This window comes from Kocuria sp. CPCC 205263, assembly GCF_040981075.1.
In the GTDB taxonomy this organism is placed as follows: Bacteria; Actinomycetota; Actinomycetes; order Actinomycetales; family Micrococcaceae; genus Kocuria; species Kocuria rosea.
Genome location: NZ_JAVKPV010000015.1, coordinates 1 through 57671 on the forward strand (window position 1 = coordinate 1; position 57671 = coordinate 57671).

The following is a 57671-nucleotide window of genomic DNA, read 5'->3' on the forward strand; positions in this document are numbered from 1 at the left end:
GTCCCGGAGACCCGGGGACGCACGCTCGAGGCCCTCGAGGAGGACGTCTCGACCGGCGCGATCTACACGGTGAAGGCGAAGTCCTCCTAGGGGCGCCCTGAGAGGTCAGCGGCAGGGATGCCCTGACGTGCGGAGAGCCTCCGGTCGGAGTGTGGTCAGGGACCACGTCCGGCCGGAGGCTCTCCGCACGTTCCGCCCCGGTTCCGGCACGGGACCGGGGGCGAGTGCCACCGGAACGACCCCCGCGGGAGCGGGCGGAACCGGGTCGGCTCAGCCGACCTTCGTCAGCGGCGCGTAGCGCAGCAGCAGCCGCTTCTCGTCGGCCCCAAACCGCACCTTCGCCACGGTCTTGTCGCCGGCGCCCTCGAGGGACACCACGGTGCCCTTCCCGAACGCCGTGTGGTCCACGGTGTCGCCGACCGTGAGGCTGGGGATCTCCTTGTTGGGCTGGACCCGTCCGGCCGTGGTGGCCCGGGACGGCGCCATCCGCTCGAAGGCCGCGTTCGACGCCGCGGCGGCGCCCCAGTAGGAGCCCCGCATCGGGTCCCGCTGCCCGGAGCCGCCGCCGTGCAGCGAGGAGCCCCACGACGCCGGGGCCGAGGACCCCTCGCGCTTCCAGTCGAGGAGCTCCGCCGGGATCTCGTCGAGGAACGGGCTGGCCGGGTTGTACTGGGACTGCCCCCACATGGAGCGGAACTCGGAGCGGGTGAGGTACAGGCGCTCGCGGGCCCGGGTGAGCCCCACGTAGGCGAGCCGCCGCTCCTCCTCCATCTCCTTCTCGTCCGTGAGGGAGCGCTGGTGCGGGAACAGCCCGTGCTCCATGCCGGTCAGGAAGACCACGGGGAACTCGAGGCCCTTGGCGGTGTGCAGGGTCATGAGGGTGACCACGCCCTGGGCGCGGGCCTCGGCGACCTCGGCCGCGATCTGCTCGGCGCTCGGCCCGCCCACGGTGCCGGCGGCGGGCCGGTTCGGGATCTGGTCGGCGTCGGCCACGAGGGAGACGTGCTCGAGGAACTCGGGCAGCCCGGCGTCGGGGTGGTCCCGCTCGAACTCGCGGACCACGGCCACGAGCTCCGCGAGGTTCTCGACCCGGGACTCGTCCTGGGGGTCCTGCGACTGGCGCAGCGCGGCGAGGTATCCGGACTGCTCCAGGACGGCCTCGAGGACCGTGGCGGCCCCCGAGCCCTCGGCGACCGAGGCGAGGTCGTCCATGAGCTGGACGAAGGCCTTGACCGCATTCAGGGAGCGGGTGGCCATGCCGGGCGCCTCGTCGGCGCGGCGCAGCGCGGCCATGAAGGAGACCCGCTCGCGCTCGGCGAGGGCCGCGGCGGCGCCCTCCGCGCGGTCGCCGATCCCGCGCTTGGGCTCGTTGACGATCCGGCGGACGTTGATGTCGTCGTCCGGGTTCACGATCGCGCGCAGGTAGGACAGGGCGTCCTTGATCTCCTTGCGCTCGTAGAAGCGGGTGCCGCCCACCACCTTGTAGGGCAGGCCCACGCGCATGAGGATCTCCTCGAGGGAGCGGGACTGCGCGTTGGTGCGGTAGAACACGGCGACGTCGCCGGGGCGGTACCCGTCCTCGTCCTGGAGACGGTCGATCTCCTCGGCGATGAAGCGGGCCTCCTCGTGCTCGTTCTCGGCGGCGTAGCCGGTGATCTTCTCGCCGCTGCCGGAGGCCGTCCACAGCCGCTTGTCCCGGCGGCCCTTGTTCTTGGCGATCACCGCGTTGGCCGCGGTGAGGATGTTCTGGGTGGACCGGTAGTTCTGCTCCAGCAGGATGGTGCGGGCCTGGGGGTAGTCCTGCTCGAAGTCGACGATGTTGCGGATGTCGGCCCCGCGGAACGCGTAGATCGACTGGTCCGAGTCCCCCACGACGGTCAGCTCGGCGGGCGGCACGGGGCTCGCCCCCGGTCCGGTCCCGGCGTCCGCCCCGGTCCCGACGAGCTCCCGGACCAGCGCGTACTGCGCGTGGTTGGTGTCCTGGTACTCGTCGATGAGCACGTGCCGGTACCGCCGCCGGTAGTACTCGGCGACCTGCGGGAACGCCCGGAGCATGTGCACGGTCTGGGCGATGAGGTCGTCGAAGTCCATGGCGTTGGCCGCGCGCAGCCGCTCCGTGTAGCCGCGGTAGACCTGGGCCACGGCGCTCTCGAAGGGGTCGGTCTCGGAGACCCGGGACAGGTACGTCTCGTCGTCGACGAGCTCGTTCTTCAGCGCGGAGATCCGGTGCTGGATGCTCTTGGGCGCGAAGCGCTTGGGGTCGAGGTCGTGCTGCTTGGCCACGAGGGTGAGCAACCGCAGGGAGTCGGCGGAGTCATAGATGGAGAAGGTCGACTTCAGGCCCACGCTGGCGGCCTCCCGCCGCAGCACGCGCACGCAGAAGGAGTGGAAGGTGGAGATCGACATCGACCTCGCGGAGTCCCCCACCAGCTCCACCACGCGCTCGCGCATCTCGGCGGCGGCCTTGTTCGTGAACGTGATCGCCAGGATCTCGCCCTGGTGGGCGCGCCCGGTGGCCAGCAGGTGCGCGATCCGGTGGGTCAGCACCCGGGTCTTGCCCGAGCCGGCGCCGGCGACGATCAGCAGCGGTGAGCCGGAGTGCTCCACGGCTGCCCGCTGCGGGTCGTTGAGCCCCTCCACCAGGGCGTCGGCGGAGACGGTGCCCAGCCGTGGGCGGGTGTCGGTGCCGGGGCGGGCCACGGAGGCGGAGGGCAGGAGCGGGTTGTCGAAGAGGTAGTCCATCGTGGACCCAGTCTACCGAGGCCCGGCGACAGCCGGGCCGGCCGGGGGACGGCCCTCAGACGAAGTGCAGTTCGAGCCGGTGCCGGCCGTTGTCGTCCTCGACCCACAGCTCCGAGTCGGCGACCGTGACCCGGACGGGCCGCTTCAGCTCGATCTCGTCGTCGAACTCGACGGAGCCCTCGGTCCCTCCGCCGTAGACGGTGTCGAGCTCCCGGTTGGCCGGGTCGAGGTGCCGGATGGCGTCGTTGCCGGTGTCGGCGATCACGATGGAGCCGTCGTAGAGGATCTGCAGGTCCTCGGGGTGGTCCAGCTGGGCCACGTCCGCGGGCCCGTCCGCGAACCCCGCGCCCGCCCGGCCGACCACGGTGCAGACCTGCGGGCCGCCGTCGGGCTTGTCGGTGTCGATCTCGATGCAGCGCAGGGACGAGGAGTCCCGGTCGATGAGCCACAGCGTGCCGTTGCCGTCCTCGGTGATGGAGACGGTCGCGGCGAACTTGGCCTGCGCCGCCTTCCCGTCCCGCCGCCCGGACTCGCCCGTGCCCGCGAACTCGTACAGCACGTCGGTGTACGGGTCCCAGCGGAAGAGCCGGTGCAGGGAGGGCACCGCCACGATCACGGCCGAGAGCTTGTGCGACCACACCATGTCGGCGATGGGGGCGCCGCCGAGGACGGAGCAGTCCACCGTGCGGCGCACCGTCTCGTGGTCCTTCTCGAACAGCGTCAGCACGTTGCCCTCGGTCAGCCGCATGAGCAGGCCGTCCGGGAGTCCGATGGACAGTTCCATGACCGGCACCTCCGTGTCGTCCTCGTCGAGCGCCCGGTCGTCGTCGGCCGGTCCGCCCCCCGTGCGGCCCGTCAGGGCCGGTGCGGGTGGCCCCAGCCTACCCCGCGGTCCCGGCGTTGGGCGGCGGGCGCGCGCCGGATAATGGGGGCATGGGACTGACACGCGCACAGAAGGCACGCAAGCACGGCGGCAGCACGGCAGCCCCGGGACCGGCCCGGGGGACCCGCCTGCACGAGGCGGCTCCCGGGGAGCTCCGCCCCGAGCCCACGAGGTCGAGCTCGGGGCTGGTGGTGGGCGTGGCCATGTCCGTCTCGGCGCTCCTGTGGCTCTGGGTGCACGCCCGGGTCCTCCCCCGGTTCGGCGCCGTCGCGGCCGGCGGGCTGACCCTGCCCGAGTGGATGCCGGGCGGTTTCGACCAGGCGCACGCCCAGCGGCTCGCCGCGGCGCTGGGCGAGGAGGGACTCGCCCAGTACGAGGCCGTGCACGCCTCCTCCGGGCTGCTGGCGCCGCTGTTCGTGGGGCTGGCGTGGCTGCTGTTCGTGGCGGTCAACACGCAGTCCCGCGCCCGGCGGTGGCTGCGCTCGGCGGTGGTGCTCGGCTTCGCGGCCGTGTCCCTGGCCGGCAACGCGGCCATCGACGCGGCTCTCGCGGACCCCGGGGACGGCGCCGCCGTGACCACGGCGTCCGTGCTGGTGATCGCCCGCTGGGTGCTGCTCGTGCTGCTGCTCGCCGTGACCGGGGCCGTGGCCGTGGAGGCACTGCGGCGCCGGTCGAGGGCCGCCGGCGCCCCGCGGCAGGACCCGCGTTCCGGGCCGCGGGGGTGAGCCCGGCTCCCGGCCGCGCAGAGGCCGCCCGACCCCGCCGGCTCCGTTCCGGACAGCAGGACGCCCCGGACCGTGCGGTCCGGGGCGTCCGTGCGTGCCCCCGATTGGATTCGAACCAACGACACCGGCTTTAGGAGAGCCGTGCTCTATCCCCTGAGCTACGAGGGCGACGCGAACAGTCTAGGGGGTCCCCCGGACCCCCGCTAACCGGCCCCGTTAGGATCGGTCGCATGCCCGTCTACATCGATCCGCCGCTCTGGCCCGCCCACGGGACGCACTTCTCGCACCTGGTCTCCGACACGTCCTACGAGGAGCTGCACGACTTCGCGGACCGGCTGGGCGTGGCCCGGCGCGCCTTCGACCGGGACCACTACGACGTGCCGGAGAGCCAGTACCGGCGGGCGGTGGCCGCGGGCGCGGTGCCGGTCGACGGGCGGCAGCTCACGCGCCTGCTCGTGCGCAGCGGGCTGCGCGTCCCGGCGCGGGCGCGCCCGGACCGGATCGCCCGGGTCCTGCTGCGGCGGTGGGCCGCCCGCTTCCCGGGGCACCCGGCGATGGGCGAGGAGCTCGTGGAACGATGGAGCGAGCCGCACCGGCACTACCACGGTCCCGCTCACCTGCTGGCGGTGCTCGAGGCCGTCGACCTGCTGCGGACCGGCGTCGACCTCGGCCCCGACCGGTCCGCCGCCCTGGTCCTCGCCGCCTGGTTCCACGACGCCGTCTACCGGGGCCGCCCCGGGGCGGACGAGCGGGAGTCGGCGGAGCTGGCCCGCACCCGGCTGGGCGCCGCCGGCTTCGCCGAGCCGCTCGTGGCGGAGGTCGAGCGGCTCGTCCTGCTCACCCTCGGGCACCGGGTCTCGGACGGCGACGCCGCCGGACGGGTGCTCCTGGACGCCGACCTCTCCGTGCTCGGCGCGGACCCGGACGGGTACGCCGCCTACACGGCGGGCGTGCGGAAGGAGTACGCGCACGTGCCCGGCCCGGTGTTCGCCCGGGCCCGGCTGGAGGTGCTGGAGGATCTCCGGGGCCGGCAGCCGCTGTTCCGGACCGACACGGCCCAGCGCCGGTGGGGTCCGGCGGCGGCCCGCAACCTCGACGAGGAGATCGGCCGGCTGCGCTCGGCCGCCGAGGAGTCCCCGGACGCTCCCCCGGCGGACGCCGAGGTGCTGACCATCACCGCCGTGTGCCTGCGGGACGACGACGGGGCGCTGCTGACGGTGCGCAAGCGGGGCACGGAGCGCTTCATGCTAGTGGGCGGCAAGCTCGACCCGGGCGAGTCCCCAGTGGCCGCCGCCGTGCGGGAGACGGCGGAGGAGGTGGGGCTGCGGCTGGACGCCGCCCAGCTGCGCCTGCTAGGGGTGTTCGTGGCGCCGGCCGCGAACGAGGCGGGCACGTGGGTGCGGTGCACGGTGTTCACGGCGCCTCTCACGGGGCGGCCGGTGCCGCTCGCGGAGATCGAGGAGCTGCGCTGGCAGCCCGTCGACGGGGACTTCCCCGGCGCGCTGCCCGCGGACCTGGCCCCGCTGCTGCGGGAGCACGTCATTCCGGCGCTGCGCCGCGCTCCCGGGGGTCCTCGGTCCCGGCCGCAGCGTGCCGCCTCCGGTGGAGCAGGATCCCGGTGACCAGGCCGAGCACGATCCCGATGCCGCCGAAGACCGAGAGCCACATCGCGGCGTGCCCCACGAACGCGGCGACGACGAAGCCGGCCACGATGCCGGGCACGGCGCCGCCGATCATGCCGTAGGCCATGTAGGCGTACTCGCGATCCAGGCTCGTGCGGGCGTTGCGGCTGAAGTCGGTGGACATGGGCCCAGTCTATCGGCCGCCGGCGGGGCGCCGGGGTGGCCGGCGCGGTGGGTGCCGGGACGACAGCGGGTGCGCGGTTCCCGTCTGGCCGACCAGGAACCGCGCACCCGAAGCAGTGCTCTCGCGTGCGGTCAGCGCACGCGGACGTAGACGGGGCCGGAGCCCACGTTGACGCTGTCGATGACGGTCGTGCCGCCGTTCCAGCCGCCGTGGACGGCCTTGCCGCCACCGATGTAGACGCCGATGTGGGCCGAGCCCATGCCGCCGTCGGCGTAGTAGACGAGGTCGCCGGGCTGGGCCTGGCCGGCGGAGACCTGCGTGCCGAGGCTCAGGTAGGAGGCCGGCCAGCCGTGGTGGTTGATGCCGGCGGCGCGCAGCGCGTTGGTGACGAGCGCGGTGCAGTCCTGGCCCACACCGAGCTGACCCATGGCGGCGGAGGAGATGGTCGCGCCCTTGCCGGAGGCCGAGCTCTGCGGGGCGACGGTGCGCTGGGCGGCCGGAGCGGCCTGCACGGCCGGCTTCGGGGCAGGCGCGGCGGCGGGCTTCGGGGCCGGAGCCGCCTGCACGGCCGGCTTCGGAGCGGCGACCGGAGCGGCCTTCGGGGCCGGGGCGGGCGCGGCGGCGGGCTTCGGGGCCGGAGCCGCCTGCACGGCCGGCTGCGGGGCGGCGACCGGGGCGGGCGCGGCGGCGGCCTTCGGCGCCGGAGCGGCCACGGCGGGAGCCGCGACGACCGGGGTCTCGACCTTCTTCTTCTCGGTCTTCCGGTCGGGCTGGGGCTCGGCCTTCTGCACGTGGGCGACGGGCTCGAGGGACACGGTGGGCGCCGCGGCGGGGGTGGCCGCGGCCACGGCGGACAGCGGGGCATCGGCGGAGGCGTCCTGGGCCGGAGCGGCCTGCACGGAGACGGTGGTGGCGAGGGCCAGCCCGGAGAAGGCGGCCACGGCGGCCACGGTGCGGGCCTTGCCGGAGAAGAGCGAGCCGATGACGTTCGAGGAGGTCAGATCACGGGTCATGAGGAGTTCAGACGACTTTCTTTCGGAGCCGGGCCTGCCGGAGGGCGCGGGTGACAGCACGGATCACCCCGGGCAGCGCGCGGGGTGGAACGGTGTCCGGCAGGGGTGCGTTCCGGGATCGGGAACGACGGCCGGGCGAGCGGAGGAGGGGGGCGCCGTCCGGTCGGACAGCAGGCACCGCCGGGAACCGGGAGAGCGGCTCTCGGCGTGCGGGAGGGGGGTGATCGGGTGCCGCCCGCGACGAGCGGGGTCGTCGCGGGCGGCGGACCGGATCAGAAGGTGTAGTAGCCGTCCAGCTGCATGGCGTTGACGGAGTGGACCTGGGTGCCCTGGGTCGGGTTGAGGGCGGAGATCATCTTGCCGCCGCCGATGTAGATGCCCACGTGGGCGCCGCCGTTCTGCGAGACGAGGTCACCGGGCTGCGGGTTGGCGGTGGGGGTGCCCGCCGCGAACTGGGACCAGGTGGTCCGGGGCAGGTCGATGCCGTTCTGGGCGAAGACCCACTGGGTGAAGCCGGAGCAGTCCCAGGCGCCGTAGGCGGTGCCGCCGTAGACGTAGCCCGCACCCTGCGCGGACATCGCGGTGCCCACGACGCCGCCGGCGGCCGGGGCGATCTCGGTGGTGGCGGTGGACTGCGGGGTGACGCTCGAGGTGGCGGCGGTCTGCTGCGGGGCCGGAGCCGGGGCCTCGTAGGCGGGAGCGGCGGGCTGCGCGGCGACCGGGGCCTGGTAGGTGTACGAGGAGTACTCGGCCAGCGAGGCGGAGGCCGGGGCCGAATAGGCCGCGCCGGTCTCGACGGGGGCCTGGGCGAAGGCCTGGGCCGGGGCGACGGAGCCGATCATCGCGGCGCCGGCAGCGGCGGCGATGGTGGTGTTGCGCACGACGTGCGAGGTGGTCTCGGCACGGTGGCGGGCAGCGTTCAGCGTGAAAAGCGACATGGTTGAGTTCCTCCCTTTGCCTACGAGGTGAGCTGTCGGATTCGGGTGGGAGACACCCGGCCGCAGAACGCACGCGCTCTGACGACTTAACCCCAAGGACCCGGATCACCGGGACCGAAAATGGTTCCCCCGCTTCTGCCAAGCAGTTTCTGTGTAGAGGCCACGGGCACCGGCAGAATTCGGCAATGTGCTCCGAGGGCGCCGATCCGACCAGTGATCGGCACGCGTTGAACAGTACATGACAGATTACGGAAGCGTCACGTTTTGATCACGACAGATAACAGCCGAACAACGCCTCGGGTCTCAATGCCAAGCCATTGAGACGCGTGGGACGATCAATTCGCACCCGTGACGAGCTGTGCAGGGCCTTCGAGCGCCCTGACAATCCGCCTGTCACCAGGGAAGCCGCGCCTCCGGGGTCCGGACCGGGCCGAACTGGCCGAAAGTGGCTTGTGAACGTCCCCACACCCGGGACGAACCGTTCGCCGGCCCGCTCCGAGAGGCGGCGGCGCCTCAGGGAGCGAGGACGCGGATGGCCGCAGCGGTGCGCAGGTCGATCTCCGCGGACCGCCCCGTGGCCGCCACCTCGATGCGCACGATCTGACCGTCCACCCGGGCCGTGACCTCCGCCCCGGTGAGCACTCCCACGTCGCTCAGCACGCCCAGGAGGTCCGCGTCCGCCTGGACCACCTCGGGCAGCAGCGCCACGGTGTGCGATCCGACCGGGTCGTGGCGGGCGGCGTCGAGCAGGGAGGGATGGGCCGCTGCGGGGCTCTCCTCGACCCCGAGGGCGGCCAGACCGGGGATCGGCGTGCCGTACGGCGAGTACCGGGGGCTGTGCAGCAGGTCCACGAGCCGCCGCTCGACCTGCTCGCTCATCACGTGCTCCCACCGGCACGCCTCGTCGTGCACCTGGGCGAGGTCCAGGCCGATGACGTCGGCGAGCAGCCGCTCCGCCAGCCGGTGCTTGCGCATCACCTGCACGGCACGCTCACGGCCGGCAGGGGTGAGCAGCAGCGACCGGTCCTGGCCCACCGTCAGCAGCCCGTCCCGCTCCATCCTGGACACCGTCTGCGAGACCGTGGGCCCGGAGTGGTCGAGGCGCTCGACGATCCGCGCCCGCATCGGCGTGATCCCCTCCTCCTCGAGCTCGAGGACGGTCCGCAGGTACATCTCCGTGGTGTCGATCAAGTCGCTCATGCCTCAGTCATCCTTCGTCCGGCCGTCCCGGCCCGGGGATCCCGCCCGGTCCGGTCTACCCGCACGAGCTTAGTCCGCGCGCCCTCCGGCCGCCCGGAGGGGAGGAGGCGCCCGCGGGGCCCTCCCCCGCGGGTGGGGCAGAATGGGCCGAGTCGCGAACGGCGCGAGCGGCCCCCGCGGCGGCCGTGCCCGTCGCGCACCACCCGCCGCACGTCACCCACGAGGGAGCGCCCGTTGCCCGCACACGTCACCATCCCCCAGCACCTGCTGCCCGCCGACGGCCGCTTCGGCGCCGGCCCCTCCAAGATCCGCCCGGCACAGGTCGAGGCCGTGTCGCGCGCCGGAGCCGGCCTGCTCGGCACCTCCCACCGCCAGGCGCCGGTGCAGGAGCTCGTGGGCTCGGTGCGCGAGGGCCTCGCGCAGTTCCTCGGCCTGCCCGCCGGCCACGAGGTGCTCCTGGGCCTGGGCGGGGCCACCGCGTTCTGGGACGCCGCCGCGTTCGGGCTCGTCGAGCGGAGGGCCCAGCACCTGGTGTTCGGGGAGTTCGGCGCGAAGTTCGCCCAGGCCACCGACGGCGCACCGTTCCTGGAGGCCTCCTCGATCGTGGATTCCGCCCCCGGCACCCGCCCGGAGGCCCGTGCGGAGGAAGGCGTGGACGTCTACGCGTGGCCCCAGAACGAGACGTCCACCGGTGTCGCCGCGCCCGTGCACCGGCCCTCCGGGATCGCGGACGACGCGCTGGTGCTGGTGGACGCGACCTCGGCGGCCGGGGGGATGGCCGCGGAGGTGGCCGCGGCGGACGTCTACTACTTCTCCCCGCAGAAGAACTTCGGCTCGGACGGCGGACTGTGGCTGGGCGCGTTCTCCCCCGCGGCGATCGAGCGGATCGAGCGGATCGGCGCCTCCGGGCGGTGGATCCCCGACTTCCTGCAGCTGACCACGGCGCTCGAGAACTCCCGGAAGAACCAGACCTACAACACCCCGGCCCTGGCCACTCTGGTGATGCTCGACGAGCAGGTCCGCTGGCTCAACGACCAGGGCGGCATGACCTGGGCCGCGGCCCGCACGAAGGCCTCCTCGGACCTCGTCTACGGGTGGGCCGAGGCCTCGTCCTTCGCGTCCCCGTTCGTGGCCCGCCCCGAGGACCGCTCCACCGTGATCACCACCGTGGACTTCGACGGCTCCGTGGACGCGGCCGGCGTCGCGGCGGCCCTGCGCGCCCACGGCGTGGTCGACGTCGAGCCCTACCGCAAGCTGGGGCGCAACCAGCTGCGGATCGCCACGTTCGTCTCCATCGAGCCCGACGACGTCGCCCGGCTGCTGGCCTGTGTGGACCACGTCGTCGAGCAGCTCCGCGGAGGAGCCGGGCGCTAGCCGGAGTTGCCGGGCGCGGAGCGCTCCGCGCGCAGCCGCAACCAGACGACGAAGCCCACCAGGGCCCCGCCGAGACCCGCCGCCACGGCGACCCCCATGCCCCAGCGCGCCCCGAGGGCGTCGGTGATCCAGCCGACGACCGGCGCCCCGATCGGGGTGCCGCCCATGAAGATGGCCATGTAGAGGCTCATGACGCGTCCGCGCATCACCGGGGAGGTGGTGGACTGCACGTACGCGTTGGCGGTGGTCATGATGGTCAGGGAGGACAGCCCGCAGGGGACCAGCCACAGCGCGAACAGCGGCAGGGTGGGTGCCGTCGCCGCGCCCAGGCAGCTGAGGGCGAAGACGGCGCTGCCCCCGTAGACGTAGCGCAGCCGGGCGCTGCGGCGCCGGGCCGAGAGCAGGGCCCCGGCCACCGTGCCGACCGCGAGCACCGAGTTGAGCAGCCCGAAGGTCTCCGATCCCCGGCCGAACTCGGGTCCGGCCATGGCGGCCAGGAAGACCGCGAAGTTCAGCCCGAAGGTGCCGATGAGGAAGATGGTGACCAGCACCGCCACGATGTCGGGGCGGCCGGCCACGTAGGCCAGCCCCTCCCGGATCTGGCCCCGCCCCCGGCCGGAGCGCGGCATCCCGCGCAGCTCGTCGGCGCGGATCGCCAGGACGGCGGCGAGCATCGCGCCGAAGGTCAGCGTGTTGAGGAGGAACACCCAGCCCGAGCCGATGGAGGCCACGAGCACGCCGGCCACGGCGGGCCCGATCATCCGCGCGGCGTTGAACGAGGTCGCGTTCAGGGCCACGGCGTTGGAGAGGTAGGCGTCGTCGACCATCTCCGAGACGAAGGTCTGGCGCACGGGGGCGTCGAGGGTGGAGACGACGCCCAGGGCGAGGGCGAAGCCGTAGACGTGCCACAGGGTGGCCGCGTCGGCCAGGACCAGCACTCCCAGACCGGCCGCCAGCACCGCCATGGCCGTCTGAGTCCACAGCAGCAGGCGCCGCCGGTCGAGCCGGTCCGCGAGCACGCCGGCCCAGGGCGCGAGGAAGAGCTGTGGCAGGAACTGCAGGGCCGTCACCACGCCCATGGCGGTGGCGTCGTGGTCCGAGAGCTCGTCGAAGACCAGCCACGACTGGGCCGTGCGCTGCATCCACGTGCCGATGTTGGACACGAGCGCGCCCAGGAACCACAGCCGGTAGTTGCGGAACCGGAAGGACCGGAACATCCCGCGCGCGGGCTCCGGGGCCTCGTCCGTCCTCGCGGTCCCCGGCCCCGGCGGAGCGGTCAGAGCCCCTCGCCCTCCTGCGGCGGGACCGGCCTGTCCTCGGCCCAGTCACCGGACGCCGGCTCGCCGTCAGGGGCGCCGCCGGAGCCCTCGGGCCCGTCGGCCGCCGCGTTCTCCCCGGCCTCGTCCTCGGCCCGGTCCTGCTCCTCCTGGGCCTTCTCCTCGGCGCTGACGCGGGCGGACCACGGGACCCACTCGGGCGCCAGCAAGGCGTCCTCCCCCGGCAGCAGGCCGACCTCGCAGACCGTCACCGCCTTGCTGCGCGGGGCGCGGGCCAGGCTCGCGAACCAGTTCCAGCCCCGGTACCCGGGCAGCGCGCACTCGAAGTGGTGGACGACCAGCCGGTCCTCCTCCACCGTCACCCGGTGACCGGCGCCGATCTGCGAGGGCTCCGCGATCTGCTCCACCCCGGCGCGAGCCGTGGCGACGTCGGCCACCAGCAGGGGGTCCTGCTTCGGGGCCCGGCGCCGGCGGGGCGCCGCTGCCACCGGTGCAGCCTGCTCGGGCGCCGGCGGCACGGCCTCGGCGGGCGCGTCCTGGACGGTCTCCTCGGTCACTGCTGGTCTCCCTCGTGTGGGTGCCGGCGGGGCCGGCGGATGGGTGCTCGGGATCGGTGGACGGAACGGCGCGGCGGCCTCAGACGTCCAGGTTGTCGGCCACCGTGCGCAGGATGGCCGCGATCTTCTTCCCGTGCGCGGAGTCCGGGTAGCGGCCCCGGTGCAGCCCGTTGGACATCTCGTCCAGGAGCTTGATGAGGTCCTCCGTGATGACCGCCATCTCGTCGGCGGGCTTCCGGACGTTCTTCGCGACCGACGGGGTCCGGTCGAGGATCCGGACGGAGAGCGCCTGCGCGCCGCGCCGCCCCTGGGCCACCCCGAACTCCATCCGCGTGCCCGGCTTCACCGTGGTGGCACCGGAGGGCAACGCCGAGGAGGGCAGGAACACTTCCTGGCCGTCGTCGGCCGCCAGGAAGCCGAAGCCCTTCTTCGCATCGAACCACTTGACCTTGCCGGTGGGCACGCTGTCTCCCTCGTGTTCGTGGAGGGGCGGCCCGTCGGTCCCTGCCGCCGAGCCACCCTGTGGAACCTCCCATTCTAGCCCTGCTCCGGGGGCGGGGACCGCCGGGGCGCGGTCAGCGGCACACCGTTGCGCTCGGTACCCTGGAGCCATGCCTGTCTCCGACGACCGCGCGCCCGCGCACCGCACCGCCCGACGCCCAGGGATCGACGTCCTCGGCGTCTCCGCGGTCGTGCTCGGCCTGGTGTGCGCCGTGTGCCTCGCCCTGCTGCTCGTGCTCACGGCCGTCGGAGCGGACCCCTGGGACGGGCTCACGGTGGTGCCGTGGTTCGCGTTCCCGGTAGCCTTCCTGCTGTTCTGCGCGGTCCTCGTGCGCTCCCTGCTGCGCCGCCGCCGGGCCTGATCCGTGCTCCCGGACGGGCTGCTCCGGGATCTCGCGTCCCGCTCCCCCGCCGAGCTGGGCGAGCTGCTCGCCGCCCGGCCCGACGCCGCGCGCCCGGGCACGGAGTCCCTCGAGGACCTCGCCGAGGCCCTGCTGTCCCGGGCGGGGCTGCGCCGGGCCCTCGACGCCCTCTCCCGGCCCGAGCTGGACGCCGTCGAGCGCGCCGTGCTGCTGGGCCCGCCGGAGGATCCCGCCGCGCGGCTGCTGACCGACCCGCCCTGGGACCGGCTGCACCGTCTGGGTCTGGTCCACCGGGACGACGACGCGCTCCGGCTCGTGCCCGGCCTGGCGGAGGCCCTCGGCCGCTATCCGGCAGGTCTCGGCCGTCCGCGGCCGGTGCTCGCCGCCCTCGCCGCCCGGCTGCGCGGCGGGGCACCGGACGCGGCGGGGACCGCGGCACTGCCGCGCACCGCCGAGGACCTCGCGCAGTGGCCCGCCCCCGCGCGGGAGGTCCTCGAGCGGTTCCGCTCCCGTCCCGTGGGCGCTCTGCCGGACGCCCTGCGCCGTGTCGACCCGGCCGTCGACGCCGGCGCCCGGCCCGTCGACTGGCTCCTGGCCCACGGCGTCCTCATCCCCGTGGACTCCCGCCACGTGGAGCTCCCGAGGGAGGTCGGGCTGCTCCTGCGCGGGCCCGACCCGTGGGCCACGACCTCCTCGGAGCCGCCGGTCGGGCCGGCCCTCCGGGTGCCCGACCGGCTGCGGGACAACGCCGCCGCGGCGGCGGTCGAGCAGCTGCTGCGCCGGACCGCGACCCTGCGCACCGAGCTGCGGGCCCGCCCGCTGACCACCCTGCGGGCGGGCGGGATCGGCGTGCGCGAGCTGCGCCGGCTGCGCTCCGCCCTCGGGATCGAGCACCCCGAGCTCGTCCGACTCCTCGGTCTGGGCGAACTGGCCGGGCTCGTGCGGCTGGACCCGGACACCTCGGCCTGGCGCCCAGCGCCGGCGCCCTTCGAGGACGCCGAGCGCGCCGACCAGTGGTGGCACGTGGTCCGGTCGTGGCTGGCCTCCGACGTCGTCCCCTCCGCGGTGGGCCTGCCCCTCGCGGACGGCACGGTCGTCGGGGTCCTCACCCGCGGCACCCACGCCCCGGAGGCCCCGGTGGTGCGCCGGGCACTGCTCGCCGCCCACGCCGAGCTCGCCGAGCGGGCGCCGGGTGGCCACGGCCCCGAGGACGTGCTGGTGCTCGCCCGCTGGCGGCGCCCGCGCCTGGCCCGGGCCCTGGACCGGTGGGGCCAGGGGATGCTGACGGAGGCCGCCGAGCTCGGCCTGGTGGGTGCCGACGCCCTCACCGAGCCCGGCCGGGCGCTCGCGGAGGACCGGCCCGAAGACGCCGTCCGCTCCGTGGGCGGGTGGCTGCCCGCGCCCTCGCGGACGGTGCTGCTGCAGAGCGACCTCACGGCGACGGCCACGGGCCACCTCGCCCCGGACGTGGCGCGCGCCCTCGACCGGCTGGCGGAGCCGGAGGGCCACGGGCCGGTCCCGCGGCACCGCTTCAGCGAGCGCTCCCTGCACCGGGCGCTCGACGCCGGCTGGACCCCGCCCTCGATCCTGGCCTGGCTCGAGGAGCACGGCCGGGGCCCGGTGCCCCAGGCCCTGGCCTACCTGGTCGAGGAGGCCGGCCGGGGGCACGGGCGGATCCGGATCACCCGGGCGGACTGGGTGCTGACCGGCGAGGAGGAGCTGCTGGAGGCGCTCGCCGGCTCCCCGGACCTCGCGGGGCGGCGGCTGCGCCGGCCCGCCCCCGGCGTGCTCGTGGTCGACGCCGGGGAGGAGGCTCCCGGCCGGCGCCGGGGACCCGCCGGCCGGGAGAGCGGGCTCCGGGAGCTCGCGGCGGCCGTCCGGGCCACCGGCACGGAGCCGGCCCTCGACGTCGCCCCCGCGGAGCCCGCGCCGCAGGACCCCGCCGCGGACCCGACCCTGCTGCTCGAGGTGCCCGCTCCGCGCCTGCCCGTACACTCCGCGGAGGAGATCGAGGACCTGGTGGACCGGCTCACCGGCCGGGACCGCGCGCGGCGCCCGCCGGACGACCCGGCCGAGCACCTGGCCGAGGATCTGATCGACGACCCGACCGACAGCGGAGGAGCCGCCCCGTGGGACCCCTGATCGTCCAGAGCGACCGGACCGTGCTGCTCGAGCTCGACCACGAGGACGCCGACGACGCCCGGCGGGAGCTCGCGGCCTTCGCGGAGCTCGAGCGCGCCCCGGAGCACGTGCACACCTACCGCATCACCCCGCTGGGCCTGTGGAACGCCCGGGCCGCCGGGCTGGACGCCGAGCAGGTGCTCGACGTCCTCCTCACCCGCTCCCGCTTCCCGGTCCCCCACGCCTTGCTCCTGGACATCGACGAGACGATGTCCCGCTACGGCCGCCTGGTGCTCGAGCAGGACCCGGTGCACGGGCTCGTGCTGCGCTGCCACGACGCCCCCGTCCTGGAGGAGATCGCCCGGCACCGGAAGATCGCCCCGCTGCTCGGTCCCCGCATCGACGGCGCCACCACGGTGGTGCACGCGAGCGCCCGCGGCCAGCTCAAGCAGCTGCTGCTCACCGTGGGGTGGCCGGCGGAGGACCGGGCCGGCTACGTGGACGGCACGCCCCACCCCGTCGCCCTGACGGAGACGGACCCCCTGACGGGCGAGGCCTGGGCCCTGCGCCCCTACCAGCGCCACGCGGTGGAGAACTTCTGGGCGGGCGGCAGCGGCGTCGTCGTCCTGCCGTGCGGCGCGGGCAAGACGCTGGTGGGCGCCGGGGTGATGGCCGCGAGCTCGACGACGACGCTCGTCCTGGTCACGAGCACGGTCTCGGCGCGGCAGTGGAAGGCCGAGCTGCTGCGCCGGACCACCCTGACGGAGGACGAGATCGGCGAGTACTCCGGAGCCGTCAAGGAGGTCCGCCCGGTGACGATCGCCACCTACCAGGTGCTGACGGCGCGCCGTGGCGGGATCCACCCGCACCTCGAGCTGCTCGACGGGCACGACTGGGGGCTGATCGTCTACGACGAGGTGCACCTGCTGCCCGCCCCCGTGTTCCGGATGACCGCCGAGCTGCAGGCGCGGCGCCGGCTGGGCCTGACGGCCACCCTGGTGCGCGAGGACCACCGCGAGGGCGAGGTGTTCTCCCTCATCGGCCCGAAGCGCTACGACGCGCCGTGGCGGGAGATCGAGGCCCAGGGCCACATCGCCCCCGCCGACTGCGTCGAGGTCCGGGTGGAGCTGCCCCTCGCGGACCGGATGGCCTACGCCTCCGCTGAGGACGCCGACCGGCACCGCCTCGCCTCGTCCTCCGCGCACAAGCTCGACGTCGTGGCCCGGCTCGTGGCCCGCCACCGAGGGGAGCCGGTGCTCGTGATCGGGCAGTTCCTGGACCAGCTCGACGAGCTGGGCGCGCTGCTGGCCGCCCCGGTGCTCAACGGCAGCACCGGCACGGCCCGGCGGGAGAAGCTCTTCGCCGCGTTCCGGGCCGGGGAGCTGCCGGTGCTCGTGGTCTCCAAGGTCGCGAACTTCTCGGTGGACCTGCCGGAGGCCTCGGTCGCGGTGCAGGTCTCGGGGGCCTTCGGCTCCCGCCAGGAGGAGGCGCAGCGCCTGGGCCGGCTGCTGCGGCCCAAGCACGACGGCCGCCCGGCGACCTTCTACACCGTGGTGGCCCGCGACACCGTGGACGCCGACTACGCGGCCCGGCGCCGCCGCTTCCTCGCGGAGCAGGGCTACGCCTACCGGATCGTCGACGCCGCCGCCGTCGAGGCCCCCGGCGAACTCCCCGAGGACCGGTGAGCGCCGTTCAGGCGGCGTTCAGGGTGTTCCGAGAAAATGGGCGGCGTGAAGAACGACAACCCCGAAGCGAAACTGCTCGTCGTCGACGACGAGCCCAACATCCTCGAGCTGCTGGCCACGTCCCTGCGCTTCGCCGGCTTCGAGGTGGTCACCGCCGCCAACGGCCGTGACGCCCTGGCCAAGGCGGAGTCCGAGAACCCGGACCTCGCGGTGCTCGACGTCATGCTCCCGGACATGGACGGCTTCACCGTGACCCGCAAGCTGCGCGGGTCCGGGCAGCACTTCCCCATCCTCTTCCTCACGGCGAAGGACGAGACCGAGGACAAGGTCACCGGTCTGACCGTGGGCGGCGACGACTACGTCACCAAGCCCTTCAGCCTCGACGAGGTCGTCGCCCGCATCCGCGCGGTCCTGCGCCGCACGCAGCCCGCCGAGGAGGACGACTCCCGGCTGCGCGTGGACGACCTGGTCCTCGACGACGACGCGCACGAGGTGTTCCGGGGCGAGCGGGAGATCGATCTGTCCCCCACCGAGTTCAAGCTGCTGCGCTACCTCATGCTCAATCCGAACCGGGTGCTGTCCAAGGCGCAGATCCTCGACCACGTGTGGGAGTACGACTTCAACGGGGACGCCTCGATCGTGGAGTCCTACATCTCCTACCTGCGCCGCAAGATCGACAACGACCCGGAGCTGCCCCCGCTGATCCACACCAAGCGCGGCGTCGGCTACCTCCTGCGCTCCCAGCACAAGAACCACTGACCCGGTCCCGGGATGCACACCCTGTCCTCCCGGTGGCGCTCGGCATCGCTGCGCTCGCAGCTCATGGTGCTCACGGGCCTGCTCCTGGCGCTGTCCATCCTGGTGACGAGCTTCGTGGCGATCTCGGTGCTGCGCACCTCGCTCCTGAACGACATCGACCGCGGGCTGCGGGACTCCGTCCGGCCGGTCTCCACGGTGCTGGTCGCCGACATGGGCGGGGCGCAGGGCGTCCAGGTGCCGCACGCGGGGTTCCTGCTCGACGCCGACGGCGAGACCCTCGCCGAGGCGGTGCACACCCCGGAGGGCGTGCTCGAGCGGCGGCCGGACCTGTCGCAGGTCGACCTCGAGCACGTGCGGGAGAACCCCTTCGAGCCGACGACCGTGGGCTCCGTGGACGCCCCGGACCGCCGGTGGCGGGTGGTCGCGGCCGAGACGGAACAACTGAACCTCGTGGTCGCGGTCGCCGAGCCGCTCGACGACATGAACGCGATGCTGAGCGCAGTGACTCTCCTGACGCTGAGCTTCGGGGTGGCGACCCTGTTCGCGGCCATGGCGGTCGGCTGGATCCTGGTCACCCGGGCGTTCGCGCCCCTGCACCGGGTGGAGCAGACCGCCGCCCGGATCGCCGAGGGCGACCTCTCACAGCGCATGGAGGGCTACAACCGGCAGACCGAGATCGGCCAGCTCTCGGCGTCGCTCAACGCGATGCTCGGCCACATCGAGGACGCCTTCGACGCCCGCACGCGGTCCGAGACCAAGCTCAGGCGGTTCGTGGCCGACGCCTCCCACGAGCTGCGCACGCCCCTGGTGACCATCCGGGGCTACTCGGAGCTCTACCGGCACGGCGCCCTGCAGGAGCCCGAGGACGTGGCCGGGGCGATGTCCCGGATCGAGTCGGAGGCGAAGCGGATGACGCAGCTCGTGGAGGACCTGCTGATGCTCGCGCGCCTCGACGAGCGGCGGCCCGCCGAGAACGTCGACGTGGACCTGCTCCACCTCGCGTTCGACGCGGCCGGGGACGCCCGCGCCTCCGCCCCCGACCGGCGGATCGAGGTCGGCGGCCTGGGGGGCGGGGTCCCGGTCTCGGCATGGGTGCACGGCGACGAGTTCCGGCTGCGCCAGGTCGTGGCGAACCTCGTGACCAACGCCCTGCGCTACACCCCGGAGGGCACGCCGATCGAGATCGCGGTGGGGGTGGAGCGCTCGGTCGACGACTCCTTCAACGCCGTCCTGCAGGTGCGCGACCACGGCCCGGGCATCCAGGGCGAGGACGCGGAGCGCGTCTTCGAGCGCTTCTACCGGGCCGACTCCTCCCGCACGCGCGAAACCGGCGGGACGGGGCTGGGGCTGTCCATCGTGGCCGCGATCGTCCAGCAGCACGACGGCACGGTGCGGCTCACCGAAACCCCCGGCGGCGGGGCGACGATGACCGTGCGCGTGCCGGGCATCGAGCCCGCCGACGACGCCCCGGAGGTGTGAGCGGGCCCGTCAGGACTCGTAGGTGCCCTGGTGGAAGCGCAGCTGCCAGGGCCCCAGTTCGTTGCGGGAGTCCTCCCGGACCCACAGGGAGCTGCGCAGGCTCGTGCGGTCCCCCGCCGTGAGCCGGTAGACGAGGTGCACGGCCGCGGGCCCGAGCTCGGTGGCCTCCAGCACGTGCACGTCCACCGCGCCGAGCCCCGGTTCGCGGGGCAGCCGGTCGAGGACGTCCGCCCGGGAGCGCCACGACCCCGAGGCCCCGACCTCGGCGAAGGCCTCGTGCAGCAGCTGGCCCAGCCGGCCCGCGTCCGCCCTGACCTCCGGGCGGAGCAGGTCCCGCTCGAGCTCCTGGACGGTCTCCCCCGCCGTGCGGCCGCGGGCCAGCTCCTCCTCGTGGGCGAGCAGCTCGCTCAGCAGATCGGGGTCGTGCCGGTCCTCGAACGCGCCGGGATCCGTGTCCTCCCCCGGCGGCGCGGCGTCCACCGGCTCCGGGGCGTCCAGCAGCTCCCGGGCCGGGGTTCGGGGGCCCGCGCCGTCCGGGTGCCGGTGGGCGCCGTCGAAACCGGGTCCCTCGGGCGCGGGGCGCCCGGTCTGGAACGCCGTGGCCACGGCCCGGGCACGGACGTCGGCGGCCTCGTTGAGCTCGTGGCCGGCGTGGCCCTTGACCCACTCGAAGTGCACGTCGCGGCCCGCCATCGCGGCGTCCAGGGCCTTCATGAGCTCCACGTTGAGGACGGGCTTGCCGTCCCTCTTCTTCCAGCCCTTCTTCTTCCAGCCGGGCATCCACTTCGTGATCGAGTTGATGACGTACTGGCTGTCGCACAGCACCCGCAGGGGCTCGTCGGGGCGGTGGGCCGTGGCCTCGAGCAGGTCCAGGACGGCCTTGAGCTCGCCCATGTTGTTGGTGCCGTGCGGCCACCCGCCGGCCCGCCAGGTGTTGTCGTCGATGTACCAGGCCCATCCCGCGGGACCGGGATTGCCCAGCGCGGAGCCGTCGGCGGCAGCAGTGATCGTCATGGCACTCATCTTTTCACGGCGCCCGGACGCCGAGCGCCACGGCTCCTGTGCGCCACCGGCTCAGTCGCCGGGCTCCTGCTCGAGCTGCTGCTGGGCGACGTCGCGCACCCCCGCGACCCTCGACAGCTGCACGGCCGCCGTGCGCAGGTCCGTCTTGCCCTCGAGCCGCAGGAGCAGCTCCACCTCGGTGCCCTCGGACCCCTCGATCGTCCGGCTCGAGACCACGGAGGCGCTCAGCTGCAGCTCGTCGACCACCGTCAGGACCTCCCGCAGCACGCCGTGCCCGTCCTCGTAGCGCAGCCGCAGTCCCTGCGGGGCCACCATCCCGGGCAGGCGGCGGGAGAGCGGGGTCAGCAGGATCGCGGAGACGAAGTGCAGGCCGGTGGCGACGACGGCCAGCGGCACGAGCCCGGCCCCGCAGGCCATCCCGATGGCCGCGGAGAGCCAGATGCTCGCGGCCGTCGTCAGGCCGTGCACCACGTCCCGGTTCGTGAAGATCACGCCCGCGCCCAGGAAGCCGATGCCCGTGATGATCTGCGCCGCCACGCGGGAGGGGTCGGGACCGGCGTCGATGCCGGGCAAGACACCGAAGCCGTAGGCGGACACGAGGGTGAACACCGCCGACCCGGTGCCGACCAGGGTGTGCGTGCGCAGCCCGGCGCTCTTGCGCCGCAGCCGCCGTTCGAGGCCCACCAGCGAGGTGAGGCCGAAGGCGATCAGCACGAGCGCGACCTGGACGGGGACCGCGTCCCACACGACGACGTCCACGGCACCTCCTCCGGCAGCTGGTGCTAACGATTGAACACCACTTCCGGCCCCGCGGCATCAGGTGCGGGACGACGACGGGCCGGGCACCTCCGCGAGGTGCCCGGCCCGTGCCGGATGCGTGCTGGGCACGCTCGACGGGTCAGCCGTCGATCACATCATGCCGCCCATGCCGCCCATGCCGTCGTCGGCACCGGCGCCGGCGCCCGCGGGCTCCGGCTTGTCGGCGACGACGGCCTCGGTGGTGAGGAACAGCCCGGCGATGGACGCCGCGTTCTGCAGCGCGGACCGGGTGACCTTGACCGGGTCGTTGATGCCCGCGGCCATCAGGTCCTCGTACTCGCCGGTGGCGGCGTTGAGGCCGTGGCCCTGGGGCAGACCGCGGACCTTGTCCACGACCACGCCGGCCTCGAGGCCCGAGTTGATCGCGATCTGCTTCAGCGGGGCGTCGATGGCGACCTTCACGATGTTCGCGCCGGTGGCCTCGTCGCCGGTGAGCTGCAGCTTGTCGAACGCCTTCTGGCCGGCCTGGATCAGGGCCACGCCGCCGCCGGCGACGATGCCCTCCTCCACGGCGGCCTTGGCGTTGCGCACGGCGTCCTCGATGCGGTGCTTGCGCTCCTTGAGCTCGACCTCGGTGGCGGCACCGGCCTTGAGGACGGCCACGCCGCCGGCCAGCTTGGCCAGGCGCTCCTGCAGCTTCTCGCGGTCGTAGTCCGAGTCCGAGTTGTTGATCTCGGCGCGGATCTGGGCCACGCGGCCCTCGATCTCCTCGGCGGTGCCGGCGCCGTCGACGATGGTGGTCTCGTCCTTCGTCACGACGACCTTGCGGGCCTGGCCCAGCAGGTCCACGGTGGCGGTCTCGAGGGAGAGCCCGACCTCCTCGGTGATGACCTGGCCACCGGTAAGGATGGCGATGTCGGCCAGCTGCGCCTTGCGGCGGTCGCCGAAGCCGGGGGCCTTGACGGCCACGGACTTGATGGAGCCGCGCATCTTGTTGAGCACCAGCAGCGCCAGGGCCTCGCCCTCGACGTCCTCGGCGATGATCAGCAGCGGCTTGCCGGCCTGCATGACCTTCTCGAGCACGGGGACCAGGTCCTTGACCGCGGAAATCTTGGAGTTGACCACGAGGATGTAGGGATCCTCGAGGACGGCCTCCTGGCGGTCGGCGTCGGTGACGAAGTAGCCCGACAGGTAGCCCTTGTCGAAGCGCATGCCCTCGGTCAGCTCGAGGTCCAGCCCGAAGGTGTTGGACTCCTCGACCGTGATCACGCCCTCCTTGCCGACCTTCTCCATCGCCTGGGCGATGAGGCGGCCGATCTCGGGGTCGCCGGCGGAGATCGACGCCGTGGCGGCGATCTGCTCCTCGGTCTCGACCTCCTTGGCGGAGGCCAGCAGCTCCTCGGTGACCGCGGCGACGGCCTTCTCGATGCCGCGCTTGAGGCTCAGCGGGTCGGCGCCGGCGGCCACGTTGCGCAGGCCCTCCTTGACGAGCGCCTGGGCGAGCACGGTGGCGGTGGTGGTGCCGTCGCCGGCGATGTCGTCGGTCTTCTTGGCGACCTCCTTGACGAGCTCGGCGCCGATCTTCTCGAACGGCTCGTCGAGCTCGATCTCCTTGGCGATGGACACGCCGTCGTTGGTGATCGTGGGGGCGCCCCAGGCCTTCTCGAGGACCACGTTGCGGCCGCGCGGGCCGAGGGTGACCTTGACGGCGTCGGCCAGGGTGTTCAGGCCCCGCTCGAGTCCGCGGCGTGCCTCTTCGTCGAAAGCAATCATCTTTGCCATGTGACTTCGTCCCTCCTGGACGGTAGACAAACGGTCGACCTCCACGGTGCCCGCGACGGACGGCGCGCACGACGGCGGACTCTTCCCGACGCCGTGCGGCACCTCACCGTGGTGGTTGAGGTGTCACTCCTGTGCCGGTGGCTGCCCGGGTCGGGCCGGGGACCGAGCCATTAGCAGTCCACACGACTGAGTGCTAATCGCAATCTTGGCACTCGTCCCCGGAGAGTGCAAACCCCTGAGCCAATTCCGCTCAGCCCTGCCACTCCTCGCGCAGGACGCCGTAGATCAGCCGGTCGTAGTACTCGCCGCCGACCCTGCGGGCCCGGCGGATCCTGGCCTCCTCGGTGAAGCCCAGCTTCACCGCCACACGGCACATGCCCGCGTTGCCGCTCCACGTCTCCAGGTCGAGGCGGTGGGAGTCGGAGTGGGCGAAGAGGTAGTCGATCCACAGGCGCATCGCCTCGGTGCCGTAGCCGCCGCTCCAGTGCTCCGGGGAGTACACGGTGATGCCCAGGGAGCGCAGCGGCAGCAGGTGCGTGCCGTCACCGGGGTCCTCGGTGGGCATCTCCGACCAGTACCAGGACACCTGCCCGATGAACCGGTCGTCGGCGGCGTCGGCGATCACCATCGTCTCGCGCGGGTCCGGCCAGTCCCCGGCCGTCACGTGCTCCCGGAGGGTGCCCAGCCAGCGCTGGGCGCCCTCGGCCGTGAAGTTCGGGTAGAACGGGCCGTCCGTGCGCTGCCATTCGTGCTCGCCGCCGCCGGCGGGCGGCATGATCCACGCCTCGTAGTCGACGAGGTCCTCCTCGGTCCAGTCGCGGACGCGGACTCGGCTTCCTTCGATCTGCACGGTGGTTCCTTCCGGTGGCGTCGGGGATGAACGACGTCGTGGTGAACGACGTCGGGGCGGACGGGCTCCGGGACCGGAGCCGACGGGGGGGGACGCCTCGGGGACCGGGTCGGCTCAGGACCCCGGGGACGTGGCGCCCGGCGCCGGGGCGGCCTCGCCCGGGGCGTTGAGGAACGAGAACACCCCGACGCCGAGGGTCAGCACCCCAGCCAGGACGATGGCGGTGAGCTCCCGGGCGCCCACGCGGACGGTCGGCCGGACACCGCGGTGGGCGCCCTGGCGGGGCCCGTCCTCGGGGACGTCGTCGAACTCGTCGTGCGGGTACTGGGTCATCCGTGGTCTCCTCGCTGCCGGCGCAGCCTGGCCACGAGCATCGGGTCGTGCTCGAGGGCGGCGCGGGTGTCGATCAGGACGTTGAGCCGCTGGTAGTAGTGGGTGGGCGAGAGGTTCAGGCGGCGGCGGATCTCCATCTCCTTCGCCCCCTGGTACTTCCACTGCAGGTTCTCGAGCGAGAGGATCTCGCGGTCCACGGCGTCCAGGCCGGCCCCCTCCCCGGGGTCTTCCCCGTCGGGGGCGGCCTCCCCGTCCGGCACCGGCTCCGCGCCGGGTGCAGCCTCCTCGGCCGGCACCGGCTCCGCGCCGAGGGCGGCGTCGTCGTCGGGCCGGGCGTCCGCGGGCACCGCGTCGTCGGGCACCGCGTCCTCGCCGGTCACCGCGACTCGGCCCGCGGCCGCAGGGAGAGGGTGGTCAGCTGCGCGTCCTCGCCCGCGTCCACGACGGCGCGCACTGCCGCGGCCACGGACTCCGGCCGGAGGTAGCGCTCCGGGACGTACTCGTGGCCCAGGCCCGCCTGGATGTCCCGCTGCATCTGCGTGTCGACCGGGCCGGGGTGCACCGAGCTGACCACGACGCCGTCGGCCTCGACCTCCTGGCGGAGCGAGTCGGCGAGCGCGCGCAGGGCGAACTTCGAGGCCGCGTAGACGGCGTCCCCGGCGCGGGCGTTGAGCCCCGAGCCGGAGTTGAGGAACACGACCTTCCCCCGGGCCGCTCGCAGGGCCGGCAGCAGGAGCCGGGTCAGCTCCGCGGGGACCACCACGTTGAGCTCGAGCTGCCCCCGCCAGTCCGCCACGGAGGCGGCCTCCACCGTGGTGCGCCCGGCCACGGCCGCCGAGTGCACCAAGACGTCGACCCGGTCCAGGCCGGCCACCACGGACGGCAGGGCTGCGACGTCGGTCAGGTCGGCGGCGCGGACGGTGACGTGCGGGATGCCGGAGAGCTCGGCCAGCCGGCCGGCGTCGCGGCCCAGGGCCAGGACGTCGTGGTCGCGGGCGAGGTCCACCACGCACGCGCGGCCGATGCCTCCGGTGGCACCGGTGACGACGGCGAGGGGTCGGGTCTCGGTGGAGGAAGCGCTCATGCGCCCACTCTAGCCAGTCCGCCGCCGGTCCCGCCCGCCCCGGACGGAACGGGCCGGGACGGTGGCGGCCCCGGTATCCTGGCCCGCAGCCGACCACGCGGAGGAGCCCCATGGCAGCCGACCCCCACGCCGCGGGAGATCCCGGGGCGGACCCGGACAGCGCGGAGAAGCCCTCGTCGCCGGCGCAGATCACGAGACCCTCGTGGAACTACATCCTGCGCCGGACCGTCCACGAGTTCCGCCGCGACGAGTGCACGGACTCGGCGGCGGTGATGACGTTCTTCGCCGTGCTGTCCATCTTCCCGGGGCTGCTCACGGTGGTGTCGATGCTCGGCGTCGTCGGTCAGGCCGAGGCGACCACCAGGACCCTGCTGCGCCTGCTCGACGAGTTCGGGGTCCCGGAGGGGGCCGTGGCCGTGCTCGAGGGGCCGATCGGCGAGCTCACCGGCTTCCCGTCCGCGGACCTGGCGCTGGTCACCGGTCTGGTCGGCGCCCTGTGGACGGCCTCGGGCTACGTGCGGGCCTTCGGACGGTCCATGAACCGGATCTACGAGGTCGAGGAGGGCCGCCCCGCCTGGAAGCTCTACCCCGTGATGATCGCGGTGACGCTGTCCCTGGTGGTCCTGGTGGTGGGCATGATGCTGCTCCTGCTGCTCTCCGGGCCGGTCGCCGAGCGGCTCGGCGGGCTGATCGGCCTCGGCGAGGCGGCGCTCCGGCTCTGGCAGGCCGCCCGGATCCCGGCCCTGCTCCTGCTGCTCGTCTTCGTGATCGCCCTGCTCTACTACGCCACCCCGAACATCCGGCAGCCGAGGTTCCGGTGGCTCAGCATCGGCTCGGTGGTCGCCATCCTGGTCATGAGCGCTGCGACCAGCGGGTTCAGCTTCTACGTGTCCAACGTCAACGACTTCAACGCCACCTACGGTGCCATCGGCGGCGTGATCGTCCTGCTGCTGTGGATCTGGATCATGAACATCGTGCTGCTCGCGGGCGCCGAGCTCAACGCCGAGATCGAGCGCGGACGCCAGCTCCAGGCCGGGATCGAGGCCGAGGAGAACCTGCGGCTGCCACCCCGGGACCTCCGGGGCGTCCGGAAGCTGCAGGCGAAGGAGCAGGAGCTCGTCGAGGAGGGCCGCGCACTGCGCCGTCGGCACTCCGGTCCCGACCCCACGGAGCACGCCCGTGCCGGGGACGGCGCGGCACCGGCCTAGAGTGGTGCACGGCGCACCCGCCCGCACACCGGCACCGACACCCGCACCGAGGAGCATCGTGAGCGAGCCTCAACCCCTGGACAGGATCATGGCCCCCGATTGGGCGGAGGCCCTCGCCCCGGTGGAACCGCAGATCCGGCGGATGGGGCAGTTCCTGCGCGAGGAGCACGCCGACGGACACCGCACGCTCCCGGAGGGCCCGGCGGTCCTGCGGGCGTTCCAGGAACCGCTCGAGCAGGTCAAGGTGCTGGTCGTCGGGCAGGATCCCTACCCCACCCCCGGTCACGCCATGGGCCTGTCCTTCTCCGTGCAGCCCCACGTGCGCCCCGTGCCCCGCTCCCTCCAGAACATCTACAAGGAGCTGCGCGAGGACCTCGGCGTCGACCCCCCGGAGCACGGGGACCTCTCCGCGTGGTCCCGGCAGGGCGTGATGCTCCTGAACAGGGTCCTCACCGTGCGCGAGGGCACGCCCGCCTCCCACCGCGGCAAGGGCTGGGAGGCGGTCACGGAACGCGCGATCCAGGCCCTCGCCGCCCGGGGGACGCCGCTGGTGGCCATCCTGTGGGGACGGGACGCACGGAACACCGCCCCCTGGCTGGACGGCTTCCCCACGGTCGAGTCCGCGCACCCGTCCCCGCTGTCCGCCTCCCGGGGCTTCTTCGGCTCCCGGCCGTTCTCGCGCACCAACCAGCTCCTGGAGCAGCAGGGCGCGGAGCCCGTCGACTGGCGGCTGTGACACCGGCGGGCCTCCGTTAGGGTGGGCGGCATGACGACGACCCCCGGGGCCCGGCCCGCCAGACCCCGCAAGCCGCAGCTGAACCTGACGGTGCGCTCCCGCGAGCTGCTGTCCCCGTCGATGGTCCGGGTCGTCCTCGTCATCGACGAGCCCGAGCGCTACACGGACATCGTCCCGCCCGAGAAGTACGTCAAGCTCGTCTTCCTCCGGCCCGGCACGGCAGGTGTCGGCACCGCGAACCCTGGCACGAACGCTCCGGACTCCGAGACCGCGGGTTCGTCGCGCCCAAGGGCGGAGCCCGGCCGCAACCCCGACTACTGGGAGCTCAAGGAGAACCTGCCGGGCGACCGGCAGCCCGTCACCCGCCACCTCACCATCCGCCGGTACGTGCCGGAGCGGCACGAGCTATGGATGGACTTCGTGCTGCACGGCGACGACGGCTTCGCCGGCCCGTGGGCGGCCCGCGCCGAGCCTGGGGACCGCATCATCGCCCTCGGCCCCGGGGGCAGGTGGACGCCGGCCCCGGACGCCGCGTGGACGTTGATCGTCGCCGACGACGCCGCGATCCCCGCCGCCCTCGCCGTCCTGGAGACCCTCCCGGCCTCCGCGCAGGGCGAGGCGCTGCTGGAGGTGGACACGCCCTCCGACATCCAGCCGGTGTCCGCCCCGGCCGGGATGGCGGTGCGCTGGGTGTTCCGGGCGGACAGCGGTCCCGGAGAGGACCCTGCCCTGGTGCGGGCCGTTTGCGAGGCCGGGTGGCCTGCCGACCCGGAAGGGGTCCAGGTCTTCGCCCACGGCGAGCGAGAGGTCATGAAGGCCCTGCGCGAGGAGCTGTTCACGCGCCGTCGGCTGGAGCGGGACCAGGTCTCGCTGTCCGGCTACTGGGCGAGGGGCCGCACCGAGGACGTGTTCCAGGCGGAGAAGAAGCTGCCGGTCGGCCAGATTCTCTGAGCCGGACCCGCGAGCGGTGATCCTTCGGACTGCGCGGCGCCGAGCTGCTCGTCCTGAGATCGGGCCCCGGTTCTCCGCATCTCACGGCCGTTCCTCCCCGTCCCAGGGCATGGTCACGGTCCGGGTCACGGGTTCCGGCCCCGGCCCCGGCCCCGGAGAAGCGCACGGTGCTGGACGTGGCCGACGAGATCGGCCCGGCGCTGCGGCTGCCGGCGGGCACGGCGGTGCGCCGGGTGGAGAACGCGGTCCTGCTCGCCGAGAGCCTGCCCCGGGCCCTGCAGGCTCTCGAGTCCGGGGCGATCGCCCCGCGCCAGACCGAGGTGATCGTGGACCTGTGGCGGGATCTGGTGGGTGTGACCGGTCGGCCGCCCGAGCAGCGGCCACTCGACGAGGCCGTGTCCCGTGTCGTGGACGAGCTGCTGGAGAAGGCGCCGACGACCACCGCGTCGCAGCTCCGGGCGCTGGCCCGGAGGCGGCGGGCCTGGCTGCTGGCCGGGTCCCAGGAGGACCGTCGCCGGCTGGCCCGCCGGGGGCGCAGGGTGTAAATAGAACCCGAGGAGGACGGCATGGCGCGGCTGTGCGCCCTCCTGGACGCGGCCACCGCCCACGCCGTCCACGCCCGTCTCGCGTCCATCGCCGCCCGTGTGGACCCGCACAGCCCGCCGTCGGACTCGGCGGAGTCTGCGTGTGGCGGCCAGGGCGTCGCTGAGGGCCCGGGCCCGGACGACGACCGGAGCTGCTGGGAGGACGGGCCGCGCACGGCAGGGCAGCTGCGCGCCGACGTGCTCGCCGCACTGCTGCTGGACGGGGAACCCACCTGCACGCCAGAGCACCTGCGCGGGATCCGCGGGCAGGTCACGGTCACCGTTCCCGTACTCTCGCTGCCGGAGCACAGCGCACAGACTCCCGGCCGCGGATCCCTCGGCCGGTCGCCGGGCGGAGGCTGGCTCCCCGGAGGATCACCCAGCGCCGGCGGAACGACCGGCCGTGGCGGTCCGGCCGGGAGCCCGGGCTGCGCGGAGCTGGCCGGCTACGGGCCGATCCCGGTGAGCGTGGCCGAGCGGATCGCCGCCGGCGCCGGGTCCCGGTCGAGGGTTCTGACACATCCGGTCACCGGCACCGTCCTGGACCACGACCGCACCACGTACGCCGTGCCGGCCGATCTCAAGCGCCGGCTGCGAGCGAGGGACGGCACCCGCCGGTTCCCCGGATGCCGGCGCCGTGCCGAGCGCTGCGACCTCGACCACACCGTGGCCTGGGTCGAGGGCGGGCCGACCGCCGCGGACAACCTCGCCCATCTGTGCCGCCACCACCACGTCCTCGAGCACCGGGACGGCCCGCTCGGGCGCTGGCGGGTCCGACACCGCCGGCGGGAGTCCCCGGAGGGCGTCCTGGAATGGACCTCACCGGCAGGACGCGTCCACGTGACCTACCCCCAGCAGCACCACCACCCCGTGCTCTCGCCGCTGGGGATCGCCGACGACCTGCCCGTCGACGGCCGGCCCCCGGCAGAGCAGGCACCGGACGAGCCGTCACCGGCTGCGGTCCTGTGGACATCCCGCAGGACCGTGCCCTCCGGCGCCCGACCTCACGAGGTCCGCCCCGATGGGGTCCGGCAGGACGACGACCCGACCCGGTTCTGAACCGCACCGACGATCCAGCCGGGTGCTGCCCCGGGCCCACAGGTCACCACAGCGCTGACCCGGACCCACGGCCCACCCCGGTGATGCCCCAATTCCACATCTCACCACGGTGCCGTCCGTGGTCCGCGTGTCAGCGGCGCCGGTTGCGCCGGGAACTGGTGCCGTTGAGGTGCCCCACGAAGGGGCGCATGAGGTACTTGCCGAGCACCACCCCGGAGGCCAGGGCCACGATCGAGGCCATCGCGTTGACGAGCCCCACGATCCCGGGGCCGTAGGTGTCCGTCTCCACGGTGATGGTGTACATGCCGCGGAAGATGGACAGCCCGGGCAGCAGGAAGGTCATCGCGGGGATCGCCAGGACCAGCTGGGGAATCCGGTGCCGGGCCGCGAGCACGGTCGCCACGCACCCGCTGGTGATCGCCGCGAGCGCCGTGTCCAGGCGGGAGCCCAGGCCGGCGGCCATGCCGGTGTGGTAGACCACGAGGCCGCCGAGGGCGGCGGCCACGGTCGAGAGCACGTGACGGGGCTTGGCCTGCATCGTGACCGCGATGAGCCCGGTGGCGATCAGCATGAACACGGAGTTGGTCAGCGGGCCCACCGGGTCGAAGGCGCTCTGCGAGACGTCGACCCGGGGCATGCCGGCGTAGCCGGCCACGGAGATGCCACCGGCGATGCCGGCCACGATGCCGAGGAACGCCATGGACGTGGAGAGCAGTCGCCCGGCCGCCGTGACGGGGAACCCGTTGATCGCGTCCTGCATGGTGGAGACCATGCGGGTGGTGGGCAGGAGCAGGATGATCCCGCCCGCGATCACCCGTGCCGGGGACAGGTCGACACCGGCCCAGGACATCAGCAGGGCCATCGTGGTGAGGATCCCCGACTGGGCGGCCATGGTGAAGAACTCGGGGATCCGCCAGACGCCCAGCCGGTGCGCCACGACCTGGTTGATGACCGAGGACAGACCGGCCACGAGCGCACCCAGCACTCCCCCGCCGATGCCGACGGTGATGGTCATCGCCGCGGCGGCCGTGGCGGCCCGCACCATCCACCGCGGATAGGGCTTGGGCTTGGCGTTGATCGCCTCGAGGCGCCGCTCCGCCTCCCCGCGGGGCATCTCACCGCCCGTGATGTCCGCGACCAGCTGGTGCGTCTCGGCCAGCCCCGCGTAGTTGTCCGTCCAGGAGCGCACGACCCGCATCACCGTGTGGCTGTTGGTGTCCGGGTCGTTGAAGACGTCCTCGCGGGTGCGGGTGTCCCCGCCGTCCGGCTGGTCGTCGGCGATGTAGTTGATCGTCACGGCCTGGTTGGTGATGTCCACCTCGACGTTCTCGACCCCGTAGGTGGCGCATACCGCGATGATGGCGTTCTCGACGTCGAGGGCGTCGGCGCCGTAGTGGAACATGGTCTCCGCGAGCCGCAGCGCGAAGTTCAGGGTGCGCCGGGCCTGCCGGCTGGTGGACTCCCCGAACCGGCGCAGATTGGCGAAGGGCGAGGCGTTGAGCCGTTCCACCACGCGCATGGGGGCGGTCGGGGCGGCCTCCCCCTGCAGGATGGAGCGCAGCCGGGCGCGCCCGCCGGGCCGGGCCCCCTGCGCCCGGGTGGACGGGTAGGCGCCCCGCTGCATCCGGTCGGAGCTCTTGCCGGGAGCCGGGAGCGGTCCGATCGTCGTCGTCTCCGGGCGGGAGACGGGGACCGTGTCGGTGCCGGTGCGGCGCCGCCGACGCGCCGACGCCGGCAGGGGCACGGTCTCGGCGGCGGAGAGCAGCTCGCGGCGCTTCTCCGGCTCGGGGGTGTCCCCGTGCCGGCGGATCAGGCTCGTGCTGAGCACGGGCAGCGCCTGCGGGGCGTCGGGCACGATGTCGAGCGCGGGGGTCCCGGCGCGGCGCCGGGCGTGCTGGGCCTGGTCCTCGGTGGGGCGCACCGCGGGCAGGCCCGCGCCGTGCCAGGCGACCGGGCGGGCGGCGCCCGTGAGCGTCGTGTCCCCGCCGGGACCGAAGGGCTCGACGACGTGGAGGTCGGGCTCCTCGGCCCCGTCCGACGAGGGGTAGGCGGCGAACGGGCGCAGGGGGGCGCGCTGGTCGGTCACCACGCGGCGTTCCTCCTTCCGTGGCGCGGGGGCGGGAGCCCGGCGGGCGGTCGGGGTCGGAGTCGGATCAGTAGAAGGGCTGGCCCGTGCGGCGGACCCACAGCTGGCGCTGGACCTTCTCGGCCACGTTGGTCCACACCGCGTACTTGGCGGGGCTCAGGACCTGGTCGTGGACGCCCACGAAGTCGACCACGGTCTTGGTGAAGCTCGTCTTGAACAGACCCAGACCGTAGTAGGGGTGCTCCTTGTTCTTGAGCTGGTCGCTCGGCGGGGTGCCGCAGAAGTCGTACTCGACGATCCCGTGCTCGCGCATGAGGTCCGTGATCGCGGTCCACTGCAGCAGGTGGGAGTCACCGTACTGGCGGCGCCGGGGCTTCGAGCCGCCGTCCTTGTAGGTGCCCTTGGTGCCGTAGGCGATGACGTAGGCGCCCACCGAGGGCTCGCCGTCCTCGTAGGTGAAGTACAGCCGCCCCTGGCCGGCCCGCTCGAACGCCGTCCAGAACTTCGCGTAGTACTCGTAGGAGCGCAGGTTCACGTTCGCGTCCCCCTGCCCCACGGTGTCCATGAGCGCGTACATCCGGCGCATGTTCCGCTCGGTCAGTTCGACCCGTTCGACGGTGCAGCCCTCGCGCAGGGCCCGCCGGACGGCGTTGCGCCCGCGGGAGTGCAGCGACTTCAGCACGGCCTCCTCGTCCCGGTCGGTGTCGAGGACCGCCGTGGAGTCGTTGGGCTGGATGTTGAAGGACTTCTTCAGCCCGGCCCGCGCGAGCACGCCGCGGGCATAGTCGGAGTCCAGGACGTCCGGCTCGATCTTGATCGCGAAGACGTTCAGCCGCTGCTCGGCCACGAGCCGGGCACTGGCCGCGGCGATCCCGGGGATGTCGTCGACGGAGGCGACGTCCGGGCCCTTGATCATGTACCAGAGCTTGCCGAGGGCGGGCACCGCCTTCTCGAGGACGAGGTTGCAGGACGCCTGTCCGCCGTCGGCGGGCTCGTGCACGAGGTGCAGGGGCCGCCAGCCGTGGTCCGCCTTGACGTCCGCGAAGGACGCCGACTGCAGCAGGTTGCCGCCGTGCGGGTTCGCCGTGACGTGGGTGTCCCAGGCCTCGATCTCCTGGGCGGTGGCGAAGCGTGCGGTGAACTCTCGCAAGGCTCTCTCAATCGTCGGGGTCGTCGGGGCCGGCCGGCCGGGGGTGGCCGGCGAGCCGGTGCGCCGGCGGGGGCCGGCCCCGGTCAGTCTAACCGCGCGGGCCTGAGGGGCCCCTGAGCCGTGCCGGTCGGGCGCCGCGCCGCCGACCCGTCCCCGCGGCGGGCCCGGGACGGGGCCGGGGCGGCACCGGGTGCCGCGCTGTGTATTCTGTTCAGGCGGTTCGCACCGGCAGGTCCGCGGCGCGCACCGGCAGGTCCGCTCCGATCCCCGGCGCGGTCCGGACCAGGGAGGTGGCGGGAGCCGTGGGTGGACCGGGCGGGCGCTGGAGCATCGCCCGCGCCGCGGTCCTCGTGACCGGGCTGACCGCCGTCTCCACCGTGCTGGGCTTCGCCCGGGACGTCGTCGTCGGCGCCGTCTTCGGCGCGGGCGCCGAGCTCGACGCGTGGCTGGTGGCGCAGGGCGTGCTGAACGTCGTCCTCGGCCTGATCGCCTGGGCGATGGCGCGCTCCGTGACCCCCGTGACCTCGCGGGAGGCCGCCCGGGAGCGCGCCGACGGCACGGAGTGCCGCGGCCACCGCGGCTTCGAGGTCTCCCTCACCGTCACCGTGGTCGTCCTCGGCCTGGCCGCCGTGGTGACGGGGCTGCTCGCGGAACCGGTGACGGCCCTGCTCGCCCCCGGGTTCGACGACGCCCAGACCGCCACGGCCGCCTCGCTCACCCGGATCGTCCTCGTCGCGACGGTGCTCGTGGCCGGCACGGACCTGCTGGCCTCGCTCGTCCAGGCCCACGGCCGCTTCGCGTGGTCCTCCCTGCAGGGCGTCCCGTTCAACCTCGTCATGATCGCCGCGGCAGGTCTGTTCGGGCCCCGGTACGGCGTCTCGGCGCTCGCCGTGGGCTACGTGGTGGGCTCGGCGGCGCGGCTGCTGATGCAGGTGCCCCCCGTGCGGGCGCTCGGCGCCCGGCTCCGGCCCCGGTGGGACCTGCGGGACCCGGGCTTCCGGGAGATCGCCCGGCTCGTGCCGCCCATGCTGGTGGGCAACGCCGTGGTCAACATCAACACCCTCGTCGACCGGGCGGTGGGCTCCACCCTCGAGGACGGCACGATCACGGCGCTGACCTACGGCTGGCGCCTGGTCGACCTGCCGGAGACCGTCGTCATCGCGGCCCTGCTCGTCCCCCTGTACCCGGCCCTGGGCGCCTCCGCGGACGACCGGCCCGAGCTGCGCCGGCTCGTCGACCGCGGGCTGTCCGTGGTCGTCACCGTGCTCGCCCCGGTGTGCGCGGTGTTCGTGGTCGCGGCCGGACCCCTCGTCGCCACGGCCTTCGGGCACGGCGCGTTCGACGACGGGGACGTCGCGGCGACGGCCACCGCGGTCGCCTGGTACGCGCCGGCGTTGCTCGCGCTCGGCTTCCGGCAGGTGGTGGTCCGCGCGTCCTACGCCATCGGCGACTCCCGCGGGCCGGTGGTCGTGGCGGTGCTGGCGATGGTCGTCAACGTGGTCGGCGACGTCCTGCTGGCCCCGGTGCTGGGCCTCGCCGGCATCGCCGCGGCCACGACCGCGTCCCTGGTCGTGGCGGCGCTGCTCAACGCGTGGCTGCTGCACCGGCGGCACGCCGGGCTGGACGCCAGAGCGACGACGGCCCTGGTGGCGCGAGCGCTCGTGCTGGCGGCCGTCGCCGGCGCCGCAGGGCTGGGTGCGCGGGAGGCGCTGGCGGAGCTGCCCTCGTTCGTGCTCGCGGCGCTCTGCGCCGCCGTGGTGGGCGGGACGTACCTGTTCGGGCTCGTCGTGCTGCGGGCTCCCGAGCGCCTGCTCGTGGGCGAGACGCTGCGGACGCTGCGCCGGCGCTGACGCGGCGCCGCCCTACCCGGAGCGGGCGCCGTTCCTGAGCCGCCAGGTGGCCAGGTGCCACGTGGGCCCGGGATCGCGCAGGTCCCACACGCTGTGCTGGGCGCCGCGGCCCCAGCGGAGGGTGTCGGCGACGTCCGAGGCCAGACCGCCGCGGCGCTCCACGGAGGCTCGTCGCAGGTCCCCGGCGAGCCAGGCGTAGCGGACCCCGGGGCGGGCGTCCGGCAGCTCCGGCACGGGCGCGCCGAGCACCAGCCGGCCCCACGCGTCGGCCAGCCCGGGACGGGCGGCCTCGGCCAGGGCCATCGAGCCGAAGAAGCGGCCGTTGAGGTCGATGAGCTGCGGGACGCCGTCGTCCCCGGTGAGAAACTGGAGCTCCACGAGGCCCCACCAGCCCAGGTCGCGCAGCAGCACCTCGGCGCGCACCGCGAGCTCCTCGTCGACGGGCACCGTCTGCGCACGGGCCGAGACGCCGTTGGGCGTGGGCCACAGCCGGGAGGTGGTCTGCTGCACCCGGCCGCGCAGGCGGCCGTCGTGGTGGACCCCGATGAGGGCCCCGAGGGTGCCGCGCACGGGCACCTGCAGCACCGGCTCGGCACCGGCCTCGCGGATCCGCCGCACCTGTCCGGCGGCGGCGGGGGCGTCCGGGAAGAGCTTGGCCTCGATGCGGTGGGGCCGGGTCTGCCCGGGCGCCCAGTGCGCCCGGCACTTGACGACGACCGGGCCGTCCCAGGCGGCGAGCGCCTCGTCCGTGGCCGCCAGCGTCCGGGGGGCGGTGAGGCCCGCCCGGGCCGCCCGGTCCGCGAGCCCGATCTTGTCGAGGGCCGCCGCGACCACGTCCGGGCCCGGGTGCGCCACCGCCGCAGGGAGGTGCTGGCGGTAGGCCGAGACCGCGGCCATCCAGTCGTCGCCGGCGCCGAAGACGACGTCGTAGGCCCCCTCCGCGACCGCCCGGCGGACGCCGTCGATGAAGCGGGCGCCGTCCCCGCGCGGGCGGGGCACCTCGTGGCGGGCCGCGGCCGCTCGCGTGGCTCCGAGCATGCCCGGTCCGTCGGGGGTGCCGACGCCCACGTGCCAGCCCGCCCGTTCGAGGGCGCGCGCCGCCGCGAGGGCCCCCCGGTCCCGGCCCGTGCCCACGATGAGGGCCCGCCGCGGGGCCTGCGCGGCGCGCTCCGGCTCCCGGCGGCGGTGGTCGAGCGGTGGTCGATCGGCGGTCATCGGTCCTCCATCGGAGTGTGCGGGCATCCCCTCCACGGTAGTCGGAGCACGTGAGAGGTCCGTGCGGCGGGTCGGCACGCGCGACGGCGCCCGCTCACCGTGCGGTGGGCGGGCGCCGTGGCTGGACGGTGCGGCGGGGTCCTACTCGGCGTCGTGGTCCGTCTCGAGGATCTGCACGAGCGCGTCGAGCGCGTCGTCGGCGCCCGCGCCCTCGGCGCGGAGGACGACCTTGTCCCCCTGGCCGGCGCCGAGGGACATGAGCGACAGCACGCTCGAGGCGTCCATCGCCTCGTCCTCGGGCTCGCCCTCGGCGGCGATCGTGATGTCGAGGTCGTACTCCCCGGCGGCCTCGGCGAAGATCGCGGCGGGACGGGCGTGCAGGCCGACGGACGAGGCGATGGTGGCGGTGCGTTCTGCCATGGTGGTGCTCCTTCGGGTTGCGGGGCCCTGGGTGACGGGCCCCGGTGGTTGGGGTGGTGCGGAACGGTGCGGTCGGTGGATCAGAGGCCGAGCTCGGCGAGCACGCTGAGCTCGGTCCGCACGGCGGCGGAGGCCTCCTCCGCGCTGGGCTGCTCGATCGCGACCTCGGCGAGGGCCTGGGCGGTGGCGAGGTCGACGCTGCGCAGCACGGCGGCGACCGCGGCCAGCCCGCGGGGGCTCATGGACAGGGTGTGCACCCCGAGGCCCACGAGCACCACGGCGAGCGCGGGGTCGGCCGCGGCCTCGCCGCAGACGCCCACGTTGCGCGGGCCGGCGCCCTCGGACTCGGCCCGGCGGGCGCCCTCCACGGTGTACCGGATCATGCGCAGCACGGCGGGCTGCCACGGGTTGTTGAGCTCCGCGAGGGAGCCCATCATCCGGTCGGCGGCCATCGTGTACTGGGTCAGGTCGTTGGTGCCCAGGGAGACGAACTTGACGTGGCGCAGGATCTGGTCGGCGGTGACGGCCGCGGACGGCGTCTCGACCATGACCCCGGGCACCCGCAGGCCTGCGGCGGTCGCCATCACGGCGAAGTCCCGGGCCTCGGAGGGCGTGGCGATCATCGGCGCCATGACCCACACGTCCGCGTCCGTGGCCTTCTCCGCCAGCGCGATCGCCTCGAGCTGCCGGGCCAGCACGCCCGGCACGGAGCGGTCCGTGCGGTAGCCCCGGACCCCGAGCGCGGGGTTCGGCTCGGCGGTGTCGGTGAGGAAGGGCAGCGGCTTGTCCGCCCCGGCGTCGAGCGTGCGGACCACGACCTTTTTGCCGGCGAAGGACTCGAGGATCGCGGTGTACTGCTCCACCTGCTCCTCGACCGAGGGCTCCTTGTCCCGGCCCAGGAAGCAGAACTCGGTGCGCAGCAGCCCCACGCCCTGGGCCCCGGCGGCAGCCGCCGTGCGGGCGTCCTCGGGGGTGCCCACGTTGGCCAGCAGCGGGATCTCGGTGCCGTCCGAGAGCACGCCGCGGCCGTCGAAGGCCTCGCGCGCCGCGGCGCTGCGCACCCAGGCCTCCACGAGCTCCTGCTCGTCCGCACCGGGCTCGGTGCGGATCTCACCGGTGGCGCCGTCCACGAACACGCGGGTGCCGTCGGCGAGCGCCTCGACGCCCCGGGCCGCCACGACCGCGGGCAGCCCGAGGTTGCGGGCCAGGATGGCCGTGTGGGACTGCGGGCCGCCGCCGGAGGTGACGAGGGCCAGGACCATCTCGGGGTCCAGGGTCGCCGTGTCGGCGGGCGCGAGGTCCTCGGCGGTCAGCACGAACGGGACGTCCCGCTGCGGCACGCCCGGCATGGGCAGCCCCTGGAGCTGGGACACGAGCCGCGCCCGGACGTCCTCGATGTCCGCGGCGCGCTCGGCCATGTACCCGCCCAGGGCGCGCATCTGGTCCGCGTAGTCGCTCGCGGCCTCCCACAGGGCGCGCTCGGGGGCGAGCCCCTTGCCGTTGACGAGCTTCGCGGCGTTCTTCAGCAATGCCTTGTCCCCCGCCATGAGGGCGGTGGACTTCAGCACGTCCGCGGCGTCCTTCTCGGTCGCCACCTCGGCGCGGCGCTTGAGCTCGGCCTTGACCGCGGCGGCGGCCGTGTGCAGCCGAGCCACCGCCGCCTCGGGCTCCTCGTCCCGCAGCATCAGCCCCGCGGCCGGCTCGGAGACCGGCTCCGGCATGCTCACGAGCTCGCCGATGACGCGGCCCGCGCACACCCCCACGCCTGTCAGTGTCTGCATCGTGTTCCTCTTCCTCGAGAAGGCTCGGATCGGTGCGCACGGGCCCCGGTCGGGGCCCGTGCGCACCGCTCAGGCGGTGGTGGGCACAGCGGCGGCGTCCTCGCGCGAGCGGGTGGCGTCGGCCACCCGGCCGTGCGCACCGCCCACGTGCTTGAGGGCGACGACGATGCCTGCTGTGACCACGGTACCGACAACCACCGCGAGCAGGAACATCAGCGGGTTGCCGATCACCGGCAGGATCCACACCCCACCGTGCGGCGCGGCGGAGGTGACGCCCGTGGCCATGCTGATCGCGCCGGTCACGGCGCCGCCGACCATGGACGCGGGGAGCACGCGCAGCGGGTCGGCCGCGGCGAACGGGATGGCGCCCTCGGAGATGAAGGAGGCTCCCAGCAGCCACGCGGCCTTGCCGTTCTCCTGCTCGGCCACCGTGAAGTAGCGCTTGGCCACCGTCGAGGCGAGTGCCATGGCCAGCGGGGGCACCATGCCGGCGGCGATGACTGCGGCCATGATCTCCTGCGGGGCGGTGTTGGCGACGGTCGCGGCCCCGAGGCCGGCGGCGGCGAACGTGTAGGCGACCTTGTTGATCGGCCCGCCCAGGTCCGAGCCCATCATCAGGCCGAGGATCGCGCCGAGCGCCAGCGCACTGGCACCGGTCATGCCGTTGAGGACCTCGGTCAGCCACGCCATGAAGGTCGCGATCGGCCCGCCCAGGACCAGCAGCAGCAGACCCGCGGCGAAGATCGTGGCGAGCAGCGGGATGATCACCACGGGCATCAGCGAGCCCAGCCAGCGGGGCAGCCGGGGCTGCGCCAGCCAGTAGGCGGCGAGACCGGCCAGCAGACCGCCGACGATGCCGCCGAGGAACCCGGCGCCCATGAAGTTCGCGACCAGGCCGGCCGCGAAGCCCGGGGCGATGCCGGGACGGTCGCTCAGGCCGTAGGCGATGTAGCCGGCCAGTGCGGGCACCAGCAGGCTCATGGCCAGGTTGCCCATCTTGAACAGGACGGCGCCGATGTACTGGGCGAGGGTGAACTCGCCGAGGTTCCAGATGGTGGAGCCGGTCAGCACGTCGTCGGCGATGTTGGCGATGTCCGCCCCGGCCACCATGAAGCCGAAGGCCATGAGCAGCCCGCCCGCGGCCACGAACGGGATCATGTAGCTGACACCGGTCATCACGGCCTTGCGGATGCGGGTCCCCCAGCCCTCGTTCGCGCCGCCGGTGGCGCCCTGCTCGGCGTCCCCGCCGGCCCCGCCCTGCACGCGCGGGGCGTTCGGGTTCCCGGCGTTGGCGAGGGCCTCCTCGATCATGACCTTCGGCTCGTCGATGCCGCGCTTGACCGGCGAGGCGACGAAGGGCTTGCCGGCGAACCGGGCGCGGTCCCGGACGTCGACGTCGGTCGCGAAGATCACCGCGTCCGCCGCGGCGATCGTGGCGGGGTCCAGCTTGGTGAAGCCCGCGGAGCCCTGGGTCTCGACCTGCAGGTCGACCCCCATGTCCTCGGCGGCGTAGGTCAGCCCGTCCGCCGCCATGTAGGTGTGGGCGATGCCGGTGGGGCAGGCCGTGACGGCCACGATCTTCTTGCCGGCGTGCGGGCCGGCGTCGCCCGCGGCCGGGGAGGCGTCCGTGGCCGGCGCGGCGGACGCCGGGGCGGCGCCCCCGTCCGCGGCCCGGGCGTCGACCGAGGCGGGCACCGCGGCGGCGGACGTGGCGCCGGCGGTCGCCGGGCCGGTCGCGGAGGCGCCCTCGGCGGTCCCGCCGAGGCCCAGCGCGTCGTCGACGATCCGGACGACCTCCTGCTCGGACCGGGCGGCGCGCAGGGCGGCCACGAAGTCCTTCTTCATCAGCGAGCGGGCGAGCTTGGCCAGCAGCTTCAGGTGCGTCTGGTCGGCGCCCTCGGGCGCCGCGATGAAAAAGACGATGTCGGCGGGGCCGTCCTTGGCGCCCCAGGGGACGCCCTGCGCGAGCCGGGCCATGACCAGGGTCGGCTCGGTCACGGCGGCGGAGCGGCAGTGCGGGATCGCGATGCCGCCGGGGATGCCGGTGGCGGTCTTGTTCTCGCGGGCGATGGCGTCCGCCAGCAGCCCGTCGAGCTGCTCGGCGCGGCCGGTGCGCTGCACCAGGGCGGCGAGCCGGCCGATGACGGTTTCCTTGTCTGCCCCCAGGTCCTGGTCGAGCGAGACCAGGTCGGGAGTGATGAGCTCGGACACGATGTCCTCCTTGAGCGGCCGGGCCGGTGGCCCGGGTGGTTCGGATGAGGTGGGGTGGAGTGGTTCGGTTCAGCCGGAGACGGCGCGCGCGGGGAGCTCCCGCACGGTGACCGCCTCCGGGGTGGTCTCGGAGAGGGCGGGGACCCGGGTGCCCGGCAGGGCGGCCGCCGCGGACCCGGAGGCCACGGCCTGCCGCAGGCACTCCGGCGGCGCGTCCCCGCGCTCCTGGGCGATGAGGTAGCCCGAGAGCGAGCTGTCGCCGGCGCCCACGGTGGAGCGCACGGCCACGGGGGCGTGGACGGCGTGCCAGGAGCCCTCCGGGACGGTGAGCACGGCTCCGCCGGCCCCGAGGGTCGTGAGGACCGCGCCCAGGCCGCGGTCCACGAGCGCGGCGGCGGTGGCGGCCGCGAGGTCGGGATCCGCCTCGAGCCGTTCGCCGTCGACCGTCCCCACGAGCTCGGCGAGCTCCTCGCCGTTGGGCTTGATGAGGTCGGGCAGGGCGTCGTCGCCGGACACGGCGCCCCGCAGCGCCGCCCCGGAGGTGTCCACGGCGAACAGGGGCGAGCGCTCCCCCAGGGCCGTGCGGACCCGGCGGACGATCCGGGCGTAGACGTCCTCCGGGGCGCCGGGCGGCAGCGAGCCGGCCAGGACCACCCAGGAGGCGTCCGCGCCGCGGTGCACCAGGAGCTCGACGACGGCGTCGACGTGCTCGGTGCCCAGCGGCGCGCCCGGGGCGTTGATCTTGGTGGTGGTGCCGTCCGGCTCGGTGATCGTGATGTTCGAGCGGATCGGGGCGCCCACGGGGACCGCCTCGTAGGGGACCTCGGCCGCGGTGAGCTCCGCCAGCAGCGGATCGCCGGGGTCGCCCGGCAGCACGGCCAGGGTCGGGACACCGCTCGCGCGCAGCGCCCGGGAGATGTTCACGCCCTTGCCGCCGGCGTCCTGCCGGGCGCCGTCGGCGCGCTGGACGGCGCCGCGGCGCAGCGGCGCCGGGAGCTCGACCGTGCGGTCGAGGGACGGGTTGAGGGTGACGGTGAGGATCACGCGATCACCACCTCGACGTCGGCCTCCTCGAGGGCGGCGGCCAGCTCGGGGCCGGGAGCCCGGTCGGTGATGAGGGTGTCGATCTCGTCGAGCGACGCGAAGCGCATGAGGGTCTCCTGGTCGTGCTTGGCCGAGTCGCAGAGGACCACGACCCGGCGGGAGGTCTGGATGATGGCGGTCTTGACGACCGCCTCGATGGGGTCCGGGGTGCTCAGCCCGAACGCGGCGTGGATCCCGTTGCAGCCCACGAACGCGAGGTCCGGGCGCAGGCGGGTGTAGTGCTCCGCGGCCCGTCCGCCGGCGGCGGCCCAGGTGAGCTTGCGGACGCGCCCGCCGACGAGCTCGAGCCCGATGCCCGAGGCGTCGGCGAGCTTGGCTGCGATGTGCAGGGCGTGGGTGATGATGAGCTGCTCCTGCCCGTCCGGCAGGGTGGAGTCGGTGCGGACGATGAGGTCGGCCAGGGCCTCGACGGTGCTGCCCGCGTCGAGCACGACGGCCCCCGCCCCGCTGGTGCGCAGGAGGTCGAACGCCGCCTGCGCGATCCGCCGCTTCTCCGGGGTGTTCAGGTGCTTGCGGGACGAGATGGCCTTCTCGTCGGACGTCGACTGGTCCGCGGAGACGGCGCCCCCGTGCACCCTGCGGAGCCTGCCCGCGGCCTCGAGGGCCGCGAGGTCGCGGCGGACCGTCTCCATGGTGACGTCGAAGCGGCGCGCCAGGTCCGCGCCGTTGACCCGGCGAGTCGTGAGCACCAGCTCGGCGATCTCGGCCTGGCGTTCTTCTGCGAACATGGCGTGCACCTCACGAACGGGAACGATGGACTGTCTTTGCGTTCCCTTGAGTTTATGTGAGTTCGTGTGGTTTTACCAGGGGTTGTGGTGATCCACTTCACGAAAGGCCACAATCGGCGGCGCGGCCCCGGCCGACCGGGCGGGGCACGGTGTCCGCGCCCCGGCGTAGCCTGGATCACGGACCGTCCGGCCCACCCCGCCCGTCCCGCCACCAGGAGCGGACGCCCATGCTTCTCCGTCTCGTCCGGCAGCACACCGGCCGCTACCTGCCGTGGGTCCTGGCCGTCGTCGCGCTCCAGCTGGTCGCCACGATCGCCGCGCTGCTGCTGCCGAGCCTCAACGCCCGGATCATCGACGAGGGCGTCGTCCGGGGTGACACCGGTCTGATCCTGCGCGTCGGGGAGGTGATGCTCGGCGTCGCGCTCCTGCAGGTGGCGGCCGCCGTCGCCGCGGTGTACTGCGCGGCCCGGGCGGCGATGGGCACCGGCCGCGACCTCCGCCGCGCCGTGCACCGGCAGGTCGGCTCCTTCGGCTCCCGGGAGATCAACGGCTTCGGGGCCCCCACCCTCATCACGCGGGGCACCAACGACGTCCAGCAGATCCAGATGCTCGTGCTCATGGGGCTCAACTTCATGGTGGCGGCGCCCATCATGTGCGCCGGCGGGATCGTGATGGCCCTCCGGGAGGACGCCGGGCTCTCCTGGCTCGTGTGGGTGTCGGTGCCCGTGCTCGGGATCGCGGTGGGCGTGCTGGTGGGCCTGCTCATGCCTCTCTTCCGGCTCATGCAGGGGCGGATCGACCGGATCAACGCGGTGCTGCGCGAGCAGATCGTCGGCATCCGGGTGGTGCGGGCCTTCGTGCGGGAGGACCACGAGCGCCGTCGCTTCGCGGCCGCCAACCGGGAGCTCACCGACGTGTCGGTGCGCATCGGCTCCCTGTTCGTGCTGATGTTCCCGGTCATCACCATGATCCTGCACCTGGCCACCGCCGCCGTGCTGTGGTTCGGCGGCCAGCGGGTGGGGGCCGGGCAGATCCAGGTCGGCTCGCTCACCGCCTTCCTGCAGTACCTTCTGCAGATCCTGACGGCCGTGATGATGGGGACGTTCATGGTCATGATGGTCCCGCGCGCCATGGTGTGCGCCGAGCGCATCACCGAGGTCCTGCGCACCGAGCCCTCCCTGCGGGAGCCCGCCGAGCCCGCGGTCCCCGCCTCCCGGACCGGTGCGGTGGAGCTGCGCGACGTGACGTTCCGGTACCCCGGGGCGGAGCTGCCCGTGCTGGAGGGCGTGGGCTTCCGGGCCGGACCGGGCCGGACGACCGCCGTCGTCGGCGCCACCGGGTCGGGCAAGTCCACCCTCCTGCACCTCGTCCCCCGGCTGCTGGACCCCACCGGGGGCACGGTGGAGCTCGACGGCGTCCCGCTGCCCCGGCTGTCCCACGAGCAGATCGCCGCCCGGGTGGCCCTCGTGCCGCAGCGGCCGTACCTGTTCTCCGGCACCGTGGCCTCCAACCTCCGGCTCGGGGACGCCGGGGCGACGGACGAGGAGCTCTGGGCCGCGCTGCGCACCGCGCAGGCGGAGGACTTCGTCCGCCGGATGCCCGGGGGGCTCGAGGCCCCGATCGCCCAGGGCGGCGTCAACGTCTCCGGCGGGCAGCGGCAGCGGCTGTGCATCGCACGGGCGCTGGTGGCACGCCCGGTGGTGTACCTCTTCGACGACTCGTTCTCCGCCCTGGACGTGGCCACCGACGCCCGGCTGCGCGCCGCCCTCGTGCCGGCGACCCGGGACGCGACCGTCCTGGTCGTGGCCCAGCGCGTGTCCACGGTCCGGGACGCGGACCAGATCCTCGTCCTGGACGCCGGGCGGATCACGGCGCGCGGGACCCACGACGAGCTGCTAGCCTCCTCCGGCACCTACCGGGAGATCGTCGAGTCGCAGACCCGCGCGGAGGAGGTGGCCTGATGGCCGCGCCCGCCCCGCCGCGCAGGCCCCAGCACTTCTGGTCCTCCGCCGGACGGCTGCTGGGCCTGCTCGCCCCGCAGCGGCGGGCGCTGGTGCTCGTCCTCCTGGCCGGGACCGTGTCCGTGGCGCTCAACGTCTGGGCCCCGCTCGTCCTGGGCCGGGCGATGGACGTGATCTTCACGGGGGTGCTCGGCCGGGACCTGCCCGCGGGCGCGACACGGGAGGAGGTGGCCCAGGACCTGCGGGACCGGGGCGAGCAGAACCTCGCGGACCTGGTCTCCGCCGCGGACGTCGTTCCCGGGGCGGGGATCGACTTCTCCGCGCTCGCCCGGCTGATCGCGGCGGTGCTGGTCATGTACCTGGTGGCCTCGCTGCTGATGTGGGCGCAGGGCTGGCTGCTCAACCGCCTGGTCATGCAGGTGGTCCACGACCTGCGCAGCGCGGTCGAGGACAAGCTGAACCGGCTGCCGCTGGGGTGGTTCGACACCCGTGAGCGCGGGGACGTGCTCTCACGGGTGACCAACGACGTCGACAACGTCCAGACGGCGCTGCAGCACTCCTTCGCCCAGCTGGTCCAGTCCCTGCTCACGGTGGCGGGCATCGTGATCATGATGTTCGTGGTGTCGTGGCAGCTGGCGCTCGTGGCCCTCGTCGCCCTCCCCCTGTCCGCGGGGGCCGCCGGGTTCATCGGGGTGCGCGCCCAGCGCCTGTTCACGGAGCAGTGGCGCGCCACCGGCGCCCTCAACGGGCACATCGAGGACTCGTTCTCCGGCCACGAGCTGATCAGGGTCTTCGGCCGCGAGCAGGAGATGGCCGAGCGATTCGACGAGCGCAACGAGGAGCTGTACCGGGCGGCCTTCGGGGCACAGTTCGTCTCCGGCACGATCATGCCCGTCATGCAGTTCATCTCCTACCTCTCCTACGTGGGCATCGCCGTGCTCGGCGGGCTGCGCGTGGCCTCCGGGCAGCTGAGCCTCGGGGCGGCGACCGCGTTCATCCAGTACTCGCGGGAGTTCACCCAGCCCCTGTCCCAGATGGCGGGCATGGCCAACACCCTGCAGTCCGGGGTGGCCTCCGCGGAGCGCGCCTTCGAGCTGCTCGACGCCCCGGAGCAGCAGGCCGACACCGCCCGCGCCCGCCTGCCCGCACGGTCCCCCGGCCGGGTGCGCTTCGAGCACGTCTCCTTCTCCTACGTCCCGGGGGCCCCACTCCTCCAGGACCTGACCTTCGAGGCGCTCCCCGGCCGGACCGTGGCCGTCGTGGGTCCCACCGGCGCCGGCAAGACGACGCTCGTGAACCTGGTGCTGCGCTTCTACGAGCTCGACGCCGGGCGGATCACGCTGGACGGCGTGGACATCACCGACCTCTCGCGCGCCGAGCTGCGCTCCCGGGTCGGGATGGTCCTGCAGGACGCCTGGCTGTTCGGCGGGACCATCCGGGAGAACATCCGCTACGGACGGCTGGACGCCACGGACGAGGAGGTGCTCGAGGCCGCCCGGGCGACCCTCGTGGACCGCTTCGTGCGCGCGCTGCCGGAGGGCTACGACACCGTGATCGACCCGGAGGGCAGCAACGTGTCCGTGGGCGAGCGGCAGCTCATCACCATCGCCCGGGCCTTCCTGTCCGACCCCTCCCTGCTGATCCTGGACGAGGCGACGTCCTCGGTGGACACCCGCACCGAGGTGCTCGTGCAGCAGGCCATGGCCGCGCTGCGCAGCGACCGGACCTCGTTCGTCATCGCGCACCGTCTCTCCACCGTCCGCGACGCGGATATCATCCTGGTGATGGAGGACGGCCGGATCGTGGAGCGGGGCGCCCACGACGACCTGCTCGCCGCCCGGGGCGCGTACGCCGCGCTGCACGCGAGCCAGTTCGCGGCTCCGGCGGTCCCCGACGACGCCCCCACCGACCAGCAGCCCCTCGACGTGCAGGAGAGCACCACCCATGACACCCCGTGAGCTCTACGGCCGCTTCGCCCTCGCGGAGGCGGTGACCTGGACGCTGCTGATCCTCGGCATGGTCCTGAAGTACACGGGGGTCTCGGAGTCCTTCGTGCCCGTCTTCGGCATGCTGCACGGGGTCGTGTTCCTGGGCTACTGCGTGGTGACCTGCTTCGTCTGGGTGGACCAGCGGTGGTCGGCGGGCTTCGGGGCGCTGGGCCTGGCCAGCGCGGTCGTCCCCTACGCCACGCTCCCCTTCGAGCGCCGCGCCGAGCGCACGGGCCGGCTCGCCGGCGGCTGGCGCCTGGCCCCCGGCGGCGACCGTCCCGCCACCGTGCTGGAGCGGCTGGAGGCCTGGTCCCTCCGCAGCCCGTGGCTGGCCGTGGCGGCGGGTGCGGTCGTGGTGGCGGGCCTCACCTCGGTGCTCCTGTACCTGGGCCCGCCCGTCCCCCGCGGCTGAGCCCGGCCCGGCCGCGCCGGTTCCTGGCGGGCACGCACCCGGTATAGCGTGGACGTCAGGACGGCCCCGCCGACCGACGGCGGTGCCACGAGGAGGATCCACGTGACCAATTTCGCCAACGTCGAGCGCCGGCACCTCGCCGCGCTCCTGCGCCGACTGGGCCCCGACGCCCCGACCCTGTGCGAGGGCTGGAGGACCCGTGACCTCGCCGTGCACCTCGTCGTGCGCTCCGGGCGGCCGGACGTCCTCGCCGGCCAGGTGCTCCCGCGGGTGCCCGTGCTGGGCGAGCGCGCCCGCCGCGCCGAGCAGGCCGTCGCCGGCCAGCCCTGGGAGGAGCTCGTGCGGAAGGTGGAGCACCCGCCGCTGTACTCGCCCGCGCGGCTCGGACCGGTGGACAAGCGGATCAACACCGTGGAGTACTTCGTCCACCACGAGGACGTCCGCCGGGCTCAGCCCGACTGGCACGAGCGCCCGCTGCTGCACGACGAGGAGCAGGCCCTGTGGCGGTCCCTGAGCCTGCTGGCCAAGGTGGTGCTCAAGGACGAGGAGGACACCGTGGTGCTCATCGCCCCGTCCTACGGCGCGGTGCGCGGCGGCCGCGGCAGGACGGGGACCGTGCGCGTGCTGCGCGCCGTGCCGAGCGAGCTGGTGCTGTGGGCCCTGGGCCGCCGGGAGCAGGCCCGGGTGGAGCAGTCCGTCGAGTAGCCCGTGACCCGCACCGACGACGGAGGGGGACCGCGCGCCGCGCGGTCCCCCTCCTGACGTCCCCGGTCCGTCAGCGAAACAGGTCCGCCCGGACGCCCATGATGATCCGGTCACCGGGGCGCGCGGTGCGCATGTACCGGGCGACCTCGTGCTCGTGCAGGGCGATGCACCCCGCCGTGGGCTTCTTGTTCGCGTGCAGGAAGATCGCGAAGCCGTTGCCCTGGATGATGGACGAGTCGGGCGGGCGGTTGTAGTTGATCACCACGCCGAGCCGGTAGTCGCCGGACAGCGAGAAGTACCACATGTTCTCGTCCGGCCAGGTGTAGCCGGTGGACTCGAAGTACTTGTTGTAGAGCGTGCCCAGGCGGCCGCCCCACCGGGAGTTGGGGTTGAGCTGACGGTAGGGCAGCGCGGTGCCCGGGTTGTAGACCCCGAAGGACTCCGTGACCGAGTACGAGCCCTGCGGGGAGAACAGGTACTGCGTGTGCCCCGAGGGCACCCCGGGCCGCTTGAACCCGCTGGCCCCCACGTAGGCGGACGTCCGCCACTCCTCGACGTAGCTTCCGCCGATCCGCACGCAGTTGACGAACGTGGCCTGCGAGCGCCCGTAGCCCTCGGCGATGGTCAGGGACACGCGCGCCGCGTTGCGGGTCGGCTGCACGGAGCGCCCCGTGTTGAGGTGGTGGCACTCGCCGCGGAACAGGTGCGTCCGGGCCCCGGTGGCGCGGCTCCAGGTGACGAGTCCCCGCTGGAACTTCTGGTGCACGGTGCCGGTGCCGACCTCGTCCGTGACGGGGTAGCCGAGCGACCCCCGCTCGCGTCCCGTGGCGATCCACCGCTGCCCGATCGCGCCCTTCGTCTTGACCGCCCGGGCCCCCGTCCCGGGGCTCCAGTAGATCGTGTGCGCCTTGGTGAAGGACTGACGGCACCCGCCCCCGGCCAGCCCGCAGACCTCGTCGGTCGTGGGGTAGCCGTAGCTCCCGGCCTCGCGCCCGCCGAGGACCCACTTGTGGCCGATCGCGCCCCGGGTGTTGACGGTCCGCGCCCCGGTGGACGAGGTCCAGTAGATCGTCCGGTCCCCCGTAAAGGACTGGCGGCACCCGCCGGACGTCCCGCAGACCTCGTCGGTCGTGGGGTAGCCGTAGGCCCCGGCCTCGCGCCCGCCGAGCACCCACTGGTGGCCGATCGCGCCCCGGGTGTTGACGGTCCGCGCCCCAGTGGAGGAGCTCCAGTAGATCGTGCGGGTCTTCGAGAAGGACTGCCGGCACCCGCCGCCCGCCAGGAGGCAGGACTCGTCGTCCACGGGCCAGCCCAGCACGTCCACGCCGCCCGTGGAGGTCCACCGGTGCCCGATCGCGCCCCGCAGCTGCACGAAGTGCGCGCCGTGCGCCTCGGACCAGAGGACCACGCCCCTCTGGTGCGGCCACTCCCAGCCTCCCTTCCAGGGGCGCATCTCCCCGGCCGGCTCCCCGGTCCTGGCGGACGCCCGGGCCGCGGCGGCCTCCAGGGCCTGCCGGACCTCGGCGGGCACGTCCGCGTTCTCCGCGGCGGACGCGGCGGCGGTCTCCTGCGACTCCGGCCGCGGTGCGGCCGGCCGCTCCTCGGCGGGCTCCCCTCCCGGGGAGGGCTCCGCGCCCGGCGAGGGCTCCGTCGTCGGCTCGGCGCCGTCCGTCGGCTCCGCCGAGGCGGTGGGCACGGCGGAGGCCCCGGGGGCCTCCTGGTCCGGGGCGACCGTGAGCACGGCCCGGGCCGCCTCGCCCCCGGCACCCAGCACGGCGTAGGCCACCTCCACCGAGGCGGCGTCGGCGGGCCGGTCCGGAGCGGGCGTCAGGGCGAGGACCGGGTGGTCCGGAACCTCCCAGCCCTCGGGCAGGGCTTCGGGCTCCGTGTCCGGCGACACCACGAGCAGGGAGCCGAGGTCCGTGCGCAGCTCGTCGACGAGCTCGTCCTCGGCCGCGCGGGCCGCGGGGTCCACGAGCAGGAGCCGCACCGTCGCGGGATCCTCGAGGCCGTCGTTGGCGAGGACGTCGACGAGCGAGGTCTCCCGCTCGGGCACGGTGGACTCGTCGTCCACCGGCTCGAGCCGCACGGTCGCCGCGACGGCACCCGCCGTGGGTCCGGGGGTCGTCGTCGGACCGGCCGAGACGCCGGGGGCGGGCGCGGACGGCGCCGCGGACGCCCCCGGGGCACCGGCGAGGACGACCGCGAAGCAGGCCGCGACCGCGGCGGGGATGCGCAGAGCTGAGATCTTCATGGGGGGTCCCTTGCTGGGCTTCAGTCGGTGAACTCGACGTAGTGGTCGGGGGTGGTGTTGTCGAAGACGCGGACGGCCAGGTCGGCGTCGTGCTCGGCGGAGAAGGCGACCTCGAGGGAGGCGCTCCCGCCGGGGGCGATGGTCGGGAAGGTCTCCATCGGCACGCCCAGCGAGTCGTCGAAGACGGGGGGTGCCGGGGCCTCGCCGTCGACGGCGACCGGGAAGGACCAGGGCACGGCGTCGACCGGGGCGGCCCCGGTGTTGGTGAGGGTCAGCGTGAACACCTGCACCGGGGTGCCGGGGGCGGCCCGGACGGGGCGCTCGCCGGTGGTGCCGGGGCGGGGGCCCTCCACGACGGCCTCGAGGGAGCCGTGGAGCCGCTGGGCGGCGCCGAAGGATCCGGCGGCGTCCCGGGTGGCGGTGTCGTCGTAGGGGGCCACGTCGTTGCCCGGCGGGGCCGGGCTGTCGCGGGGCGTCTCCGGCGTCGCGCTTCCGTCCGCCCCCGACGCGGGTGCGGACCCGGCCGCCGGCGGGCTCGCGCTGGACGCCGCGGTGGGGCCGGTCCCCCGGTCCTCGGCGCAGCCCGCCAGCGCGACGACGAGCAGCGCCGCGCAGACGGGTCCGAGCCGGCGGCCGGGGGGCGGGGTGAGGGGAACTGCCATGGGGGGACTCCTCGACACGGTCCTGGGGGGACCGACCGGCGCCGCGCCGCCTCCGGATGAGCGGTGGCGCGGCGCCGGTCGTTGGGGGTCACGCTACATGCGCGGTTTGCTTTTGTGATTCACATGACCCGGTGTGGCGCGCGGCGCCGCGGTGGTCAGGGGCAGGGGCGCTTGGCGAGCTCGGCGGCCAGGGACTGGGCCGAGGCGGTGGAGGAGTTGATCCGCCAGTCCACCTCCTTGTCGAGGTGGAACCAGACGAGCCCCGTGACGTCGGGCTGCTGCGCGAGGTAGTACACCAGGTGCGCGTTCCACTCGGCCTTGGACCCGCCGGCCTCCGCGGTGGCGGTCTCGGCGACGACGATCTCCTTGCCCGGGGCCAGGCGCCGCATCTCGGACAGGCCGTAGGCGAACAGGTCCCACGGCTGCTGCCAGCTGGACCAGCTCTGGGAGGTGCCCCAGTTGTAGCCGTCCAGGGCCACGACGTCGACGTAGTCGGCGCCGGGGTAGAGCCCGTCCAGGGGCGTGGACCCGTAGTACGGCACGTTCGGGTTCCAGACCCACTGGACGTTGTCGGCCCCTGCGCGGGTGAAGATGTCGTGGACGTGGCGCCAGGCGGCGACGTAGTCACCGGCGCCGTTGCCGTTGACCCCCTCGGCCCACGGGTACCAGTTCCCGTTCATCTCGTGACCGAAGCGCAGCATCACCGGGGATCCCCAGTCGGCCAGGCGGGTGGCCCAGTCGGTGATGTGGGCGTCGTGGGCGCCGGAGGCGATCGCGTCCAGGGAGTGGGCCGGCTGGTCGATCCCGCCGCCCCAGACCCACGGCTCCCAGGTCAGCAGGGTGGTGGCCCCGGCCGCGCGGGTCTGTTCGAGCTCCCAGTAGGGAACGGGCTGGGCGAAGTCCTTGTAGGAGAGGACGATCGACGGCTTCTCACCGGTCAGGGACGTCACCTCGGCGAGCTCGGTGGAGGCGGCGGGACCACCGGCCGTGCCGACGCCGAAGCGCAGGGGGCACGTGCGGACCTGGGGCTCGGCCGGCACGACGGCGGCCGTCCTGACCGGTTTCTTGGCCGGGGCGAGCGCCGCCGATCCGGCCGGGAGGTGGACCGAGGGCGCCGCGTGCGCCGCGGGCACGGCGACGAGCCCCAGGGCCACGGCGGCGGCGGCCGCGGTGAGGGTGCACAGGACACGAGGGGGAACGGGAGCAGGCATGGGGTTCTTCCGACGGGAGCGGGCTCCCCGCCGACGGCGAGCGCGCTGGGGGGTCTCGCACGGAGCAACGAGAGTTAGCGAGCGCAAACTACCACCCGCGGGCGGTCGCTTCCCCACCTGCCCGCCGGCCGCGTCATACGCCCTGACCGGGCGGGGGGTCCCTCCGTCACGGAACGACGCGGGCCGCCAGTGGACCACGGTTTGGGCCGGGCCGGGGCCGCCCGCGGCATCTCACCGGGGGACGAGCCGGAAGAGGAACCGGGTCCGGACCATGACCCACAGCAGGCCGAGGACCACCACGTAGGCGGCGGAGTTGAGCCACACGTTGCCCTGCTGGAGAGCGGGCACGTTGGCCACGGCCAGGATCAGGAACACGTGCACGATGAACACGTAGAGGGTGGCCCGTCCCAGCGGAACGAGGAACCACCCGAGCGCGCGCTCGAGCGGCCTCCAGTAGGCGCTGAGGACGGCGTAGCCGGCGATCACCACGAGGAGCACGTTCAGCAGCCGGCCGATCCCCAGGTAGGTCCGGCCGAAGTAGGCGTCGTAGACCGTGCGGAACGCCGACTCCGGCAGCAGGTCCAGCCGGACGTCGTAGGCGCTGCTGGCGTAGGGACTCGACCAGGAGAACAGGGCCAGGGCGACGGCGAGCAGCAGGCAGGCGACGAGCAGCGGTCGGCGGCGCCGGTCGGCGAACCACGTGACGATCTGCCGCCGGTAGAACCCGGTGACCATGCCGAGCACGAAGAGCACCTGCCACACGAGCAGGGGGAACGAGTCCTCGAACTGGGAGGGCAGCAGGCGGATCCGGAAGACCGTGCCCGCGGCGTAGAGCCCGGCGCTGACCAGCAGGACCAGCCAGGCCCAGCCCCGGGCCAGGGCGGCGAGCACGAGGGGGCTCACCAGGAGGAGGATCACGTAGAGACCCATGATGTTGAACTGCCACGGGCCGACCTGCAGCAGCAGCACGGCGGGGATCAGCTGAGCCTGGACGGGGAACTCGAGGAGCCCGTCCATGCCCGCGTAGAGGTCGTACGTGGCGCCGGCGGCCCCCCTTCCGGCGGCGCCGGTGCCCTGGTCGGTGAACGTGGTGACGGCGCCCGCGTCCAGGAAGGGCAGCAGGCTGAGTCCGTAGACGAGCAGCACGACGACCAGCGCGGTGACGTAGAGCTTCCACGCCCGCGCGGCGGTGCGGTCGACGACGGCCCCCAGGTCGTCCTTCGTCCGGGGCCCGTAGACCATCCCCAGCACGGCCCCGGAGAGCAGGACGAACAGCTCGGCCCCCGAGACCACGCCCACGGTCTCCTGGGTCAGCAGCTGGAACAACGAGGTGAGGCCCACGTGATTGACGACGACGAACACGATCGCGAGGCCCCGCAGCATGTCGATCCGACTGTCGCGCGGGGCGGGCTCGGCGTACGCCCAGGCCCGGGCCGGCCCCCGCCGCGCCAGGAGCCAGAGGAGCGCGCCCGCGGCGAGCACGGCCACCGCCGCACCCCAGGCGGCCGGCCCCTCGAGGACGGCCCCCGCCGCCGCCGGACCGGCGCCCGGGAGCGGCGCCGCCGCCGTCACCGGCCCGCTGACCAGGACGGAGTCCCGGAGCCGCTCGCCGACGGCCGCGGCCAGCCCGGGATCGGCCGTGACGCGCCAGTCGACGGTCACCGCACCGTCGTCGCGCTGCTCGACCGTCTCGTTCCACACGATCGCGCGGATGCGGTCGTGGTCGCCTGCGGCGACCGTCGCGAGCACCTGTTCCCACCAGGCCTCCTTGATGTCGCGCTCGGACGGGCCGTCCGTCCCCGGATCGTAGAAGGCGCCGGTCTCCACCATGAGCGGCTTCCCGCGGCCGACGGCGTACGCGGCGTAGAAGTCGTCCTCGCCCGCGGGTCCGGCCGGCTCCCCGGAGCCCAGCATGGCGCCGAACGAGCCGGCCTCCGGCAGGACGTTGCGGGCCGGACCGGTGCCGGTCTCGTCGAGATAGGCCACCAGTCCCACCCAGTCGACCACGTCGTCGCCCGGGTAGTAGGGACCGTAGGGGTCGTCCTCCCGGTCCCAGACTCCGTCGCCGTTCGTGTCCGGAGCGGCCGGTCCACCGCTCTGCGCCGGGGCGCTGGACGGGTCCCGGAAGGGGTAGTCCGTGCCGACCGTGGGCGACCAGACCATGACCGGGTCCGGGAGCTCGGCGTCGAGCGCGCTCGCCACCGTGCGGAACGCCTCCGTGTACGCCTCGGGCTGCTGCCCCCACGGCACCCAGGTGGTGTTCATCTGCGGGGCGAAGCGGACGAATACCGTGCCGGGGAACCCCTCCGCGGCGTCCGCGAGCTGTCCTGCCAGGACGGCGGCCCGCGCCTCGTCCACCCGGTCCAGCGCGATCTCGGGGCGGACAGTGAGCAGGGCGTGGGCGCCCTGCGCGGAGACCTGGGAGAAGTAGTCCCGCAGGTGGCCCTGCTCCCGCTCGTCCATCGGCAGCGGGACGGGCCTGCCGTAGACGGCCGCCGGCGCGCCGAGACGCTCGGCGTGGCCGGCCGCCGTGTCCGTGCCCCAGTCCAGCAGGGCCCCCAGGTACGGGCCCTCGGGGCCGTCGTCCTCCGCCGCCCGGGCGGCCCCGGTCGGCACGAGGAGGAGCACGAGCAGGAGCAGGATCAGCGCCGCGGCCGCCGGGGGGCGCACGCGTCCTCGGACGATGGGTACCAGGGTGCCCTCCAGGGTCGGTCCGCGTGCGGCGTCGTCCGCTCGCAGGGGGGACCGTCGCCCGGGGGTGCCGAGGCGGCCGGGGGGCCTGCGGCGGACGACGGACGTCACGCGGGAGGACTCATCCCGCGTGCGTCCACCGATATCATCACGGTGCGGCACCGGATGCGCGGAGGTTCGGGCCGTGTCCCCGGAGGCTCCCCCAGCGGCTCCCCCCGGCTCCGTGCGGGCCGCGCCGGAGGGTTCGGCCGGCGGGATCCGTCGGTACCGCCCCCGGGTCGGTCACGCCCTGAACCTTGGCGTCACGGGCCGGGCGCTCGGACGCCTCCGCCGCCGTCGCCCGGAGCCGCTCCGACCGGACACGCCGAACCGGTGCCGGCCCGCTCAGTGCTCGTCGTCGTCATCGCCCTTCTGGTGCGAGTGCTCGCCCTCGTCCTTCATGTCGTCGTGGTGCTTCCTGCTCCTCCAGTCGTCGTCGTCGTAGAAGTGCCACTTCTCGTGCTCTTCGCAGTACCACCAGTGGTCCTGGTGATCGTCGTCGTCCCGGTCGTACTTGCCGTCGTAATCGTCCTCGTCGTCCCGGTCGTACTTGCCGTCGTGGTCGTCCTCGTCGTCCCGGTCGTACTTGTCGTCCCGGTCGTACTTGTCGTCCCGGTGCTCCTTGCGGTCGTCGTAATCCCGGCGGTCCCAGTCGTCCCGGTCGCGCTCGTGCTCCTCGTCGCGCCCCCGGTCGTCGTCGCCGTTGCCGCCGCGATGGTATTCGTACGTCCGCTCCTCGTCGTCATCGCGGTCCCAGCGGTCCCTGCGATCCTCGCGGTCGCCGCGGTCGCCGCGGTCGCCGCGGTCGTGACGACTTTCATGCGATCCACTGTGGTCTTCACGGCTCTTGACGTTATCCTGATCTGACCCCGCGACCGCCGGGGTGGCAACCGTTCCTCCCACGAGGGCGGCCGCCATGGCCGCGCCGACGAGGGTCTTCCGCAGACCGCGCATTGCTGCTCCTGTGGAGAGTGCATGACATGGGGATCGTCATGCGATCGAGATGTTCCGAGACCTGGGCAAGAGGTCTCACCCATGAGATAGGTAGGAACACCGTAGGAGTGAGCTGAGTCACGGTTCAAGACTCCGGCCGGGGCGATCACGATCACGGTTCCGTCTCGTCGCACCCCCGGAGCGGCATGTCCTGCCCGGACCCTCGCCGGCGCGGTCGGGCCGGCGACCACCTCCGGAGCCGGACCGGCCAGATCCCCGTGACGGCGCGGATCTCCGGCCCACCCCTTGCCACCGCACATCTCCCGAGGGGTCAGTCGCGAGCTCGCCGCACCCCCGGCCGGGGTACGGACATCAGCATGCGTATCACCAGCACTGAGACCTCGGCGCAACATGTGACGTCATGAGCGGTCGCGAGTGCAACGTCGCGGACCGGTGGAGCCCCCTACCGGATTCGAACCGGTGACCCCCTGTTTACAAGACAGGTGCTCTGGCCAGCTGAGCTAAGGAGGCGGATCGGCCCTCGGGTCTCCGCACGGGTGCGGCCCGGGCGGCCGGTTCCTCAGGATATCGGACGCGTCGCAGGACCCCGAAATCCTCGGGCGCCCGGACGGTCCGCACAGCGCGACGGCGCCGTGTCCCCGCGCGGGGACACGGCGCCGTCGCGCTGCTCCGGCGGAGCGGGGACCCTACTCCTTGGCCTCCACGGCCGCGTCGAGGGCCTCCTGGAACGCCTCGTTGCCCAGCCGCTCTCCGTCGATGAAGACGGTCGGGGTGCCGGACACGCCGTTGGCGAGGGACTCCTGCGAGACGACGTTGACCATCGGCCGCCACGTGTCCTCCTCGAGCGCGCCCGCGATGTCGGCGCCGTGCGAGGAGGCGATCTCCACGAGCTGCTCGTCGTCCAGCCCACCGGTGCCCTGGTGGCTGAACACCTCCTCGACGAAGGCCAGGTACTGCTCAGCCGAGGACTGGTTGCCCACCTCGTAGGCGGCGGCCGCGGCCCGCGAGGAGTACTGCGTCGGCGTCGAGCGGTCGAGGAAGTTGAGGTTGCGGTACTCGAGGACGATGTCGCCGGAGGTCACGGCCTCCTCGAGCGCATCGGCGTTCTCGGCCTCGAAGTCGGCACAGTGCACGCACTCGAAGTCCTGGAAGATCACGACCTGCACGGGTTCGCCGTCGTCCGAGGCCTCGACGCCCGGCGGGACGGCGGAGTCGTCCGGGGTCTCCGGGGCCTCGGGCACCTCGGCGAGGTCGCGCTCCTCGACCTCGGACTCGCCCGTGCGGATCCCGTCGGCCGTCAGCACCGTGCCGCCCCACTGGTTGGCGCTGGCAGGAACGGGCCCGGCCTCGGGGATCTGCTGGGCACGGTTCTGCGCCACGACGACGCCGATCACCGCGACGATCACGAGGACCAGGGCGAGGATGCCCAGCTGCAGGATCCGGCGGGAGCGCTTGTCCTGCCGTGCGTGCTGGTCCGCGACCTGCCGCGCCCGCTCCCGGGCGGCGTCGCGGTTCCGGGGATCGGGGGTGGTGCTGCTGCTGCTGGCTGCCATGGGTCCTCTTCGAAAGATCCTGGGGGGTGGACGGGGAGGTGTCGTCGCCCAGATTATCGGACCCCCTCCCGGGCCGCCGACTCAGGAGATCCCCAGGCAGAACCGTGAGCACGCTGATGAATAGACTGGGACCAGGACGACGACGACCTACCGGAAGGACATCCCGTGAGTGCAGAGCATCCCCCCACCGCCTCCTCGGCCGACCTGGAGGAGGTGCCGGAACCCCGGACGGACGTGCCGCAGGAGGCCGGCTACGACTTCGTCGTGGTCTCCAACCGGCTGCCGGTGGAACGCGTCGTCGAGCACGGGCAGTCCTCCTGGCGCCGCTCCCCCGGCGGGCTCGTGGCCGCCCTGTCCCCCGTCATGGCCCGCAACGCCGGCGCCTGGGTGGGCTGGCACGGGGCCCCCGACGAGACGCTCGAGCGCTTCGACCACGACGTCTTCCATCTGGCCCCGGTGCCGCTGTCCGCCGAGGAGGTGCAGGCCTACTACGAGGGCTTCTCCAACGCGACCCTCTGGCCGCTCTACCACGACGTCATCGCGCCGCCGGAGTTCCACCGCACGTGGTGGAACAGCTACCGCCAGGTCAACCGCCGCTTCGCGGAGCGGACCGCCGAGATCGCCGCCGAGAACGCCACGGTGTGGGTGCAGGACTACCAGCTGCAGCTTGTCCCCAAGATGCTGCGGGAGCTACGGCCGGACCTCACGATCGGGTTCTTCAACCACATCCCGTTCCCGCCCCTGGAGATCTTCGCGCAGCTGCCCTGGCGGCGCGCCGTCCTCGACGGGCTCTCGGGCGCGGACCTCATCGGCTTCCAGCGCCCCGGTGACGCCCAGAACTTCCAGCGGTGCGTGCGGCGGTTCCTGGACGTGCCGTTCAGGAACGGGGCGGCCCGGTTCGGCAC

49 protein-coding genes, 2 tRNA genes and 1 riboswitch (1 of these 52 running past the window's edge) are annotated in these 57671 nt (G+C 73.9%); of the genes, 19 read left to right on the top strand and 32 right to left on the bottom strand.

From position 1 onward, the window contains the following. Window positions 1-270: 270 nt before the first annotated feature. Both pcrA and RF647_RS17045 read right to left on the bottom strand, forming a co-directional pair. Window positions 271-2742, bottom strand: coding sequence for a DNA helicase PcrA (gene pcrA, locus RF647_RS17040; RefSeq protein WP_368812748.1), 2472 nt, complete (start codon window positions 2740-2742; stop codon window positions 271-273). Between the two features lie 55 nt (window positions 2743-2797). Next, the gene (locus RF647_RS17045) at window positions 2798-3526 is read right to left on the bottom strand and encodes an integrase (RefSeq protein WP_368812749.1); all 729 of its coding nucleotides are present in this window, start codon (window positions 3524-3526) and stop codon (window positions 2798-2800) included. A 149-nt stretch (window positions 3527-3675) separates the two neighbouring features. Between RF647_RS17045 and RF647_RS17050 the strand changes: the two genes are divergently transcribed. Further along, a complete protein-coding gene (locus RF647_RS17050) occupies window positions 3676-4350 on the top strand; it encodes a hypothetical protein (RefSeq protein WP_368812750.1) in 675 nt (224 codons plus the stop codon). Between the two features lie 95 nt (window positions 4351-4445). Here the strand turns inward: RF647_RS17050 and RF647_RS17055 are convergent. Continuing rightward, window positions 4446-4518, bottom strand: a tRNA-Arg gene (locus RF647_RS17055). A 62-nt stretch (window positions 4519-4580) separates the two neighbouring features. Here RF647_RS17055 and RF647_RS17060 point away from each other — a divergent pair. Continuing rightward, entirely contained in the window at window positions 4581-5972 is a 1392-nt protein-coding gene (locus tag RF647_RS17060) for a DUF4031 domain-containing protein (RefSeq protein WP_368812751.1), read from the top strand. Here RF647_RS17060 and RF647_RS17065 read toward each other — a convergent pair. The 4 genes from RF647_RS17065 to RF647_RS17080 all read right to left on the bottom strand — a co-directional run bounded on the left by RF647_RS17065 (window position 5890) and on the right by RF647_RS17080 (window position 9307). Continuing rightward, window positions 5890-6156, bottom strand: a complete 267-nt coding sequence (locus RF647_RS17065) for a hypothetical protein (RefSeq protein WP_115162348.1) — start codon at window positions 6154-6156, stop codon at window positions 5890-5892. The genes RF647_RS17060 and RF647_RS17065 overlap by 83 nt on opposite strands. Before the next feature lie 131 nt (window positions 6157-6287). Beyond that, window positions 6288-7169 carry a C40 family peptidase gene (locus tag RF647_RS17070; RefSeq protein ID WP_368812752.1) on the bottom strand — a complete coding sequence of 294 codons (882 nt, stop codon included), beginning with the start codon at window positions 7167-7169 and terminating at the stop codon, window positions 6288-6290. A 272-nt stretch (window positions 7170-7441) separates the two neighbouring features. Then, the gene (locus tag RF647_RS17075) at window positions 7442-8107 is read right to left on the bottom strand and encodes a C40 family peptidase (RefSeq protein ID WP_035926910.1); all 666 of its coding nucleotides are present in this window, start codon (window positions 8105-8107) and stop codon (window positions 7442-7444) included. A gap of 5 nt (window positions 8108-8112) precedes the next feature. Continuing rightward, window positions 8113-8302, bottom strand: a riboswitch (cyclic di-AMP (ydaO/yuaA leader). A gap of 318 nt (window positions 8303-8620) precedes the next feature. After that, the gene (locus tag RF647_RS17080; protein WP_368812753.1) at window positions 8621-9307 is read right to left on the bottom strand and encodes a metal-dependent transcriptional regulator; all 687 of its coding nucleotides are present in this window, start codon (window positions 9305-9307) and stop codon (window positions 8621-8623) included. A gap of 234 nt (window positions 9308-9541) precedes the next feature. On the opposite strand from RF647_RS17080, the gene serC reads away from it, so the two are divergent. After that, window positions 9542-10681, top strand: coding sequence for a phosphoserine transaminase (gene serC / locus RF647_RS17085; protein ID WP_368812754.1), 1140 nt, complete (start codon window positions 9542-9544; stop codon window positions 10679-10681). On the opposite strand, the gene RF647_RS17090 is transcribed toward serC, so the two are convergent. The 3 genes from RF647_RS17090 to RF647_RS17100 form a co-directional block, all read right to left on the bottom strand. After that, entirely contained in the window at window positions 10678-11898 is a 1221-nt protein-coding gene (locus RF647_RS17090; protein WP_368812755.1) for an MFS transporter, read from the bottom strand. The genes serC and RF647_RS17090 overlap by 4 nt on opposite strands. Window positions 11899-11957: 59 nt before the next feature. Next, window positions 11958-12515 (bottom strand): DUF3027 domain-containing protein, encoded by a 558-nt coding sequence (locus RF647_RS17095; RefSeq protein WP_368812756.1) that lies wholly within the window; start codon window positions 12513-12515, stop codon window positions 11958-11960. A gap of 79 nt (window positions 12516-12594) precedes the next feature. Further along, a complete protein-coding gene (locus RF647_RS17100) occupies window positions 12595-12978 on the bottom strand; it encodes a cold-shock protein (protein WP_017832742.1) in 384 nt (127 codons plus the stop codon). Window positions 12979-13126: 148 nt separating this feature from the next. Here RF647_RS17100 and RF647_RS17105 point away from each other — a divergent pair, with 148 nt between their 5' ends. From RF647_RS17105 to RF647_RS17125, 5 genes are read left to right on the top strand one after another with little or no spacing between them, the layout of a single operon-like run. Beyond that, window positions 13127-13378 (top strand): hypothetical protein, encoded by a 252-nt coding sequence (locus RF647_RS17105; RefSeq protein WP_368812757.1) that lies wholly within the window; start codon window positions 13127-13129, stop codon window positions 13376-13378. A gap of 3 nt (window positions 13379-13381) precedes the next feature. Then, on the top strand, window positions 13382-15520 hold the full coding sequence (locus tag RF647_RS17110) for a helicase-associated domain-containing protein (RefSeq protein WP_368812758.1): 2139 nt from the start codon (window positions 13382-13384) through the stop codon (window positions 15518-15520). Beyond that, window positions 15508-17184 carry a DNA repair helicase XPB gene (locus RF647_RS17115; protein WP_368812759.1) on the top strand — a complete coding sequence of 559 codons (1677 nt, stop codon included), beginning with the start codon at window positions 15508-15510 and terminating at the stop codon, window positions 17182-17184. The genes RF647_RS17110 and RF647_RS17115 overlap by 13 nt, the downstream gene beginning before the upstream one ends. Before the next feature lie 36 nt (window positions 17185-17220). Continuing rightward, window positions 17221-17943 carry a response regulator transcription factor gene (locus RF647_RS17120; protein WP_368812760.1) on the top strand — a complete coding sequence of 241 codons (723 nt, stop codon included), beginning with the start codon at window positions 17221-17223 and terminating at the stop codon, window positions 17941-17943. Between the two features lie 12 nt (window positions 17944-17955). After that, entirely contained in the window at window positions 17956-19422 is a 1467-nt protein-coding gene (locus RF647_RS17125) for a sensor histidine kinase (RefSeq protein WP_368812761.1), read from the top strand. Window positions 19423-19431: 9 nt separating this feature from the next. On the opposite strand, the gene RF647_RS17130 is transcribed toward RF647_RS17125, so the two are convergent. The 7 genes from RF647_RS17130 to RF647_RS17160 form a co-directional block, all read right to left on the bottom strand. Continuing rightward, complete coding sequence (locus RF647_RS17130) at window positions 19432-20436, bottom strand: RNase H family protein (RefSeq protein WP_368812762.1); 1005 nt, start codon at window positions 20434-20436, stop codon at window positions 19432-19434. A gap of 60 nt (window positions 20437-20496) precedes the next feature. Next, entirely contained in the window at window positions 20497-21204 is a 708-nt protein-coding gene (locus RF647_RS17135; protein WP_368812763.1) for an MgtC/SapB family protein, read from the bottom strand. A gap of 150 nt (window positions 21205-21354) precedes the next feature. Further along, a complete protein-coding gene (gene groL, locus RF647_RS17140; RefSeq protein WP_133410673.1) occupies window positions 21355-22986 on the bottom strand; it encodes a chaperonin GroEL in 1632 nt (543 codons plus the stop codon). 250 nt (window positions 22987-23236) lie between these two features. Then, window positions 23237-23836 carry a GNAT family N-acetyltransferase gene (locus RF647_RS17145; RefSeq protein ID WP_368812764.1) on the bottom strand — a complete coding sequence of 200 codons (600 nt, stop codon included), beginning with the start codon at window positions 23834-23836 and terminating at the stop codon, window positions 23237-23239. Between the two features lie 114 nt (window positions 23837-23950). Further along, complete coding sequence (locus RF647_RS17150; RefSeq protein WP_133410675.1) at window positions 23951-24169, bottom strand: hypothetical protein; 219 nt, start codon at window positions 24167-24169, stop codon at window positions 23951-23953. Further along, complete coding sequence (locus RF647_RS17155) at window positions 24166-24531, bottom strand: DUF3263 domain-containing protein (RefSeq protein WP_368812765.1); 366 nt, start codon at window positions 24529-24531, stop codon at window positions 24166-24168. The genes RF647_RS17150 and RF647_RS17155 overlap by 4 nt, the downstream gene beginning before the upstream one ends. Before the next feature lie 14 nt (window positions 24532-24545). After that, on the bottom strand, window positions 24546-25253 hold the full coding sequence (locus RF647_RS17160) for an SDR family oxidoreductase (protein ID WP_368812766.1): 708 nt from the start codon (window positions 25251-25253) through the stop codon (window positions 24546-24548). A gap of 110 nt (window positions 25254-25363) precedes the next feature. Between RF647_RS17160 and RF647_RS17165 the strand changes: the two genes are divergently transcribed. The 5 genes from RF647_RS17165 to RF647_RS17185 all read left to right on the top strand — a co-directional run bounded on the left by RF647_RS17165 (window position 25364) and on the right by RF647_RS17185 (window position 29791). Then, window positions 25364-26461, top strand: a complete 1098-nt coding sequence (locus tag RF647_RS17165) for a YihY/virulence factor BrkB family protein (RefSeq protein ID WP_368812767.1) — start codon at window positions 25364-25366, stop codon at window positions 26459-26461. Window positions 26462-26519: 58 nt separating this feature from the next. Beyond that, entirely contained in the window at window positions 26520-27197 is a 678-nt protein-coding gene (locus tag RF647_RS17170) for a uracil-DNA glycosylase (protein ID WP_368812768.1), read from the top strand. A 30-nt stretch (window positions 27198-27227) separates the two neighbouring features. Beyond that, window positions 27228-28148: a siderophore-interacting protein gene (locus RF647_RS17175; RefSeq protein WP_368812769.1), complete on the top strand. Its 921-nt coding sequence runs from the start codon at window positions 27228-27230 to the stop codon at window positions 28146-28148. 167 nt (window positions 28149-28315) lie between these two features. Continuing rightward, complete coding sequence (locus RF647_RS17180) at window positions 28316-28693, top strand: hypothetical protein (RefSeq protein ID WP_368812770.1); 378 nt, start codon at window positions 28316-28318, stop codon at window positions 28691-28693. Continuing rightward, complete coding sequence (locus RF647_RS17185) at window positions 28694-29791, top strand: DUF222 domain-containing protein (RefSeq protein WP_368812800.1); 1098 nt, start codon at window positions 28694-28696, stop codon at window positions 29789-29791. 130 nt (window positions 29792-29921) lie between these two features. On the opposite strand, the gene RF647_RS17190 is transcribed toward RF647_RS17185, so the two are convergent. Together RF647_RS17190 and RF647_RS17195 are read right to left on the bottom strand one after the other, a co-directional pair. Next, window positions 29922-31880 (bottom strand): threonine/serine exporter ThrE family protein, encoded by a 1959-nt coding sequence (locus RF647_RS17190; protein WP_368812771.1) that lies wholly within the window; start codon window positions 31878-31880, stop codon window positions 29922-29924. Window positions 31881-31944: 64 nt separating this feature from the next. Continuing rightward, window positions 31945-33027 (bottom strand): lipid II:glycine glycyltransferase FemX, encoded by a 1083-nt coding sequence (locus tag RF647_RS17195; protein WP_368812772.1) that lies wholly within the window; start codon window positions 33025-33027, stop codon window positions 31945-31947. A gap of 302 nt (window positions 33028-33329) precedes the next feature. Between RF647_RS17195 and murJ the strand changes: the two genes are divergently transcribed. Then, complete coding sequence (murJ, locus tag RF647_RS17200; protein WP_368812773.1) at window positions 33330-34877, top strand: murein biosynthesis integral membrane protein MurJ; 1548 nt, start codon at window positions 33330-33332, stop codon at window positions 34875-34877. 12 nt (window positions 34878-34889) lie between these two features. Here murJ and RF647_RS17205 read toward each other — a convergent pair whose 3' ends face one another. The 6 genes from RF647_RS17205 to RF647_RS17230 form a co-directional block, all read right to left on the bottom strand. Then, window positions 34890-36092 carry a hypothetical protein gene (locus RF647_RS17205; RefSeq protein ID WP_368812774.1) on the bottom strand — a complete coding sequence of 401 codons (1203 nt, stop codon included), beginning with the start codon at window positions 36090-36092 and terminating at the stop codon, window positions 34890-34892. A 141-nt stretch (window positions 36093-36233) separates the two neighbouring features. Beyond that, the gene (locus tag RF647_RS17210; RefSeq protein ID WP_017832764.1) at window positions 36234-36512 is read right to left on the bottom strand and encodes an HPr family phosphocarrier protein; all 279 of its coding nucleotides are present in this window, start codon (window positions 36510-36512) and stop codon (window positions 36234-36236) included. A gap of 80 nt (window positions 36513-36592) precedes the next feature. After that, complete coding sequence (ptsP, locus tag RF647_RS17215; RefSeq protein WP_368812775.1) at window positions 36593-38293, bottom strand: phosphoenolpyruvate--protein phosphotransferase; 1701 nt, start codon at window positions 38291-38293, stop codon at window positions 36593-36595. A gap of 69 nt (window positions 38294-38362) precedes the next feature. After that, a complete protein-coding gene (locus RF647_RS17220; RefSeq protein WP_368812776.1) occupies window positions 38363-40504 on the bottom strand; it encodes a fructose-specific PTS transporter subunit EIIC in 2142 nt (713 codons plus the stop codon). Window positions 40505-40573: 69 nt separating this feature from the next. After that, complete coding sequence (locus RF647_RS17225) at window positions 40574-41548, bottom strand: 1-phosphofructokinase family hexose kinase (protein ID WP_368812777.1); 975 nt, start codon at window positions 41546-41548, stop codon at window positions 40574-40576. Continuing rightward, the gene (locus tag RF647_RS17230; RefSeq protein ID WP_017832768.1) at window positions 41545-42336 is read right to left on the bottom strand and encodes a DeoR/GlpR family DNA-binding transcription regulator; all 792 of its coding nucleotides are present in this window, start codon (window positions 42334-42336) and stop codon (window positions 41545-41547) included. The genes RF647_RS17225 and RF647_RS17230 overlap by 4 nt, the downstream gene beginning before the upstream one ends. A 227-nt stretch (window positions 42337-42563) precedes the next feature. Between RF647_RS17230 and RF647_RS17235 the strand changes: the two genes are divergently transcribed. The 4 genes from RF647_RS17235 to RF647_RS17250 all read left to right on the top strand — a co-directional run bounded on the left by RF647_RS17235 (window position 42564) and on the right by RF647_RS17250 (window position 47402). Next, on the top strand, window positions 42564-44297 hold the full coding sequence (locus RF647_RS17235) for an ABC transporter ATP-binding protein (protein WP_368812778.1): 1734 nt from the start codon (window positions 42564-42566) through the stop codon (window positions 44295-44297). Next, window positions 44297-46255 (top strand): ABC transporter ATP-binding protein, encoded by a 1959-nt coding sequence (locus RF647_RS17240; protein WP_368812779.1) that lies wholly within the window; start codon window positions 44297-44299, stop codon window positions 46253-46255. Before RF647_RS17235 ends, RF647_RS17240 begins: the two co-directional genes overlap by 1 nt. After that, the gene (locus RF647_RS17245) at window positions 46242-46697 is read left to right on the top strand and encodes a DUF3817 domain-containing protein (protein ID WP_368812780.1); all 456 of its coding nucleotides are present in this window, start codon (window positions 46242-46244) and stop codon (window positions 46695-46697) included. The genes RF647_RS17240 and RF647_RS17245 overlap by 14 nt, the downstream gene beginning before the upstream one ends. A gap of 102 nt (window positions 46698-46799) precedes the next feature. Next, the gene (locus RF647_RS17250) at window positions 46800-47402 is read left to right on the top strand and encodes a TIGR03085 family metal-binding protein (RefSeq protein ID WP_017832772.1); all 603 of its coding nucleotides are present in this window, start codon (window positions 46800-46802) and stop codon (window positions 47400-47402) included. Between the two features lie 70 nt (window positions 47403-47472). Here RF647_RS17250 and RF647_RS17255 read toward each other — a convergent pair whose 3' ends face one another. From RF647_RS17255 to RF647_RS17285, 7 genes are all read right to left on the bottom strand, one after another. After that, window positions 47473-49656, bottom strand: coding sequence for a L,D-transpeptidase family protein (locus RF647_RS17255; protein WP_368812781.1), 2184 nt, complete (start codon window positions 49654-49656; stop codon window positions 47473-47475). A gap of 20 nt (window positions 49657-49676) precedes the next feature. Then, window positions 49677-50318, bottom strand: coding sequence for a hypothetical protein (locus RF647_RS17260; RefSeq protein ID WP_368812782.1), 642 nt, complete (start codon window positions 50316-50318; stop codon window positions 49677-49679). A gap of 155 nt (window positions 50319-50473) precedes the next feature. Beyond that, window positions 50474-51529, bottom strand: a complete 1056-nt coding sequence (locus RF647_RS17265; protein WP_368812783.1) for a glycoside hydrolase family 26 protein — start codon at window positions 51527-51529, stop codon at window positions 50474-50476. A 231-nt stretch (window positions 51530-51760) separates the two neighbouring features. Beyond that, window positions 51761-54199 (bottom strand): OpgC domain-containing protein, encoded by a 2439-nt coding sequence (opgC, locus tag RF647_RS17270; RefSeq protein WP_368812784.1) that lies wholly within the window; start codon window positions 54197-54199, stop codon window positions 51761-51763. Window positions 54200-54604: 405 nt separating this feature from the next. Beyond that, complete coding sequence (locus RF647_RS17275) at window positions 54605-55213, bottom strand: hypothetical protein (protein WP_368812785.1); 609 nt, start codon at window positions 55211-55213, stop codon at window positions 54605-54607. 433 nt (window positions 55214-55646) lie between these two features. Next, window positions 55647-55723: transfer RNA gene (locus RF647_RS17280), tRNA-Thr, on the bottom strand. A gap of 176 nt (window positions 55724-55899) precedes the next feature. Then, complete coding sequence (locus RF647_RS17285; protein WP_368812786.1) at window positions 55900-56766, bottom strand: DsbA family protein; 867 nt, start codon at window positions 56764-56766, stop codon at window positions 55900-55902. Window positions 56767-56979: 213 nt separating this feature from the next. Between RF647_RS17285 and RF647_RS17290 the strand changes: the two genes are divergently transcribed. Continuing rightward, window positions 56980-57671: the 5' portion of a trehalose-6-phosphate synthase gene (locus RF647_RS17290; RefSeq protein WP_368812801.1), read on the top strand. 760 nt of this gene lie beyond the right edge of the window; only the first 692 of its 1452 coding nucleotides appear in the window; the start codon lies at window positions 56980-56982; the stop codon falls past the right edge of the window.

Bases quoted from the DNA above. Each gene is read 5' to 3' on its own strand.
- RF647_RS17255 (WP_368812781.1), bottom strand. From the start codon at position 49,656: ATGAAGATCTCAGCTCTGCGCATCCCCGCCGCGGTCGCGGCCTGCTTC.
- RF647_RS17210 (WP_017832764.1), bottom strand. From the start codon at position 36,512: ATGGCAGAACGCACCGCCACCATCGCCTCGTCCGTCGGCCTGCACGCC.
- RF647_RS17045 (WP_368812749.1), bottom strand. From the start codon at position 3,526: ATGGAACTGTCCATCGGACTCCCGGACGGCCTGCTCATGCGGCTGACC.
- RF647_RS17065 (WP_115162348.1), bottom strand. From the start codon at position 6,156: ATGTCCACCGACTTCAGCCGCAACGCCCGCACGAGCCTGGATCGCGAG.
- RF647_RS17120 (WP_368812760.1), top strand. From the start codon at position 17,221: ATGGGCGGCGTGAAGAACGACAACCCCGAAGCGAAACTGCTCGTCGTC.
- RF647_RS17150 (WP_133410675.1), bottom strand. From the start codon at position 24,169: ATGACCCAGTACCCGCACGACGAGTTCGACGACGTCCCCGAGGACGGG.
- RF647_RS17265 (WP_368812783.1), bottom strand. From the start codon at position 51,529: ATGCCTGCTCCCGTTCCCCCTCGTGTCCTGTGCACCCTCACCGCGGCC.
- RF647_RS17050 (WP_368812750.1), top strand. From the start codon at position 3,676: ATGGGACTGACACGCGCACAGAAGGCACGCAAGCACGGCGGCAGCACG.
- RF647_RS17075 (WP_035926910.1), bottom strand. From the start codon at position 8,107: ATGTCGCTTTTCACGCTGAACGCTGCCCGCCACCGTGCCGAGACCACC.
- RF647_RS17260 (WP_368812782.1), bottom strand. From the start codon at position 50,318: ATGGCAGTTCCCCTCACCCCGCCCCCCGGCCGCCGGCTCGGACCCGTC.
- RF647_RS17175 (WP_368812769.1), top strand. From the start codon at position 27,228: ATGACGACGACCCCCGGGGCCCGGCCCGCCAGACCCCGCAAGCCGCAG.
- RF647_RS17235 (WP_368812778.1), top strand. From the start codon at position 42,564: ATGCTTCTCCGTCTCGTCCGGCAGCACACCGGCCGCTACCTGCCGTGG.
- RF647_RS17240 (WP_368812779.1), top strand. From the start codon at position 44,297: ATGGCCGCGCCCGCCCCGCCGCGCAGGCCCCAGCACTTCTGGTCCTCC.
- RF647_RS17125 (WP_368812761.1), top strand. From the start codon at position 17,956: ATGCACACCCTGTCCTCCCGGTGGCGCTCGGCATCGCTGCGCTCGCAG.
- RF647_RS17070 (WP_368812752.1), bottom strand. From the start codon at position 7,169: ATGACCCGTGATCTGACCTCCTCGAACGTCATCGGCTCGCTCTTCTCC.
- RF647_RS17275 (WP_368812785.1), bottom strand. From the start codon at position 55,213: ATGCGCGGTCTGCGGAAGACCCTCGTCGGCGCGGCCATGGCGGCCGCC.
- RF647_RS17165 (WP_368812767.1), top strand. From the start codon at position 25,364: ATGGCAGCCGACCCCCACGCCGCGGGAGATCCCGGGGCGGACCCGGAC.
- RF647_RS17230 (WP_017832768.1), bottom strand. From the start codon at position 42,336: ATGTTCGCAGAAGAACGCCAGGCCGAGATCGCCGAGCTGGTGCTCACG.
- pcrA (WP_368812748.1), bottom strand. From the start codon at position 2,742: ATGGACTACCTCTTCGACAACCCGCTCCTGCCCTCCGCCTCCGTGGCC.
- RF647_RS17060 (WP_368812751.1), top strand. From the start codon at position 4,581: ATGCCCGTCTACATCGATCCGCCGCTCTGGCCCGCCCACGGGACGCAC.
- RF647_RS17090 (WP_368812755.1), bottom strand. From the start codon at position 11,898: ATGTTCCGGTCCTTCCGGTTCCGCAACTACCGGCTGTGGTTCCTGGGC.
- RF647_RS17205 (WP_368812774.1), bottom strand. From the start codon at position 36,092: ATGACCGCCGATCGACCACCGCTCGACCACCGCCGCCGGGAGCCGGAG.
- groL (WP_133410673.1), bottom strand. From the start codon at position 22,986: ATGGCAAAGATGATTGCTTTCGACGAAGAGGCACGCCGCGGACTCGAG.
- RF647_RS17080 (WP_368812753.1), bottom strand. From the start codon at position 9,307: ATGAGCGACTTGATCGACACCACGGAGATGTACCTGCGGACCGTCCTC.
- RF647_RS17105 (WP_368812757.1), top strand. From the start codon at position 13,127: ATGCCTGTCTCCGACGACCGCGCGCCCGCGCACCGCACCGCCCGACGC.
- RF647_RS17130 (WP_368812762.1), bottom strand. From the start codon at position 20,436: ATGACGATCACTGCTGCCGCCGACGGCTCCGCGCTGGGCAATCCCGGT.
- RF647_RS17160 (WP_368812766.1), bottom strand. From the start codon at position 25,253: ATGAGCGCTTCCTCCACCGAGACCCGACCCCTCGCCGTCGTCACCGGT.
- ptsP (WP_368812775.1), bottom strand. From the start codon at position 38,293: ATGCAGACACTGACAGGCGTGGGGGTGTGCGCGGGCCGCGTCATCGGC.
- RF647_RS17245 (WP_368812780.1), top strand. From the start codon at position 46,242: ATGACACCCCGTGAGCTCTACGGCCGCTTCGCCCTCGCGGAGGCGGTG.
- RF647_RS17285 (WP_368812786.1), bottom strand. From the start codon at position 56,766: ATGGCAGCCAGCAGCAGCAGCACCACCCCCGATCCCCGGAACCGCGAC.